Origin of the sequence: Chryseobacterium limigenitum (assembly GCF_900114875.1) — a bacterium.
GTDB classification, from domain to species: domain Bacteria; phylum Bacteroidota; class Bacteroidia; order Flavobacteriales; family Weeksellaceae; genus Chryseobacterium; species Chryseobacterium limigenitum.
Window position 1 is genome coordinate 1 of the sequence record NZ_FPKW01000015.1, and the last position, 57,671, is coordinate 57,671.

57 protein-coding genes and 1 pseudogene (1 of these 58 running past the window's edge) are annotated in these 57,671 nt (G+C 34.0%); 30 read left to right on the top strand and 28 right to left on the bottom strand.

From position 1 onward, the window contains the following. Positions 1–206: pseudogene (locus BT156_RS22645) on the bottom strand (IS982 family transposase); the annotation flags it as partial. Between the two features lie 111 nt (positions 207–317). Next, positions 318–1,913, bottom strand: a complete 1,596-nt coding sequence (locus BT156_RS15890; protein WP_072411511.1) for a beta strand repeat-containing protein — start codon at positions 1,911–1,913, stop codon at positions 318–320. Positions 1,914–2,122: 209 nt separating this feature from the next. Here BT156_RS15890 and lysS point away from each other — a divergent pair, with 209 nt between their 5' ends. Both lysS and BT156_RS15900 read left to right on the top strand, forming a co-directional pair. Further along, the gene (gene lysS, locus BT156_RS15895; RefSeq protein WP_072411513.1) at positions 2,123–3,823 is read left to right on the top strand and encodes a lysine--tRNA ligase; all 1,701 of its coding nucleotides are present in this window, start codon (positions 2,123–2,125) and stop codon (positions 3,821–3,823) included. Positions 3,824–3,936: 113 nt separating this feature from the next. Further along, entirely contained in the window at positions 3,937–4,722 is a 786-nt protein-coding gene (locus BT156_RS15900; RefSeq protein ID WP_139255500.1) for an OmpA family protein, read from the top strand. A gap of 36 nt (positions 4,723–4,758) precedes the next feature. Here the strand turns inward: BT156_RS15900 and BT156_RS15905 are convergent, their stop codons facing one another. Together BT156_RS15905 and BT156_RS15910 are read right to left on the bottom strand one after the other, a co-directional pair. Next, the gene (locus BT156_RS15905) at positions 4,759–5,763 is read right to left on the bottom strand and encodes a cytochrome d ubiquinol oxidase subunit II (RefSeq protein WP_072411517.1); all 1,005 of its coding nucleotides are present in this window, start codon (positions 5,761–5,763) and stop codon (positions 4,759–4,761) included. Beyond that, positions 5,760–7,103, bottom strand: a complete 1,344-nt coding sequence (locus BT156_RS15910) for a cytochrome ubiquinol oxidase subunit I (protein ID WP_072411519.1) — start codon at positions 7,101–7,103, stop codon at positions 5,760–5,762. The genes BT156_RS15905 and BT156_RS15910 overlap by 4 nt, the downstream gene beginning before the upstream one ends. Before the next feature lie 233 nt (positions 7,104–7,336). Here BT156_RS15910 and gyrB point away from each other — a divergent pair, with 233 nt between their 5' ends. The 6 genes from gyrB (at position 7,337) to BT156_RS15940 (ending at position 15,973) form a co-directional block, all read left to right on the top strand. Then, on the top strand, positions 7,337–9,271 hold the full coding sequence (gene gyrB / locus BT156_RS15915) for a DNA topoisomerase (ATP-hydrolyzing) subunit B (RefSeq protein WP_072411521.1): 1,935 nt from the start codon (positions 7,337–7,339) through the stop codon (positions 9,269–9,271). A 116-nt stretch (positions 9,272–9,387) separates the two neighbouring features. After that, positions 9,388–11,280 (top strand): DUF3857 domain-containing protein, encoded by a 1,893-nt coding sequence (locus BT156_RS15920; RefSeq protein ID WP_072411523.1) that lies wholly within the window; start codon positions 9,388–9,390, stop codon positions 11,278–11,280. A gap of 2 nt (positions 11,281–11,282) precedes the next feature. Then, positions 11,283–13,214 carry a transglutaminase-like domain-containing protein gene (locus tag BT156_RS15925; protein ID WP_072411525.1) on the top strand — a complete coding sequence of 644 codons (1,932 nt, stop codon included), beginning with the start codon at positions 11,283–11,285 and terminating at the stop codon, positions 13,212–13,214. Between the two features lie 118 nt (positions 13,215–13,332). Then, positions 13,333–14,160 (top strand): RsiV family protein, encoded by an 828-nt coding sequence (locus BT156_RS15930; protein ID WP_072411527.1) that lies wholly within the window; start codon positions 13,333–13,335, stop codon positions 14,158–14,160. A 72-nt stretch (positions 14,161–14,232) separates the two neighbouring features. Next, the gene (locus tag BT156_RS15935) at positions 14,233–15,045 is read left to right on the top strand and encodes an RsiV family protein (protein ID WP_072411529.1); all 813 of its coding nucleotides are present in this window, start codon (positions 14,233–14,235) and stop codon (positions 15,043–15,045) included. A gap of 76 nt (positions 15,046–15,121) precedes the next feature. Then, positions 15,122–15,973, top strand: a complete 852-nt coding sequence (locus tag BT156_RS15940) for a diacylglycerol/lipid kinase family protein (protein WP_072411531.1) — start codon at positions 15,122–15,124, stop codon at positions 15,971–15,973. A gap of 10 nt (positions 15,974–15,983) precedes the next feature. Here the strand turns inward: BT156_RS15940 and BT156_RS15945 are convergent, their stop codons facing one another. The 3 genes from BT156_RS15945 to ggt all read right to left on the bottom strand — a co-directional run bounded on the left by BT156_RS15945 (position 15,984) and on the right by ggt (position 19,637). Further along, positions 15,984–16,469 (bottom strand): hypothetical protein, encoded by a 486-nt coding sequence (locus BT156_RS15945; protein WP_072411533.1) that lies wholly within the window; start codon positions 16,467–16,469, stop codon positions 15,984–15,986. A gap of 23 nt (positions 16,470–16,492) precedes the next feature. Continuing rightward, positions 16,493–17,773 (bottom strand): dicarboxylate/amino acid:cation symporter, encoded by a 1,281-nt coding sequence (locus BT156_RS15950; protein WP_066750550.1) that lies wholly within the window; start codon positions 17,771–17,773, stop codon positions 16,493–16,495. Positions 17,774–17,951: 178 nt separating this feature from the next. After that, complete coding sequence (gene ggt, locus BT156_RS15955; protein WP_072411535.1) at positions 17,952–19,637, bottom strand: gamma-glutamyltransferase; 1,686 nt, start codon at positions 19,635–19,637, stop codon at positions 17,952–17,954. A gap of 92 nt (positions 19,638–19,729) precedes the next feature. Here ggt and BT156_RS15960 point away from each other — a divergent pair, with 92 nt between their 5' ends. Continuing rightward, positions 19,730–20,695 carry an NAD-dependent epimerase/dehydratase family protein gene (locus tag BT156_RS15960; protein WP_072411537.1) on the top strand — a complete coding sequence of 322 codons (966 nt, stop codon included), beginning with the start codon at positions 19,730–19,732 and terminating at the stop codon, positions 20,693–20,695. A gap of 85 nt (positions 20,696–20,780) precedes the next feature. Further along, on the top strand, positions 20,781–21,533 hold the full coding sequence (locus BT156_RS15965; protein ID WP_072411539.1) for a polysaccharide deacetylase family protein: 753 nt from the start codon (positions 20,781–20,783) through the stop codon (positions 21,531–21,533). Positions 21,534–21,862: 329 nt separating this feature from the next. Here the strand turns inward: BT156_RS15965 and BT156_RS15970 are convergent, their stop codons facing one another. Together BT156_RS15970 and BT156_RS15975 are read right to left on the bottom strand one after the other, a co-directional pair. Continuing rightward, positions 21,863–23,068 (bottom strand): metallophosphoesterase, encoded by a 1,206-nt coding sequence (locus BT156_RS15970; protein WP_072411541.1) that lies wholly within the window; start codon positions 23,066–23,068, stop codon positions 21,863–21,865. A 67-nt stretch (positions 23,069–23,135) separates the two neighbouring features. Continuing rightward, on the bottom strand, positions 23,136–24,203 hold the full coding sequence (locus BT156_RS15975; protein WP_072411542.1) for a 3-oxoacyl-ACP synthase III family protein: 1,068 nt from the start codon (positions 24,201–24,203) through the stop codon (positions 23,136–23,138). Positions 24,204–24,305: 102 nt separating this feature from the next. Between BT156_RS15975 and BT156_RS15980 the strand changes: the two genes are divergently transcribed. The 8 genes from BT156_RS15980 (at position 24,306) to BT156_RS16015 (ending at position 30,572) form a co-directional block, all read left to right on the top strand. Further along, the gene (locus BT156_RS15980; RefSeq protein ID WP_072411544.1) at positions 24,306–24,875 is read left to right on the top strand and encodes a hypothetical protein; all 570 of its coding nucleotides are present in this window, start codon (positions 24,306–24,308) and stop codon (positions 24,873–24,875) included. Further along, positions 24,872–25,603 (top strand): bifunctional demethylmenaquinone methyltransferase/2-methoxy-6-polyprenyl-1,4-benzoquinol methylase UbiE, encoded by a 732-nt coding sequence (gene ubiE / locus BT156_RS15985; protein WP_072411546.1) that lies wholly within the window; start codon positions 24,872–24,874, stop codon positions 25,601–25,603. Before BT156_RS15980 ends, ubiE begins: the two co-directional genes overlap by 4 nt. Before the next feature lie 3 nt (positions 25,604–25,606). Further along, on the top strand, positions 25,607–26,389 hold the full coding sequence (porT, locus tag BT156_RS15990; RefSeq protein WP_072411548.1) for a type IX secretion/gliding motility protein PorT/SprT: 783 nt from the start codon (positions 25,607–25,609) through the stop codon (positions 26,387–26,389). Positions 26,390–26,526: 137 nt separating this feature from the next. Further along, the gene (locus BT156_RS15995; protein ID WP_072411550.1) at positions 26,527–26,829 is read left to right on the top strand and encodes a hypothetical protein; all 303 of its coding nucleotides are present in this window, start codon (positions 26,527–26,529) and stop codon (positions 26,827–26,829) included. Next, entirely contained in the window at positions 26,829–27,116 is a 288-nt protein-coding gene (locus BT156_RS16000; RefSeq protein WP_072411552.1) for a cell division protein ZapA, read from the top strand. Before BT156_RS15995 ends, BT156_RS16000 begins: the two co-directional genes overlap by 1 nt. Positions 27,117–27,343: 227 nt before the next feature. Further along, complete coding sequence (gene rny, locus BT156_RS16005) at positions 27,344–28,912, top strand: ribonuclease Y (RefSeq protein ID WP_072411554.1); 1,569 nt, start codon at positions 27,344–27,346, stop codon at positions 28,910–28,912. A 73-nt stretch (positions 28,913–28,985) separates the two neighbouring features. Then, the gene (locus BT156_RS16010; RefSeq protein ID WP_072411556.1) at positions 28,986–30,227 is read left to right on the top strand and encodes an MFS transporter; all 1,242 of its coding nucleotides are present in this window, start codon (positions 28,986–28,988) and stop codon (positions 30,225–30,227) included. A 159-nt stretch (positions 30,228–30,386) separates the two neighbouring features. Continuing rightward, positions 30,387–30,572 carry a hypothetical protein gene (locus BT156_RS16015; RefSeq protein WP_066759412.1) on the top strand — a complete coding sequence of 62 codons (186 nt, stop codon included), beginning with the start codon at positions 30,387–30,389 and terminating at the stop codon, positions 30,570–30,572. A gap of 92 nt (positions 30,573–30,664) precedes the next feature. On the opposite strand, the gene BT156_RS16020 is transcribed toward BT156_RS16015, so the two are convergent. From BT156_RS16020 to BT156_RS16035, 4 genes are all read right to left on the bottom strand, one after another. Then, the gene (locus tag BT156_RS16020; RefSeq protein WP_228430167.1) at positions 30,665–31,600 is read right to left on the bottom strand and encodes a YeiH family protein; all 936 of its coding nucleotides are present in this window, start codon (positions 31,598–31,600) and stop codon (positions 30,665–30,667) included. Between the two features lie 83 nt (positions 31,601–31,683). Next, entirely contained in the window at positions 31,684–32,565 is an 882-nt protein-coding gene (locus tag BT156_RS16025; protein WP_072411560.1) for a LysR family transcriptional regulator, read from the bottom strand. A gap of 9 nt (positions 32,566–32,574) precedes the next feature. Next, positions 32,575–33,447 carry a sugar phosphate isomerase/epimerase family protein gene (locus tag BT156_RS16030; protein WP_072411562.1) on the bottom strand — a complete coding sequence of 291 codons (873 nt, stop codon included), beginning with the start codon at positions 33,445–33,447 and terminating at the stop codon, positions 32,575–32,577. A 10-nt stretch (positions 33,448–33,457) separates the two neighbouring features. Then, a complete protein-coding gene (locus BT156_RS16035) occupies positions 33,458–33,925 on the bottom strand; it encodes an acyl-CoA thioesterase (RefSeq protein WP_072411564.1) in 468 nt (155 codons plus the stop codon). Between the two features lie 119 nt (positions 33,926–34,044). Here BT156_RS16035 and BT156_RS16040 point away from each other — a divergent pair, with 119 nt between their 5' ends. Both BT156_RS16040 and BT156_RS16045 read left to right on the top strand, forming a co-directional pair. After that, on the top strand, positions 34,045–34,398 hold the full coding sequence (locus tag BT156_RS16040) for an arsenate reductase family protein (RefSeq protein ID WP_066750506.1): 354 nt from the start codon (positions 34,045–34,047) through the stop codon (positions 34,396–34,398). A 45-nt stretch (positions 34,399–34,443) separates the two neighbouring features. Next, positions 34,444–34,785, top strand: a complete 342-nt coding sequence (locus BT156_RS16045; RefSeq protein WP_072411566.1) for a hypothetical protein — start codon at positions 34,444–34,446, stop codon at positions 34,783–34,785. Positions 34,786–34,983: 198 nt separating this feature from the next. On the opposite strand, the gene gcvT is transcribed toward BT156_RS16045, so the two are convergent. From gcvT to BT156_RS16070, 5 genes are all read right to left on the bottom strand, one after another. Beyond that, complete coding sequence (gene gcvT / locus BT156_RS16050) at positions 34,984–36,060, bottom strand: glycine cleavage system aminomethyltransferase GcvT (protein ID WP_072411568.1); 1,077 nt, start codon at positions 36,058–36,060, stop codon at positions 34,984–34,986. An 8-nt stretch (positions 36,061–36,068) separates the two neighbouring features. Then, positions 36,069–36,542: a hypothetical protein gene (locus BT156_RS16055; protein ID WP_072411570.1), complete on the bottom strand. Its 474-nt coding sequence runs from the start codon at positions 36,540–36,542 to the stop codon at positions 36,069–36,071. Continuing rightward, entirely contained in the window at positions 36,539–37,051 is a 513-nt protein-coding gene (gene idi, locus BT156_RS16060) for an isopentenyl-diphosphate Delta-isomerase (RefSeq protein ID WP_072411572.1), read from the bottom strand. The genes BT156_RS16055 and idi overlap by 4 nt, the downstream gene beginning before the upstream one ends. 73 nt (positions 37,052–37,124) lie before the next feature. After that, entirely contained in the window at positions 37,125–37,727 is a 603-nt protein-coding gene (locus BT156_RS16065; protein WP_072411574.1) for a Pr6Pr family membrane protein, read from the bottom strand. Positions 37,728–37,809: 82 nt separating this feature from the next. Continuing rightward, the gene (locus tag BT156_RS16070) at positions 37,810–38,439 is read right to left on the bottom strand and encodes a hypothetical protein (protein WP_072411576.1); all 630 of its coding nucleotides are present in this window, start codon (positions 38,437–38,439) and stop codon (positions 37,810–37,812) included. A gap of 264 nt (positions 38,440–38,703) precedes the next feature. Here BT156_RS16070 and BT156_RS16075 point away from each other — a divergent pair, with 264 nt between their 5' ends. Both BT156_RS16075 and BT156_RS16080 read left to right on the top strand, forming a co-directional pair. Further along, on the top strand, positions 38,704–39,105 hold the full coding sequence (locus BT156_RS16075; protein WP_066750468.1) for an LNS2 domain-containing protein: 402 nt from the start codon (positions 38,704–38,706) through the stop codon (positions 39,103–39,105). A 75-nt stretch (positions 39,106–39,180) separates the two neighbouring features. Then, positions 39,181–40,140, top strand: coding sequence for a D-2-hydroxyacid dehydrogenase (locus BT156_RS16080; protein ID WP_072411578.1), 960 nt, complete (start codon positions 39,181–39,183; stop codon positions 40,138–40,140). A 52-nt stretch (positions 40,141–40,192) separates the two neighbouring features. On the opposite strand, the gene mscL is transcribed toward BT156_RS16080, so the two are convergent. Next, on the bottom strand, positions 40,193–40,573 hold the full coding sequence (mscL, locus tag BT156_RS16085; RefSeq protein ID WP_072411580.1) for a large conductance mechanosensitive channel protein MscL: 381 nt from the start codon (positions 40,571–40,573) through the stop codon (positions 40,193–40,195). Between the two features lie 215 nt (positions 40,574–40,788). Here mscL and BT156_RS16090 point away from each other — a divergent pair, with 215 nt between their 5' ends. After that, positions 40,789–42,303: a bifunctional ADP-dependent NAD(P)H-hydrate dehydratase/NAD(P)H-hydrate epimerase gene (locus BT156_RS16090; RefSeq protein WP_072411582.1), complete on the top strand. Its 1,515-nt coding sequence runs from the start codon at positions 40,789–40,791 to the stop codon at positions 42,301–42,303. A 63-nt stretch (positions 42,304–42,366) separates the two neighbouring features. Here the strand turns inward: BT156_RS16090 and lgt are convergent, their stop codons facing one another. Next, entirely contained in the window at positions 42,367–43,233 is an 867-nt protein-coding gene (gene lgt / locus BT156_RS16095) for a prolipoprotein diacylglyceryl transferase (protein WP_066759410.1), read from the bottom strand. A 434-nt stretch (positions 43,234–43,667) separates the two neighbouring features. Further along, positions 43,668–43,910 carry a membrane protein insertion efficiency factor YidD gene (gene yidD, locus BT156_RS16100; RefSeq protein WP_066750451.1) on the bottom strand — a complete coding sequence of 81 codons (243 nt, stop codon included), beginning with the start codon at positions 43,908–43,910 and terminating at the stop codon, positions 43,668–43,670. A gap of 195 nt (positions 43,911–44,105) precedes the next feature. On the opposite strand from yidD, the gene BT156_RS16105 reads away from it, so the two are divergent. Then, a complete protein-coding gene (locus BT156_RS16105) occupies positions 44,106–45,383 on the top strand; it encodes a replication-associated recombination protein A (RefSeq protein ID WP_072411584.1) in 1,278 nt (425 codons plus the stop codon). Positions 45,384–45,428: 45 nt separating this feature from the next. Here BT156_RS16105 and BT156_RS16110 read toward each other — a convergent pair whose 3' ends face one another. The 5 genes from BT156_RS16110 to BT156_RS16130 all read right to left on the bottom strand — a co-directional run bounded on the left by BT156_RS16110 (position 45,429) and on the right by BT156_RS16130 (position 50,746). After that, positions 45,429–45,866 carry a hypothetical protein gene (locus BT156_RS16110; protein WP_072411586.1) on the bottom strand — a complete coding sequence of 146 codons (438 nt, stop codon included), beginning with the start codon at positions 45,864–45,866 and terminating at the stop codon, positions 45,429–45,431. Between the two features lie 107 nt (positions 45,867–45,973). Then, positions 45,974–48,202 carry a DUF2339 domain-containing protein gene (locus BT156_RS16115; RefSeq protein WP_072411588.1) on the bottom strand — a complete coding sequence of 743 codons (2,229 nt, stop codon included), beginning with the start codon at positions 48,200–48,202 and terminating at the stop codon, positions 45,974–45,976. 114 nt (positions 48,203–48,316) lie between these two features. Further along, positions 48,317–49,054 carry a hypothetical protein gene (locus BT156_RS16120; protein WP_072411591.1) on the bottom strand — a complete coding sequence of 246 codons (738 nt, stop codon included), beginning with the start codon at positions 49,052–49,054 and terminating at the stop codon, positions 48,317–48,319. A gap of 315 nt (positions 49,055–49,369) precedes the next feature. Continuing rightward, on the bottom strand, positions 49,370–50,218 hold the full coding sequence (gene pheA / locus BT156_RS16125; RefSeq protein WP_072411655.1) for a prephenate dehydratase: 849 nt from the start codon (positions 50,216–50,218) through the stop codon (positions 49,370–49,372). Between the two features lie 117 nt (positions 50,219–50,335). Next, positions 50,336–50,746 carry an acyl-CoA thioesterase gene (locus BT156_RS16130; protein WP_072411593.1) on the bottom strand — a complete coding sequence of 137 codons (411 nt, stop codon included), beginning with the start codon at positions 50,744–50,746 and terminating at the stop codon, positions 50,336–50,338. A 135-nt stretch (positions 50,747–50,881) separates the two neighbouring features. On the opposite strand from BT156_RS16130, the gene dnaA reads away from it, so the two are divergent. The 4 genes from dnaA to BT156_RS16150 all read left to right on the top strand — a co-directional run bounded on the left by dnaA (position 50,882) and on the right by BT156_RS16150 (position 54,097). After that, entirely contained in the window at positions 50,882–52,336 is a 1,455-nt protein-coding gene (gene dnaA, locus BT156_RS16135; protein WP_072411595.1) for a chromosomal replication initiator protein DnaA, read from the top strand. 117 nt (positions 52,337–52,453) lie between these two features. Next, positions 52,454–52,909, top strand: a complete 456-nt coding sequence (locus BT156_RS16140; protein ID WP_072411597.1) for a low molecular weight protein-tyrosine-phosphatase — start codon at positions 52,454–52,456, stop codon at positions 52,907–52,909. Positions 52,910–52,948: 39 nt separating this feature from the next. Continuing rightward, positions 52,949–53,647, top strand: coding sequence for an SAM-dependent methyltransferase (locus tag BT156_RS16145; protein WP_066750425.1), 699 nt, complete (start codon positions 52,949–52,951; stop codon positions 53,645–53,647). Positions 53,648–53,719: 72 nt separating this feature from the next. Further along, positions 53,720–54,097, top strand: a complete 378-nt coding sequence (locus BT156_RS16150; RefSeq protein ID WP_072411599.1) for a hypothetical protein — start codon at positions 53,720–53,722, stop codon at positions 54,095–54,097. A 52-nt stretch (positions 54,098–54,149) separates the two neighbouring features. Here BT156_RS16150 and BT156_RS16155 read toward each other — a convergent pair whose 3' ends face one another. Continuing rightward, on the bottom strand, positions 54,150–55,034 hold the full coding sequence (locus BT156_RS16155; protein WP_072411601.1) for a DUF4349 domain-containing protein: 885 nt from the start codon (positions 55,032–55,034) through the stop codon (positions 54,150–54,152). Between the two features lie 159 nt (positions 55,035–55,193). Between BT156_RS16155 and BT156_RS16160 the strand changes: the two genes are divergently transcribed. After that, complete coding sequence (locus BT156_RS16160; RefSeq protein ID WP_072411603.1) at positions 55,194–56,261, top strand: DUF2891 domain-containing protein; 1,068 nt, start codon at positions 55,194–55,196, stop codon at positions 56,259–56,261. 83 nt (positions 56,262–56,344) lie between these two features. Here BT156_RS16160 and BT156_RS16165 read toward each other — a convergent pair whose 3' ends face one another. Beyond that, the gene (locus BT156_RS16165) at positions 56,345–56,818 is read right to left on the bottom strand and encodes an Mpo1 family 2-hydroxy fatty acid dioxygenase (RefSeq protein WP_072411605.1); all 474 of its coding nucleotides are present in this window, start codon (positions 56,816–56,818) and stop codon (positions 56,345–56,347) included. A 70-nt stretch (positions 56,819–56,888) separates the two neighbouring features. Here BT156_RS16165 and BT156_RS16170 point away from each other — a divergent pair, with 70 nt between their 5' ends. Further along, on the top strand, positions 56,889–57,671 hold the 5' portion of the coding sequence (locus BT156_RS16170; RefSeq protein ID WP_072411607.1) for a helix-turn-helix domain-containing protein. Its footprint extends 63 nt past the window's final position; 783 of the gene's 846 nt are visible here — the first part of the coding sequence; its start codon is at positions 56,889–56,891; the stop codon falls past the right edge of the window.

Consider the following 57,671-nt stretch of genomic DNA (forward strand, 5'->3'; position numbering starts at 1 on the left):
TAATGCTTAAACGTTTTGTGAGCGCCCAAATGAAAGCCAATCATAATGGTAATGATTTCAGAATCCGACATTACCGATTTTCTGTTTCTTCTCTTTTTGTGATCTCCGAGTGTTTGAAGTTTCATTTGCTTGATTTGGGAGTCAAATTCTTTACAAAAATCGTCAACTTGTACAAAAATATTTGTAATTTGGTCTTTCAAAATCATAAGCAATAGTTCGTTTAAATATTTGAATGTCAGAAACTTAAATATACGAATTATTGCTTTTTATTGCAAATTTTTATTCTGTTTCTTATCCCGAGCTCAGGTTATTTACGATCAATTATATTCAGCTTTTAAATATAAATTATCTGTTCCGGAACCATAAGTTGCTCGCACAGATTGTGAACTTGAACAAGATACCGAACCGAAAATATCAAGTCTATAGGTTCCTGCCGGAAGATTAATATGAGGATTGGCAGAGCTGTAATATGCTCCGGTTAAATTTGAGGTAACACTCACGCTATTTGAATGTGAAACCGATGATAATCCCATATTATCCTGAATAATAGTAGCTCCCGTAGAATCTGAAATTCTTGCCCAGGTAAATGAAATTCTTGGAGTTCCGTCGGATATTACGGTTCCCGTTGCTGTTGCAAATGTTGTTGACATTGAGTAAAACATTGAAACAATAGCGGGACGTGTAATGGTAAATGTTGTATTAAATAATGATCCAATTACAGAACCTATCGCACCTGCAGTAGCTGTTACTGTTAAGTTTACAGGAGTTGCATTAGGAATAGCGTTAGTGTTTGAAATTAGCAATTCTGAAGATTTTCCTTGATAAATATCACCCGTTGCGGTATCTAATACTAAAGGAACGGAAGTCGCCGGTGTTGTTGGAGTAGCTGCCTGTAAATTCGATACTCTTATAGGAGCCGCAGCTGCATTTACATCAAGTTTTCTTGCAGGAGCAGGTTGATTTATTCCTATATTTCCTGCAGGAGCAGCTACAGTTCCATTCATTCCTGTTCCAAAAAGTAAGTTTCCAACATTCATTTGATTGCTTGTTGTTGCAGACTGTATTTGGGTTGTATTTCCTATGGCAATATTATTACCGCCTGTAGAAATATTATTTCCTGCTGTATCGCCTAATAAAGTATTGTTTGCACCAGTTGTGATTGCGGCTCCTGCATTGATGCCAATTGCAATATTAGAATTTCCACCTGTATTTGCCAGTAAAGCATTGTCTCCAATGGCAATATTCCTTTGTATTGCAGAAGCACCGGTATTAGACAGGGCATTTCCACCGATTGCAATATTGGTGCCTCCGGTTGTAATTCCTCTTCCCGTATTAAGGCCTATTCCTACGTTTCTTACTCCTGAAGTTACTGTGCTTAAAGAGCTGTTTCCTAAAGCTGTATTTCCGGATCCTGTTACCGTTGTTGGAATTGAACTTACACCAAAAGAAGTATTGGTTGTTGTTAATAAACCTGCCTGTACATTACTCCTTTTAAAAATAAGGTCTTGATTGTCTGCTGTTCCTAAGTAATTGGTTGTGGAACTTGTTCCGGTATTTCCTGAAATATTCCATGCCAAAGCATTAACAGAGGCGGGAGTTGTTAACTTCTGCCATACACCGGCTTCAAAATAATAGTAACCCACTGATGTAATGTTTACGGCTTGTCCTGCAGCAGTTCCCGTTGCTGGATCGTTAATGTAAATTAATGTCCCTGTAGGAATGGCAGACATGACCTGCGCCCTTTGCCTGTCGACCCTCGGAGCAATTAATCCGTCTACATTGGTGGTGGTTCCTGTAGCGTTTTTTGCTACAATGTCTAATGATGACGCAGGATTTGATGTGTTGATACCAATTTGCGCATTGATGGATCCTGCAGAGCCGATTAATGAGATGGTAATAATAATTTTTTTCATAAAATTGAATTAAATGATGTTGGTTTACTAAATTTATTAATTAAAAAATATAATTTGAATTATATTGATTAATTAAATCTATAATTCATATGGATGGGATATAAATATAGCATTATCTTGGCATATACGATATTTTTAATCTGATGGATTTTTTATTGACTCATAAGCCTAAAAACAATTATCTTTGCACGTTATTGAAATATAGAGAAATGCAATTATCAGAACAGGAAATAATACGAAGAGAAAAGCTTAATAAACTTGTTGAAATGGGGATCAATGCGTTCCCTGCGGAAGAATATACAATCACAGATACTACAGAATCTATAAAAAAGGACTTCGCTGAAAGTAAACACGTGAAGATCGCTGGTAGATTGATGTCCCGCAGAATTCAAGGGAAGGCTTCTTTTGCTGAATTGCAGGATTCTACAGGTAAAATTCAGGTATATTTCAACAGAGATGAGATCTGTACAGGAGAAGATAAAACTTTATATAATGAAGTTTATAAACATCTTTTAGATATCGGTGATATTATCGGTATTGAAGGAGATTTGTTTACAACTCAGGTGGGTGAGAAGACAGTTTTGGTTAAAAACTTTACGCTTCTTACCAAAGCTTTACGTCCGCTTCCTCAGGCTAAAACTGACGAAAACGGAGTAGTGCATGACGCATTCAACGATCCTGAAATGAGATATAGACAACGTTATGTAGATTTAACGGTAAATCCGCACGTGAGAGAAGTTTTCGTGAAAAGAACAAAATTGTTCAATGCCATGAGAAATTTCTTCAATAACGCAGGGTATTTTGAGGTTGAAACTCCAATTCTTCAGTCGATCCCTGGTGGAGCTGCTGCAAGACCGTTTATGACGCATCATAATGCTTTAGATATTCCGTTGTATTTAAGAATTGCGAACGAATTATATCTAAAAAGATTGATCGTTGGTGGTTTCGACGGTGTTTACGAGTTCTCAAAAAACTTCAGAAATGAAGGGATGGACAGAACGCACAACCCTGAATTTACAGCTATGGAAATCTATGTAGCCTACAAAGACTACAACTGGATGATGGATTTCACAGAAAAATTATTAGAATTCTGTGCAACTCAGGTAAATGGAAATACGGAATCAACTTTCGGCGAACATAATATCAGCTGGAAAGCTCCTTATCCAAGAGTTTCTATGACGGAAGCTATCCAGAAGTTTACCGGTTTTGATATCACAGGAAAAACTGAGCAGGAATTGTTCGATTTTGCTAAATCTATCGGAATTGATGTAAACGAAACGATGGGTAAAGGGAAATTAATTGATGAAATTTTTGGTGAAAAGTGTGAAGGAAACTTTATTCAGCCGACTTTCATTACAGATTATCCGATCGAAATGTCGCCTCTTACTAAAAAACATAGAAGCAAAGAAGGTCTTACAGAGCGTTTTGAATTAATGGTTTGTGGAAAAGAAATCGCCAACGCATATTCTGAGCTTAACGACCCGATTGATCAGAGAGAACGTTTTGAAGAGCAGTTGAAATTATCCGAAAAAGGGGATGATGAGGCAGGACAGTTCATTGATGAAGATTTCTTAAGAGCCCTAGAATACGGTATGCCGCCAACTTCTGGTTTAGGTATCGGGATGGATAGATTAATTATGTTCTTAACAAATAATGCATCAATTCAGGAAGTATTGTTCTTCCCTCAAATGAAGCCCGAAAAAGCAGTTGTTCAAATTGAGTTGGGAGAAGATGAAAATGCGATCCTAGATATTTTAAAAACTCAGGAAGAAGCATTTCCTTTAGCTGAGGTTAAAGAAAAAAGTAAACTTTCCGGTAAAAAATGGGACAAAGCTTCTAAAGTTTTAACTAAAAATAACTTGGTGAAAGTTGAGAAGATTGATGAGAATGTTTTCATGAAATTGGCTTAAAAAGTTATATCACTAAAAATAAACTATATAAAAATCCTGAAATTTTTCAGGATTTTTTCTTTTTAATAAACTATAAATTGATTTTTCCCGTTTTCTACAAAACCAAAAAACTGATGAAATTTATTCTATTTTGCTTTCTGCTTTTCTCTTCCATCGGAATTGATGCGCAAATGCTCACATCAGTTTATTTTATGCATAACAGTTCTGAACTCAATGATGAATCTAAAAAGAAACTGGATAGTTTGGCAGAGTTAAAAACCAACCTTACATTCAGAGTTTTTGGAAATTGTGATCTTTCTGGAAGTACAGAATATAATAAGGTATTATCAGAAAATAGAGCAAATACTGTAAGTGAATATTTAAAAAAGAAAATCGGAAATAATATCAAGCTGGAAAGTACATCCGGTTTAGGCGAAGAAAAGCAAATTAATGATAACAGTACAGAAGAATTACGCGGGAAAAACAGAAGAGTAGATTTATTTATTGAACAAGAATTTGACCGTGGACAAGAAATTTCACAAATGAAAGTGAAGGAAATTTTCTCACTGCCTAATCTAAACTTTATCGGAAACCGCCATATTTGGCTTCCAAACGGTAACGAAAGTCTTAATCAGCTTTTTAGAATAATGAAAGATAATCCGACATTGGAGATCGAATTACAAGGTCATATTTGCTGTGATTACGAAAATTTTGATGGTAAAGATATCGATTTGGGAACCTTTAATCTTTCTTGGACCCGAGCTAATTCAATTAAGGAATTTCTACAAAATCAAGGAATAGATTCTGGCCGAATAAAAGCTATTGGGCTTGGTCACCTCAATCCTTTAATTTACCCAGAACGTACAGAAAATGATCGTATTAAGAATAGGAGAGTGGAGGTAGTTTTACTTAAAAAATAAAAAAACCGCCAAAGATTGACGGTTTATATTGTAAATTTATTTTCTCAACTTACTAAACGAAGCCATCAGATAAAACAAAAATGGTAAAATAAACAACGAGCCAAGCATCAAAGCCCAGCCTAATGCTGAAATTGTTTTTGGGGCTGCTACATGTTCCAATAATGAAAGATGCTGCCCGTTTCCTAATAAAATAATATTCGGATTATGCTGATAAGTTGCAGCAACTAATATCATAATGATTTGAAATCCCGCCAAAGCTCTCACCGGAAGCAGTTTTCTGTTATTCATAGCTTTCAATATTAAGCCTAAAGCAACTGTTGCAAAAACGGTGGACATAACTCCTAAAGGTTTTGAAAAAACCCATGTTACCAAAGGAATTTCTGAAAGATAAGCTGTTAAGAATACTAATGCTCCTGTAATCACTACGAGGATCATCGTTTGTTTTGATTTTTTAATCATTAAACCTAATTCCAGTCTGTCGGTTGTTTCTCTTAAAGAAAAAATAGACGCCAGATAAGCGCAAAGTGAAACTGTGAACAAGCCAACTGCCACTCCAAACCAATTCAGCCAGCTGAAAATATACAGATCTAAAAATGTGGTCGCATCAGGATTGATAGATCCGGAAACCGTTGCAGCAGCAATTAATCCCAGGAAAAAAGGAGTTAAAAGACTTGCATAATAGAAAATCTGGGTATATAAAACCTGCCAGTTATCTTTCACCGCATCATAATGTCTGAAAGTGAATGCTGTGCCTCTTGCAATAATCCCTAAAAGCATTAAAACCAATGGGATATGGAGATAAGTTGACATTGTTGTGTAAATCTCAGGAAAACCAACGAAAAGGATTACAATTGCGATAATCAGCCACATATGATTCGCCTCCCAAACGGGAGCAATAGATTCATACATGATTTCTTTGGTTTTGTCGCGGGCTCTTTTTTTTGTGAAAAGTTCAACAATCCCTGCTCCGAAATCGGCACCCCCTAAAATCACATACAGGCAAATGGACAGCCAAAGAAAGCCTATAACTACGTAGATCATGATTTCATATTTTTATCGTTAAACTGAGAATCGGTTGGGTCGTACAATTTCGGAACCATCTGTATCTGTCTTCTTAAAAGGAAAATAATAATTAATGATAAAGACACGAAAATTGCGGTAAAAAAGTAAAAAGAATATTGAATTCCCGGCATTGGAGTAACGGCATCAACTGTTCTCATGATTCCGTAGATGATCCAGGGTTGTCTGCCAACTTCAGTTACCGTCCAGCCCGCTTCCAATGCGATATATCCGAAAGGGGTGGCAAAGAAAAATGTTTTTAACAACCAATTTTTTGTAAGCCAATCTTTTTTAAAGAAAACAGCATACAAGTAAACAGCTCCTATACATATCATCACAACTCCAAAAAATATCATGATCTGAAAAGCGTAATGAACAACAGAAACTGGCGGCCATTCGTCTCTTGGAAAATCATTCAGACCTTTTACTTCGGAATTAAAATCATTACTTACTAAAAAGCTCAATACTTTTGGAATTTTTAAAGCATATTTTACTTCACCTTTTTCTTCGTCAGGAATTCCTCCCAAAACAAAAGCCGCGCCTTTTTCTGTTTCGAAATGGGCTTCCATTGCAGCTAATTTAATAGGCTGTCTTTCTGCAACAGATTTTGCAGCGACATCTCCTGTCAACGGAGCACCGAAAGCACCGATCAATGCAAAAGCAGCTGCAATTTTAAATGCTTTGGTATGAAATTCTACATTTTTCTTTTTCATGATTAAATAAGCATGAACTCCTGCTACCACAAATCCTGTCGCACAAAATGCCGCAACAGTCATGTGTAAAGCCTGCGGAAACCAAGCATCATTAAACATCGCTTTTATAGGATCTATATTAACGTATTGTCCATTAATATAATCAAACCCGGAAGGGGAGTTCATCCACGCATTAGCTGCAACAACCAAAATTCCTGAAGCTAAACCGCTTAAACCAACTAAAAATCCGCAAAACCAGTGAAACCATTTATTAAATTTATCCCATCCATACAGGAAAAAACCAATCGCGATGGCTTCAATGAAAAAAGCAGTTCCTTCCAAAGAAAATGGCATTCCGAAGATTGGTCCGGCATGTTTCATAAATCCGGGCCATAGAAGTCCTAATTCAAATGAAAGCATTGTTCCGGAAACAGCTCCTGTAGCAAATAAGATAGCAACTCCTTTGCTCCACGCTTTTGTAAGACCTTTGTAGATCTCATTATTGGTCTTTAGATATTTCCAGTGTGCAAAAGCCATTAAAAAAGGCATAACCATACCGACACAGGCAAAAACAATGTGAAAACCTAAGGATATGGCCATTTGTGCACGAGCTGCAAGAAAATCGTCCATAATAATCAATTTTTGAGTAAATAAATTTAAGCATAAATTATTGATGTTTAATATGATTTAAAACAGTAAGGCCTGTTCGGAAATTGCTATAACTTTGTTTGTTTTTAATTAAAAAATTCCAGTCTGTTTTTGTTGAAAACTCTACTTTTTTTTGACACTTTTTAACTTTGATAAATCGAAAAAATTCACGATATTTGTAGGTCTTTGCATATAGCAAGATTTTAATATTTAATATGAGTCAAAAACAATATACAGCTAGCAGTATCCAGGCCTTAGAAGGGATGGAACACGTTCGACTAAGACCATCTATGTACATTGGTGATGTAGGAGTAAGAGGTCTTCATCATTTGGTTTATGAAGTAGTAGATAACTCTATTGATGAGGCTTTAGCAGGATACTGTGATACTATTAAGGTAACAATTCATGACGGAGAAAGTATCTCTGTAAAAGATAATGGGAGAGGTATTCCTGTAGATTTCCACGAAAAAGAACAAAAATCTGCTCTGGAGGTTGTAATGACTAAAATCGGAGCCGGAGGGAAATTTGATAAAGATTCTTACAAAGTTTCCGGAGGTCTTCACGGAGTGGGGGTTTCTTGTGTGAATGCTCTTTCAACTTTATTGGTTGCTACAGTAAGTCTTAACGGAAAATTGTATCAACAGAAATATTCAGAGGGTAAGGCATTGGCGGATGTTGCTGAAATAGGAACTACCGACGAAAGAGGAACAGAGGTTTTCTTCCAGCCGGATGCTACGATCTTTCAGGAAACGGTTTACAACTATGATACTCTTGCAACGAGATTAAGAGAATTGGCTTTCCTTAATAAAGGAATCACCATCACTCTTATCGATGAAAGAGAACCAAACGAAGACGGATCTTTCCCAACAGAAATTTTTCATTCTGAAGGTGGATTAAAAGAATTTGTAGAATATATCGATGGAAACCGTGAATCTATTATGGAACACGTTATTTTCATGGAAGCAGAAAGAGATGATATTCCCGTAGAGGTGGCGATGCGTTATAACACGTCATTTAGCGAAAATCTTCACTCTTATGTAAACAATATCAATACGCATGAAGGAGGTACTCACTTGGCAGGTTTCAGACGTGCTTTAACGAGAACTTTGAAAAAATATGCTGATGATTTGGGGATTCCTGCTAAAGAAAAAGTAGAAATTACCGGAGATGACTTCCGTGAAGGATTAACAGCCGTGATTTCTGTAAAAGTAATGGAGCCTCAGTTTGAAGGGCAGACAAAAACTAAATTAGGTAACTCGGAAGTTTCCGGAGCGGTTGATAAAATTGTTGGGGAAATGCTTTCTAATTTCTTGGAAGAAAATCCTAATGAAGCAAAAATTATCGTTCAGAAAGTTGTTTTAGCGGCAAAAGCTAGACAGGCAGCGAAAAAAGCTCGTGAAATGGTTCAGAGAAAATCGCCAATGGGTGGTTCTGGACTTCCGGGAAAATTATCTGACTGTTCATCTAAAGATCCGGCAGAATCTGAACTATTCCTAGTGGAGGGAGATTCAGCAGGTGGAACGGCTAAACAAGGTAGAGACAGACATTTTCAGGCTATTTTACCTTTAAGAGGTAAGATCTTGAATGTTGAAAAATCTATGCTTCATAAAGTATATGATAACGAAGAAATCAAGAATATTTACACAGCTCTGGGAGTTTCTGTAGGGACTGAAGAAGACAGTAAAGCCTTGAATATGGCTAAGTTAAGGTACCATAAAGTTGTGATCATGACCGATGCCGATATTGACGGTTCTCACATTTCTACATTGATTCTTACATTCTTCTTTAGATTTATGAAAGAATTAATTGAGAACGGATATATCTATATTGCTCAACCTCCTTTATATTTATTGAAAAAAGGAAATAAAAAAGTATATGCTTATAACGAAAAAGAGCGTGAAGACTTTACTTTAGAAATGTCTCCGGATGGCAGAGGTGTTGAGGTTCAACGTTATAAAGGTCTTGGAGAGATGAATCCTGAGCAGCTTTGGGAAACAACTCTTAACCCTGAACACAGAATCTTGAAGCAGGTTACCATTGATAATGCTGTTGAAGCAGACAGTGTTTTCTCAATGTTGATGGGTGACGAAGTTCCGCCAAGAAGAGAGTTTATCGAAAAAAATGCAAAATATGCTAAGATTGATGTTTAATTGATCTTAGTTTAAATAAAATTTAAAGACTTCAGAAATGAGGTCTTTTTTTATTTTGAAAAATTAAGTTTAACATTTATTAAGATTTCATTACTTTTGCATAATTTTAAATAATTATGATGAAAATCCTTTGTATTGGGGCTTGCTCTATAGCGTCTCTTTACTACGCACAAACTTACCCTGCTTCGGCAATTCCTGAGAATTTAAAGAAAAATGCAGATGTTGTTGTTAGAAAAGACTTTACAACCATTCAGATCAGTAAAATTGATGATATTAAATATCAGTATAACAGAGTTACAACTGTTCTCAGTAAAGACGGAGATGAGAAGGCTGTTGTTTATATTCCCTATGAAAAAGGAGATCAGATTTCTGATGTTAAAGTAATTATTTATGATGAATCCGGAAAGAAAATAAAGTCATACTCAAAGTCTGATTTTAGTGATTATGCCAATAACTCACAGGGAGTTTTCTATTCTGATGACCGATTTTTAAGTCTTGCTTATACTCCGGTTCAATATCCGTATACGATAGAATATTCCTACCAAATATCAGATGAAAACACAATTTTTATTCCTGATTTCGTGCCTTTTTCAAGCACAAATACATCTGTTGAAGAAAAGCAGTTTAAGATCATTAATAAATCTGGGATAGATCTTAGAACAAAAATTTATCCTTCAAAATATAATTACGCTTCAGTTATTGATAGTAGTAATGGAACAGAAAAAGTGTACACTTATAAAAATACTCCTGCAATTGATGAAATTAATTTATTGCCACAACCTGAAAAAATATTGCCAAAAGTAAGTTTTTCATTGGCGAAGTTCAATCTAGAAGGCAAACAAGGAAACCTTACAACCTGGTCAGACTTCGGTTCTTGGTATTACAACAGTATCTTGCAGCCGGTTTCTGTTTCTACACCAACCATTAAATCTGAGGTTGCAAGCCTTAATTTACAAGGTTCTACGGAAGAAAAAGTGAAAAAACTTTATCAGTATATGCAGGCAAAAACAAGGTATATATTTGTTGCATTAGGGATTGGAGGATGGCAACCTATGCTTCCGGATGAGGTTGATAAAAAAGGATATGGAGACTGTAAAGGTCTTACTAATTATATGAAAACTCTTCTTGATGAAGCAGGTATTCCTTCTTATTATTCTGTGATCAATTCAAGCGCTTCTGATATTTCTTTTGATCCTGATTTTCCTAAAATGGGAGGAAATCATGCCATTTTAATGGTTCCTACAGAAAAAGGAAATATTTGGCTTGAAAATACCTCTCAACAAGTGGCTTTTAATCATTTAAATTATAATACAACGGATAGAAATGTGCTTTCAATCAAAAAGGATGGAATTGAGCTTATCAATACTCCTGCTTCCTCGGCTGAGAAAAACAGAGAAAAGCAGATTTTAAAAGTTAAGCTGAATGAAGATAATAGCTTAACAGGCGTGGGCGAATTTGTTTATACGGGAAGCCAGTACGATTTCACGCTGCCATTTTCAAATTTATCTTCAAAAGAAAAAAATGAAGCGATAAAAAAACGATTGGATGTTTTGAATTTCGAAAAAGTTGAAATGAAAAACTTCGTTAATGATCGAGACAATGCCGTTGCTACGTATAATCTGGATTTTAAAGCTAATAATTATTCTAAAAATGCAGGAAGCAGTGTAATATTCCGAGCTGTTCCGATATTTACAAACAGTATTTACAAGACAGAAGAAAACAGAGAACTGCCTTTTGAAATCGGACAATCTTTTGAAGATGAATTTGAAATTAATTTTAGCATTCCAAACAGCTTCAAAATAGATGAAGTTCCTAATGATGTAAACCTTAATTCGGAGTTCGGAACTTATAAATTAAGCTTTGTGAAAAACGGGACGGAGCTTAAGGTAAGCCGAAAAATCCGTGTTAATAAAGGTATTTTTCCAAAAGAAAAATACAACGATTATATCAACTTCAGAAAAAAAACGATAAGTAACGATAACTCAAAAATTCTAATTACTAAGATCTAACCATGAAAAAAATATTCTTAATTGCTTTTTGCTCAATAAATTTTGTTTTTATTGATGCTCAAAAGCATGAATTTCTAGACCCTCCAAAATTCAATGATGCAGATTTATCAAAGCAAAAATCAGCTTTAGATGAAAATGCTCCTGCAGAAATTTTATACAAATCTCAACATTTTATGATTGATGTTGCTACGGGAGATCTTCATAAAAAAGCTTTTTACAGGGTAAAGATCTATGATAAAGATAAGGCTGAAGATTGGTTGAATCTTGAAATTCCACTTTACAAGAACGGAAGTAGTGAAGAAAAACTGAATAAGATAAAAGCATTTACTTATAATTTAGAAAATGGAGTTGTTGTACAGGTCAAAGTTGAAAAAAGTTCAAAATATAAGAGTAAGGAGAGCAAATATCTTACGATCAATAAATTTGCATTCCCTAATGTGAAAAATGGCTCTGTGATTGAGTATCAATATGAAGTTATTTCACCATTTTTGTTTGCCATCCCTGAAGTATTGATAGAAGGAGATACGCCTTCAATGTATACAGAATATGTTTTGGATAATCCTTTAAACATTTCATATAACATCAATTACACAGGTTCTCTAAATCCAAAATATAGGATTGTTGAAGAAAGGAATTTATACGGAACACAGTACAGAACATATAGATTTGGATATGAAAATTTGAAAGGTTTTAAGGCTGAAAAATTTGTTAAAAATGACAGAAATTATAGAACAAAATTAAGCGCAGAGTTAAATTCAACGAATTTTGGACAATTAAAGCTTTATTCTTCATCTTGGGAGCAGATCAAAGACAGGTTATATGAAAATGAAGATTTCGGAGGTGAACTTAAAAGATCAAAACTGGCAAAAGAAAATATGCCGGCCGAAGTTTCAAACTTAAAAAATGATACAGAAAAGGCAGATGCTATTTTTAATTATGTGAAAAATACTTTTACATGGAACAATGACAGAGGTATTTATACAGAAGATGGAATAAAGAAGCTTTTAGAAACCAAAACAGGAAACGGAGCAGAAATTAATCTTTTTCTTGTTATGATGCTTCGTGAAGCGGGGATTAAAGCAGATCCGGTTCTTATTTCGACCGTAAATAACGGGTTGATCAACCTTACGTCTCCCAACGTTTCCAATATGAATTTTGTTATCGCTGCTATCGAAACAAAAGATGGATTACATATTTGTGATGCCACTTCCAAGCAGTCTTCTATGGATCAGCTGCCACCAAGAGACTGGAATAATTTCGGGATCTTATTATCAAAAGAGAAGGTAAAACAGATACAGATGACGAACTCTAAACCTAGTTTTACTTATCTTACGGCCAATGCAAAGATCAATGAGGACGGAAGTATTTCGGGTACTTATTCCGATAAAGATACCGGAACTTATGCGATGTTTGCTAAGGAAAGTTATGATGACAATAATGATAAGTACAAAAAACAGTACAAAGAAAATTTTGCAATAGATTTTACAGGAATCGATTCTAAAGTGCTTGAAAGCGGTGATTTTGAAAGTACAATGAAGTTCTCTTCAGATAATCTTATTGATAGAGTGGGGAAGAAAATGATCATTAATCCGATGTTGTTTTTAAACAAAAATTCAAATGAATTTGATCAGACGGAAGAAAGAAAGTATACAATTGATTTTATTTCTCCTTATACAAGAGTGAAAAAAGTTGTTTTGGAAATTCCAGAAGGATATACAATTGAAGAACTTCCAAAGAGTAAAAAGATCGTTACTGATGACAAAGAAATTGCATATAGCTATGTGATTGAACAAAAAGGAAATACTCTTGAAATTATTTCGACAACAACGGTTGGAAGTGCAGATTATCCTAAAGAATATTATCCTGCATTTAAACAAATTTGGGGCGTAGCTTCAAAAAGTGAAAATCAGGTTATAAGCTTGGTTAAGAAATAAAATACGGGTATTCAATGTTTTAGCTAATAATTAATTTAGATATTGAATAAATTTTTAAAATAATCATAAAACCATTCATTTTTTGAATGGTTTTTGTATTTAATAGGAAAATTGAAATATGAAAAATACAATTGCTGTCTTAGCATTATCCTCTTTCTTTATTTTTTCAGCTTGTAAAAAAACAGAAACTACAAATACTGCAGACGAAAAAACAGAAATTCCTCAACCAGAAAAATTTACTGTAGATTCTGTAAAAGTGAATGATTCCATAAAGCTTAGTGATTCTTTACAGTTGAAATACACTTCAAAAATGCTGGTTTTTCCTTCAATTAAGGATGGGAAATTATTAGATAGTATTTATTTTGCAAGTAAAAATATTAAAGATTTTTCTAAAAAAGGAATAGAAACTTTACTGCAAAAAGAAAAAGATGAGTTTTATAATTCTATTAAAAAAGATTCAAAAGACTTTATTTCTGATATAACCTTTTCTCAGGAATGGTACACAAGTTCTTCCATGAATCTTAAATCTAACGTTAATGATTTCATGCATATAGAATATATCTGGGGGTCATACGAAGGTGGAGCGCATGATAATTATGGCTTTAATGAAAGGGTTTTCGATCTGAAAAATAACAAAAAAGTTGAACTGAAAGATATTACTTCAATGTCAAAAAATAAACTTGAAACACTGCTAATGAAGAATATTAATAAAATAAACAGCGGGACAACAGATGAAAACGGAAAAGTTAATAATTCGGACATGCTTTTAGTAGATCTAATTCCGGTTACAAATAACTTCTATTTTGACGATAAAAACCTGTATTTCCATTATAGTCCTTACGAAATAACGGCTTTTGCGGCGGGAGATATTATCATCCCGATTTCATGGGCAGAGTTGAACGGAACTTTAAATCCGGAATTTAAAAATAGAATGAAAATCAAATAATACCAAAGCTTCCTTTTCAGGGAGCTTTTTTCTTTGGAACATTTTTTGACCTATAAAAGCAAACGCAGATGTATGAAAAATGCAGGTATTATTTTAATCGCTTTGTTATTTCTAATGTTTTTCTCCTGTAAAGAGATTGGCTTTAAAAATAAGCACATACAGTCAGCTATTCCTGTAAATTTCACTATTGATTCTGTTATAGAAGAAGATTTTACAAAACTTATGGACTCTATTACTGTGAAATATTCTTCACAGCTTTTGGTATTTCCAACCTTGAAAGATCAAAAACTGCTTCATACCATTTATGAGAAAGACGATATTAAAGACTTTTCCAAAGAAGGTCTGAAAAAATATCTGGAAGCAAAAAAGAATGAATTATATGCTAAACTTAAAGGTTCAAATAAACTGGTTCACCTAAAACACTTACAAAAATGGGAAAAAACTTCTCAAATGAATCTTAAATTTAATAAAAACGGGTATCTGCACATTCAATACTACGAAAGTATGTTTGTTGGTGGCGTTTGTAATTTTTACAATTATTCTGAAAAGGTTTTTGATCTTAATGATAATAAAAAATTAGCACTTCAGGGTATTACATCTATTTCGAAGGACAAACTTTCTGAAATGTTAAGTAATAATATCGATAAAACAACAATGATGCAGCAGATGAAAAAATATGATGTAGAAGAGTATAATGCATTGTTAGCTGAAAAAATTCCGGTAGCAGATAATTTTTATTTCGATGAAGATAATCTGTATTTTCACTATAATAAGGATGAAATTAAAAAAGGATATTCAATTGGTGATATTATAATTCCGGTATCATGGAATGACCTGAGTGGAACTTTGAACATCGAATTTAAAGACCGAATGAAGATCAAATAAAGCTTTATTATTGAATTGTAATTAAATAATTTTAAAATACTTCTCAATAACAGCACAATTTTTTACTTTTGTACCAATGGAAAAAGTAGCTTTTATCATCAATCCTTTTTCGGCCAAGAAAAATTATCAGCCATTTCTTAATGAACTGATAAAAAAGGTTGGAAATCCTCTGTATTATGTTTCAGAATCTATTCAGGGAACGGATGATTTTATTCAAAATAACTTTGAGAAAATCGATATTTTTGTGGCGATTGGTGGTGACGGTACGATTTCTACGGTGGCCAGAAATCTTATCAATACAGAAAAAGTCTTAGCTATTTTCCCTGCGGGCTCGGGAAATGGGTTCTCTAATGAAACAAAATTCAGTAAGAACTTAGACGAGCTTTTAGATAAAATTAAAGCAAAAAATTCCAGAAAGATAGATACATTTACGGTTAACGAGAGGCTTTCTATCAATGTTTCGGGAACTGGTTTTGACGGAAAAGTGGTCAAAGAATTTGAAAAAACCGATCGTGGATTCAAAAACTATATCAAAGTTTCGCTTAAAACTTTCTTTAACTACAAACCGATTAAGGTTAAATTTTCAGATGAAAAATATCAACAGTACAACGGCAAATATTTGATGCTGAATATCGCCAACACCCGTCAGTTCGGTAACAATGCCTACATTGCTCCAAACGCGAGCAAAAGTGATGGTTTGGTAGATATGGTTTTGGTTAAAAAATTTCCGTTGACCTATTCTGCACTTTTTGCCTTTAGAATGTTTACAAAAAGATTGAAAGACGACAGTTACGTAACTTATCTACCTGTCTCAGAGATCGAATTCAAAGTAAATACCAAAAATTGGCATTTGGACGGAGAATTCAACAAAATAAAGTCGCCAATTCATGTGAAAGTTCAGCCTTCAAGTTTGAATATTTTGATATAAGTTTAGTCATCTAATTGATTCCATCAAAAGCGTAAATATCACCATAACCATCTTTACATTCTCTGAAAAACTCTTTAGGTAATCCATTTTTCAAACTGATTTTTGAGGCTACATTTTTACTACAGTTAGAATCTGTATTTTGGAAAATTAGAATTCTATTTTTCAGTTTTGTCGGTAAATCAATATTTAATGTCACATAATAATTTCCTAAATACTGATTATTTGCATTAAAAATTAAGATTCGATTTGTTGCTCTGTGTGATAATCCCCAGATCCATATTGAATTTAAAATTTTATATGTCTTTCCTTGATTTGTCTTTACAGTTCCTAAATAGGTTAAATGTGTTTCTGTTTTGCCTTTCTCATTCCATTTTCCAAAAACTAATTCTTTTCCAATTAAACCTTTTTTGAGAGCTTTTATTCTGATATTTTGATCATTGATTTGAGATATTCCAAATATTGGAATTAATAAAACTAAAGCGAATGAAAACCTCATTGTGTATATTATTTTCATTAAAACTAAACCTCCAATTTCTTCTCAATCTCATTCGGATGATCCAGACAATATTGCAACTGATCTTTATCCAATTGCTTTTCCCAGTTTGCAACTACTACCGTAGCCACGGAATTACCAATTACATTCGTTAAAGCACGGCATTCGCTCATGAATTTATCTATTCCAAGAATCAAAGTCATTCCCGCAATCGGAATTTCAGGGACAACAGCTAATGTTGCTGCTAAAGTTACAAATCCGGCTCCTGTAACTCCTGCGGCTCCTTTTGAACTTAACATAGCGACTAAAAGTAAGATTAATTGTTTCTCAATTGAAAGGTCAATATTTAAAGCCTGTGCAATAAATAATGAAGCTAAGGTCATATAGATATTAGTTCCATCAAGATTAAATGAATAACCCGTTGGAACCACCAAACCTACAATTGCTCTTGAACAGCCTGCTTTTTCAAGTTTCTCCATGATTCCCGGAAGAGCCGATTCTGAAGAACTCGTTCCTAAGACCAAAAGCAATTCTTCTTTCAAATAATACATCAGTTTAAAAATGCTGAAACCATTGTACCATGCTACAGCTCCCAACACCAAAACAACGAAAAGGGCAGAGGTAATATAAAAGGTTCCGACTAAAAATATCAAGTTTAAAACAGAATGCAGTCCATATTTTCCGATAGTAAAAGCCATTGCTCCAAAAGCTCCAATTGGCGCTAGTTTCATCAGCATATGAACAATTTTAAAGATCGGAGTTGAAAGATCCTGTAAAAAGTCTGTTATTTTCTGACTCTTTTCTTTGGTTAAAACCAAGGCGGTTCCCATTAAAATAGCAACTAAAAGAACCTGCAAAATATTTTCCCCAACCAATGGACTAAACAAAGTTTCGGGAATAATATTCATCATGAATCCTGTTAAAGTTGTTTCATGGGCTTTCTGTTGATATTGCGAAACGTCACCAGAAAGGGTAGCGGGATCAATATTTAAACCATGTCCCGGCTGTAAAATATTACCAACAATTAAACCGATAATTAAAGCCAAAGTGGAAAAAGTAAAGAAATAAATCATTGCTTTTATGGCAATTCTTCCCACTTTTTTTAAGTCTGTCATGTGAGCGATTCCCAAGGTTAAAGTGATGAAAATTACGGGAGCAATGATCATTTTCACTAATTTGATAAAACCATCACCTAACGGTTTCATTTTCTCACCCAATTCTGGATAGAATCTGCCTAAAAGAATACCTGCAATGATTGCTATAATGACTTGAAAATAAAGTTGCTGATAGATTTTTTTTGCTTTCAAAACGAAAAGTTTATGATTTTAAAGTCGGAAATTAAGCAAATTTATCTTCACAGATGATAAAAGTCAGGAAAATTTTCGGCGGGGCTTTCAGCCCCGCCGAAACTGATTGATAATAATTTTGAATTCTATTATTAAACCCTATAAGGTTTGATGTTGCTTGCTGTTTAAAAGGCTAAAATCATTCCACCGCAACAGAATCATCACCACGACCATCTGCAACTGCATGAATGGTTCCATTATCGTCAATGACAATCATTTCTGTTTTACCAATCTGTTTTATTTTTTCGATGACATAATTTTTAGCTTTTAACTCTGAAATCGTTGCTTCCGGGAAATTATTTTCAACAGAAACCGTTTCAGGAAGCCATTGATGATGAAATTTCGGAGCATTGACAGAAATATTAGCATTTAACTTAAAATCAACAACATCAACAATAGATTGGTAAACTGAGGTAGGAATAGTCGTTCCTCCGGGAGTTCCAACCACCATATAAGGCTTTCCGTTTTTCAGAATAATGGTTGGGGTCATAGAAGAAAGCATTCTCTTATTGGGCTGGATCGCATTGGCTTCTCCGCCTACAGCTCCAAACATATTGGGAACACCAGGCTTTACGGAGAAGTCATCCATTTCATTATTTAAAAAGAATCCTGCCCCTGTTACCAATACTTTGCTGCCGTAATATCCGTTAAGAGTTGTGGTTACTGAGGCGGCGTTTCCATCTTTATCAATCACCGAAATGTGTGTTGTTTCGGTTGACTCTTTAGGCTGTTTAATGATATTTCCAACCTCTGAACTTGGAGTTGCTTTATTGAAACTGAAACTTTTCCATCTGTTTTTTAAATAATTTTCAGAAATTAAGTAAGACGTTTTATCTTCAATAAAATCTGGATCTCCCATATATTCGGCTCTGTCGGCATACGCTCTTCTTTCTGCTTCTACCATGATCTGTACGGCAGGAGTGGAGTTTTGCTGATACTTTTCCAGGTTTTCAAAAGCAGCCATCCTCAACATTTGAGCTAAAAGAACTCCTCCGCTTGAGGGCAACGGCATTGTAACGACATTGTTTCCTTTATAATCGAATTCCAAAGCTTTTCTTTCAGCAACTTTATAGTTTTTTAAGTCCTCTAAAGTGATGATTCCGTTTCCTTTTTTCATTTCGGCAACCAAAAGATCGGCGGTTTTTCCTTCATAAAACCCTTTAGCTCCTAATTTTTGAATGAGTTTTAAAGTTTCTGTCAATTCTTTCTGAACCAAAAGATCTCCACCTTTCCAAGGTGTTTCTTTTACAAAAAGGATTGATGATTTATTATGCTTTTGAAAGTATTCTTTTTGGGAATTCAGCATAGCGGCTTCCTGATCTGTAATTGCAAAGCCTTTTTCAGCTAAATCAATTGCAGGTTGAATGATTTGATTCATAGGAAGTTTACAGTATTTTAAAGTCGCGAAAAATCCGGCAACACTTCCCGGGATTCCAACTGCCAGTCTCCCGTTTTGGGATAGATCTGTGTTTGCTTTACCGTTTTTATCAAGATACATGTCTCTTGAGGCTTTTTTCGGAGCTGTTTCACGGTAATCGATGGTAAATTTTTCACCATTACTTTTCGCGCCAACTAAAAATCCACCACCACCGATATTCCCGGCCTGAGGATAAACAACGGCGAGAGCATACTGTGTTGCTGTGATTGCATCATAGGCATTTCCGCCCATTTTTAAGATTTTTGCTCCGGCTTCACTGGCTAAAGGGTGCGCAGAAACAACAACTCCTTTATTTTTAACCTTAACTTCTTTTACAATGTTGATATCGGTGTATTGTGCTGAAACCGAATGAGAAAACAGAATGATGGAAATAATTAACTTTTTCATTTTTAAAAATTATAATCGAATTTACAATTTTGTTTTAGAATAGGGTCTAAAATTTCTATTTTTGCTTTTGATCATCAAATAAAAAAGTAAAAATGGAATCCTATACGGAAAGAATACTAATTACGGGTGCTTTGGGACAGATCGGCACCGAACTTACGAACAGGCTTGTTGAGATCCACGGTGCAGAAAATGTAGTGGCTTCTGGACTAGACAGATGGCAAAAGGGCATTACTGCCGCGGGTCATTACGAAAGAATGGACGTTACAAATACTCAGTTGGTAAGACAGGTCATTAAAGATTACGACATTACAACTGTTTATCATTTGGCTTCATTGTTGTCAGGGACTTCTGAAAAGCAACCAATTTTCGCTTGGAAATTAAACCTTGAACCTCTTCTTCAGTTTTGTGAAATGGCAAAAGAAGGTCTTCTTAAAAAGATATTCTGGCCAAGTTCTATTGCTGTTTTCGGGAAAGGAATTCCTAAAGAAAATGTAGCGCAGGATGTTGTTTTGAACCCTACAACGGTGTACGGAATTTCTAAAATGGCGGGTGAAAAATGGTGCGAATATTATTTCGACAAGTATGGAGTAGACGTAAGAAGTATCAGATATCCGGGATTGATCTCATGGAAAACTCCGGCAGGTGGAGGGACTACAGATTATGCTGTGGAGATTTTTTATGAAGCAATTGAAGAAGGAAAATATACAAGTTTCATTTCTGAAAATACAGGAATGCCGATGTTGTATATGGACGATGCGATCAACGCAACATTGAAATTAATGGAAGCTCCAAAAGAAAGTTTGACGGTTCGTTCGTCTTATAATTTGGGCGGAATGTCTTTCACTCCAAAAGAATTGGCGGAAGAAATTAAGAAAGAAATTCCAGGTTTTGAGATCGATTATAAACCTGATTTCAGACAGGCAATTGCAGATTCTTGGCCGGCTTCAATTGATGATTCTGTAGCGAAAAAAGATTGGGGATTAACGTATGATTTCGGAATTTCTGAGATGTCTAAAGACATGATCAAGAATCTTAAAGTGAAATTGGGTAAAGATTAATTTATCTAAAGTAAAACTTTAATTAAAAAGTATTTTAACATCTGATTATTAATTAAATATAAATTTTATCTAAAAATTAGTTTAAATGGTATTGTTCACTTTTAACATTATAAATACTGAAGCAGGAGTGAAAAACAGCCTTCAAATCACTGATGAAGAAAGACTGAAAATTACAGAAGATAATACAAAAGCTATTCTTAGAATTTTAGATATTCATGATGTAAAAGCAAGTTTTTTTGTGGAGGTTTCTATCGCTGAAAAACTTAAAAATCTGATAAAAGCAATTTCATCCCAAGGGCATGAAATTGCTTTTTATAATAAAAATTCCAGTCTTCAGGAAATTGAAGAAACTAAAAAAAATACGCAGGATTTTCTCGAAAAGCAGATCCGCGGAATCCGCCAAAAAGATTTTAAGCAGCCTCAGGAAAGTTTAAAATTGCTGGAATTTAATTATGTTTCCAATATCGATAATGCGAATATTCTTTTTCCTTTTAAGCGTCTAAAAAGAAACACGGAGATCACAGAAGAGGATGGATTGAGTGTTATTCCGGAAAGTATTTCGCCTTACTTCCAACTGCCATACAATGATTTTATGTTTCAGATTTTACCGATGAAATATTACCGGAATATGGTTTTTGAAACGTTGAAGAATGATGACTTTGTTTTGATCTACCTTAATTCGTGGCAGTTCACAGATTTCAAGAAATATCGATTTGATATTCCATATTACAGGAGCTTATTTTCGGGCAGAAAAATGGAGGACAAATTAGATGTCCTCCTTACCTGGATCAATGAGAATGACATGGCTACTTCTCGTATGAAAGATTATATTTTTTAGTTTTCTTTTTGTTCTTTTCCCACGGATTTCACAGATTTGCACAGATGTTTGTGCTTTAAATTTATAAAAGTAATAATGTATTTAGAAAGTTTATTTAAACGCTAAGATTTAATTATTAAAGCCGTTGATTTTTAGAAAGCAAAGGCAAATAAATTTGCTTCGCGAAGTTGGAACGATAGCTTAATCAAATCAACATGTTGATTCATCTTTGCTCACTTAAATATAATGTTCAAAATAAAACCTTTGCGTTTAAAAATTCTCTAAAATTTTTTAGATTAAGCATATATTTGTGTTATTCGTGTAAAAAATAGTGTTATTTGTGTTTAAAATTAAGCCAATTCAAAAAGCGTAATTTCCGGTAAAACTCCAACTCTTCCAGGGTAACCTAAAACGCCGAATCCTCTGTTTACGTAAAGCATTTTTCCTTCGCTTTCGTATAAATCAGCCCATTTAGGGTAACGGTATTGTACAGGTGACCATTTTATGTTTTTTAGATCCAAACCAAACTGCATTCCGTGTGTGTGACCTGAAAGTGTCAAATGAACGTCTGTCGGGTGTTTTTTTACCACGTAATCGAAATGAGTAGGGTCATGGCTCATTAATATTTTTGTTGCTGATTCCGGAACTCCTTTTAAGGCGTCATCAAGCTTTCCAAATTGAGGGAAAGGTTTTAATCCCCAGTTTTCAACGCCCAGAATATAAATTTTCTCACCGTTTTTCTCGATAACTCTATGTTCGTTTCGAAGCATATCAAAACCTGCTTGTTTTTCGTAATCGATGAGTGTATCAAGATTTTTCTTCTTAGCGTCTAATGAAGTCCATGTTACGTAATCTGCATAATCGTGATTTCCGAGTACGGCAAACTTACCATCCTTCGCTTTGATTTTTGAAAATAAAGGAATGAACGGTTTAAATTCATCCGCGATATTATTTACCATATCTCCTGTGAATAGGACTAAGTCGGGATTTTGTTCATTAATTAAATCAATCGCATGTTCCAGTTTACTTGGATCAGAGAAACTTCCGCTGTGAACGTCAGAGATTTGTATTATTTTATATCCTTTAAAGCTTTTCGGAAGGTTGGTGAAATTTATTCTCACTCTTCTTACTTTATGGCGGTATTTCCCGAATGTAATTCCATCAATAAATAACGCTGAGAGTACACCTCCAAGACCAAGTCCCATAATACTTAAAAACTTTCTTCTTTCCGGGAAAAAGTTTTCAGTAGGCCTCGTTAGTCCGATTAAATACCCCCCCGTTCTAAAAATATCATCAATCAATAGAAACAGAACGATGAAAATTTTAGGCAAAATAAAGACTAAAAATAATGAGATCATGATTTGTGCCCTCACTGTACTTCTGTCCGATCTTTGGAAGTGGGAAACTTCGTAGGCGAAAAATCCGTAAACAGCCAAAGATACAATCCAATATCCGGCTCTTATCCAAGGATTATCCGTTAACGTTCTTATTGCCTGATAGATATAGATTTCTAAAAATAAGAAGATCGCAGCAATAAACAAAAAATTTCTTTGCATAATAATGTTTAAAAAAAGCACAAAGAATAACTTCCCTGTGCTTTTTATATTTTTAAATTAAATATTTTTAAGGAAATCTATAAACGATAGCATTGATGTTCATTCCGGCACCAACCGAAGCCATAACAATATTACCTTTATCTTTAAACGAATGACCCTCCATTTTTCCTTTAATTATTAAATCAAATAATGTAGGAATTGTTGCTACAGAAGAATTTCCCAGCTTCTGGATCGTCATAGGGGAGATGGAATGATCATACTCTTTCACATTATAAAGTCTGTGAATTCTTTCGATCATTGCGTAATCCATTTTAGCGTTTGCCTGATGAATTAATATTTTATCGATGTCTTCAATAGAAAGCCCCGCATCATCAATCGTTTCTTTTACAGCTACAGGAACATTTTTAAGAGCGTACTCATAAATTTTTCTCCCAAGCATTCTGATATAGAATTTTTCCTGATCTGCTTCTTGGTTAAGAGATCCTCCGCTTACTAAATAATCAAGCTCAGGGCCGTTGTCGCAAATTGTATTATGGTTAATAATTCCTACGTTTTCTTCGTCAGTGGCTGTTACAACAACTGCTCCGGCTCCGTCTGCAAAAATCATTTTATTTCTGTCGTAAGGATCTGTAACACGGCTTAATGTCTCACTACCAACAACAAGAATCGTTTTTGCAACATTAGCTTTAATCAAATTATCAGCCAAGATCATTGCTTCTACCCATCCCGGACATCCGAAGATCATGTCATAAGTTATACACTTTCTGTTTCTGATTCCTAAGTGGTTCTTCACTCTTGCTGCCATTGTTGGCATGAAATTCACAAGACCGGCAGTACTCACCTCACCAAAATTACTTGCGTAAATGATGTAATCTAATTCCTCGGGATTTACTTTGGCATCTTCAATGGCAATTTTGGATGCTTCGTAACCAATCCTTGAATTAGAATTATCGTCTTCAATATATCTACGTTCTTCAATTTCTGTAATTTCTACAAATTTTGAGATGATTTCTTCTGTAGGTTTTTCTATTTTTTCACCTTCATCCGTATAGAACTCAGCATCCATGAAATAGTCTCTACCAATAACTCTATTAGGAATATAAGATCCAGAACCAATAATGATCGTATTCGGCATTCGTTTAAATGATTTTTTTTAAAGACGCAAAGTTAATAATTAATATTAATAAGAAAGAATTAAAAATATTATTAAATTTGCAAAAATTGTACTTTACAATCTATGAAAAATAATCCATCTTTAAAAGGTTTAGCGATTGCTGTTGTGGTGTTTATGATGGCCTTTGGGATTTACTTCTTCTTTTTAGCTAAGAAAAATTATTACTTAGTAGATAATCCTACGCCTAATACCTATTATTATAAGATCAATAACGGTTCCGAAGGAATTATTTCTGCAGGGCAGTTTGTGCATGTAGATCTTAAACAGGGTAAAAATGCCATTAAAGTTTTTGATCAGAATAAGAAATTACTCTATGATTCTGCGTTTGAAGTGAATAAAATCCGCGGGCTTTTGAATATTGCTCATGAAGATTATTATGTTAATCGTCAATATTATGGATACAATCTTAAAAAAGATTCATTACTTTTGGCGCTGGATAAGACTGTTATAGACGGAAAACAGTATTTTGGGGCGCCAAAACGCTTCAATAAGCTTTATACAGAAGATTTTTACTACAATGTAGATGAAGATTATGATAAAATGATCAAAAACATCCAGCAGGTAGAATCAAGATCAAAGATCTTCAGAAAACAAGATTTCCTTAATTATTATAAAGAATATTACAAGTTTTGACAAACGATATCAACAAAGTGACTCCCTACAATTCTGAGGCTACGAAAAAGAGCCAGGTAGAGGATATGTTCGACAATATTGCACCGAAATATGATCTTTTGAATCATGTTTTATCCATGAAAATTGATGTTTTGTGGAGAAATACATTGGTGAATATGATGAAAAAAGATAACCCGCAGGAAGTGCTGGATGTAGCTACTGGAACGGGAGATCTGGCCATTGCCATCGAAAAAGGAACCAATACAAAAGTAATTGGTTTGGATTTATCGCAACAAATGTTAAATGTTGGCGTTATTAAAATAAAAAAACTTAAATTAGACGGCAAAATTTCCATGCAAAAAGGGGATGCAGAAAATTTACCTTTCGAGGACAATAGATTCGATGCGGTTTCCGTTGCATTTGGAGTAAGGAATTTTGAGAACCTTACCAAAGGTTTAGCAGAGTTAAGAAGGGTAGTAAAGGATAACAAGAGTGTTTACATACTGGAGTTTTCAAAGGTTGAGGGGTTTTTAGCACCATTTTATATGTTTTATTTCAAAAATATATTACCTGCCATCGGCAGACTGGTTTCTAAAGATAATAGGGCATACACATACCTTCCGGATTCTGTGAATGCTTTTCCTTTCGGGGAAAAGATGAGACAAATTCTTTTAGATACAGGATTTAAAAAAGTTGAATATAAAAAACTAAGTTTAGGTATAGCCACAATTTATAAAGCAACAAAGTAACCTATGAATAAATTTCTATTAAAAGCACTGGTTTTAGCCTCAGTAAATATTGCTGTTTTTGCAGACGCGCAATTTAGAACCCGAAACAGAATGGACAAGTTGGAAGATTTCGACCAGCAGATATTCAGTTGGGGGTTTTATTTAAATGGTAATATAGTAGACTACCGTATAGTACTTAACCCAAGATACGGTATGGAAGGGAACCAAAATCTTGTTTCATCTAAAAATAGTAAAAGTTTCGGGGCGGGTTTGATCGCAAAATGGAGACTTAACGATTATTTAGATCTTAAAGTTGAACCAGGCTTGCAATTTGCTCAGAGGGAATTAACTTTTAATACACAGTCAAACGACCAGTACGCTGCAGGAACTTTGACGAATGCACCTTTTATTCCAATTCCATTGAATGATAAAGACAAGACAAGACAGATCAAATCTACTTTGGTGGATATTCCTGTAATGTTGGAGCTTCATGGTCAAAGATGGTACAACTCAAGGCCTTATGTTGCTGCCGGGGTGAATTACATTGTGAATTTACAGTCTAATTCGGATTCTACGGATGATAACCAGCAACAGGTATTCAGATCTACAACGCATAACTTTGCATGGTCTGCCGAGATGGGTATTCAATTTTATTTCAATAAATTTAAATTGACGCCGGGAATCAGAGGAACATTCATCATGAACAACGAGTTGGTGGCAGATAATGCCAATACACCACCTTATTGGACGGCTGCAATGTCTACACTGCAGACAAGAGCCGTATTCTTTGTATTGAAATTTGAATAAGAAAATAAGCTTAAAAAATATAAAGGAGGTGTGTTACATCTCCTTTTTTGTTGGAAAATCAAAATATAGGGAGTTTTATTTTTGTTACTGTCATTATTTTTTTATTTTTGCTAATAGTTAGAATATAGAAACCTGAAATGCTTCAAGATTTAGAAAACAATTTTTCAGAATTAGAGAAAAAGATTTTGAACTTACAAAAGAATTATCAAAATCTTAATGAAAGATTAACAGAATTAAATACAGAGCATGAAGAACTGAAGAAGAAATACGATGAGGAGAGAAAAAAAAATCAGGTATTAGCAGAAGAACAAAAAAATATAAAACTTTATTCAGCAATATCAGGAAACCCTGAACACAATAGGTTAATGAAAAATCACATCAACAGATTGGTAAAAGAGGTAGATTTCTGTATTGCTCAGCTTCAAAACAGTGGATTATAATGGAGGTAAGAAGAATAACCATCAATATCGCAGGAAGAGTATATCCGCTGAATGTGCCCGCAGCAGAAGAAGAAACTTTAAGAAAAGTGGGGAAGCAAATTGAGAATATGATTAAAGATTTTGAACAAAACTTCGATGTAAGAGATAAGCAAGACGCTCTGGCAATGTGTGCCCTGAAATTGGGAACTAATGCAGAAGTGGTATCTCTGAACTACGAAAAAAATATAAATTCTACCAACGATAGATTGGCAAAAATCAATCAGTCGTTGAATGAAATTGGAAAATAGATTTTTTTTTCCAGAAAACCTGCCTACAATAATTCTAACACATTAAAGGTAAACTCAACGCTAAAAAATTACCGAACAAACATCCATCGAATGGCGCGCCGGTTATCCGGATTACAGACAGTGGAGATCAGTTCAAATCGTGTTGATTAGGAGTTTACTCTATATCACTGGATTATTGTAGGCTTTTTTATTTTAATATTAACATAGACAATTAAAACTCAATATATATGACAACAGCCATTATAGTCGGCGTTATTTGTTTAGTAGTTGGTGCAGTGCTGGGGATGCTTTTCTCTAAGAGCTCACTGAATACTAAAGCAAAATTTATTATAGATGATGCACAGAAAAATGCCGAAAACCTTATAGAAAAAGCTAATGTACAAGCTGAATCCATAAAAAAAGAAAAGAACCTTCAAGCTAAAGAAAAATTTCTTGAATTAAAATCTCAGCACGACGCAGACATCCAATCGAGAGAAAAGAAAATGCAGGAGGGCGAAAAAAGGATCAAGGACAAAGAAAATAAGCTTAATGACGAACTTAGCAAAGCAGGAAAGCTTGAAAAAGACTTGGACAGACAGATTGCTGATTATGCTAAGAAAACTGAAATTTTAGATAGAAAACAACAGGAGCTAGACATCATAACTTCTAAGAAAGTTGAAACTCTTGAAAAAATATCTAACTACACAGCTGAAGAAGCTAAAGCAGAATTGGTAGAATCAATGAAAGCTGAAGCAAAAACCAGAGCTCAGGCTCACGTTCAGAGCATCATGGAAGAAGCTCAGCTGAATGCTAAAGGTGAAGCGAGAAAAATCGTTATTCAAACGATCCAGAGAATCGGAACAGAACAGGCGATCGAAAACTCGGTATCAGTATTTAACATTGAATCTGATGAAGTAAAAGGTAGAATTATCGGTAGAGAAGGTAGAAATATCCGTGCTTTAGAAGCGGTAACGGGTGTTGAGATCATCGTTGATGATACGCCGGAAGCGATTCTTCTTTCATGTTTCGATCCTGTAAGAAGAGAAATCGCAAGGTTATCACTGCACAGATTGGTAACAGACGGTAGAATTCACCCTGCAAGAATTGAAGAAGTTGTTGAAAAAACAAGAAAACAAATCGAGGACGAGATCATTGAAGTTGGTAAAAGAACAATCATTGATTTAGGAATTCACGGTTTACACCCAGAATTGATCAAGATCGTTGGTAGAATGAAATACCGTTCTTCTTACGGACAAAATTTATTACAGCACTCAAGAGAGGTAGCCAACATCGCTGCAACAATGGCTGCTGAATTAGGTTTAAATGTAAAATTAGCGAAAAGAGCGGGTCTATTGCACGATATCGGTAAAGTTCCTGAGCAGGAGTCTGAACTTCCTCACGCTTTATTAGGGATGCAGTGGGCTGAAAAATACGGTGAAAATGCAGAAGTTATCAATGCGATTGGAGCTCACCACGACGAGGTAGAAATGACGTCATTATTATCTCCGATCATTCAGGTTGCGGATGCTATTTCTGGGGCAAGACCGGGAGCAAGAAGACAGGTTCTTGAATCTTATATCCAAAGATTAAAAGATCTTGAAGCGGCAGCATTAAGCTTTGAAGGGGTTTCCAGCGCTTACGCAATCCAGGCAGGTAGAGAGTTGAGAGTAATGGTAGAAAGCGGAAGAGTAAATGACGAAACTGCTTCTCAGTTATCTTACGACATTTCTGAAAAGATTCAAAACGAATTAACATATCCCGGACAGGTAAAAGTAACAGTAATCAGAGAAACGAGAGCTGTGAATATTGCAAGATAATAATCAGTCAAAGATATTTTATAAAAACCTTTCAAGTAATTGAAAGGTTTTTTATTTTTATCAAAATTTAAAAATGCAAGAACTGTCATTGTCTTCAAAACTGAAGTACATTTTTTCTATTCCCGTGATCATTGCGGCCCTGGGCTATTTTGTTGATATTTATGACCTGCTTTTATTTGGGATCGTAAGAATTCCGAGCTTAAAAGCTTTAGGCTTAAATCCTGATGTAGACGGCACTTTTATCCTCAACTGTCAGATGATCGGGCTTCTGATCGGAGGGATTTTCTGGGGTGTTTTCGGAGACAAAAAAGGAAGGCTGTCTGTATTGTTCGGATCGATTTTAGTGTATTCTTTAGCGAATATTGCCTGTGGATTTTTACCCCATTTTCCCAAAGAGCATTTAGTGTATTCTTATGCCGGATTAAGATTCATCGCAGGAATTGGTCTTGCCGGTGAACTTGGAGCGGGAATTACACTGGTTTCTGAAAGCTTACCAAAGAGTTTAAGAGCAATCGGAACTTCAGTCGTAGCCGGTTTTGGATTAATGGGAGCCGTGGTAGCTCAATTAACTGTAGAATTAGCTGGAGGTTGGAATATTTCTTACATCATCGGTGGAGTTCTCGGAATTATGCTTTTATTTTTAAGGATAAGTGTTTCAGAATCGGGTATTTATAAAAATATTGAGATGAAATCTGTCTCCAAAGGAAATTTTCTCTCCTTCTTTACAAACAAAGACCGTTTCATAAGATATATAAAATGTATTGCTGTCGGGTTGCCAACTTGGTATTGCATTGGGATTCTAGCGGTATTAGCGAACCAATTTGCTCCTGAATTCGGAATTAAAGACCTGAACCCAGGGAAAGCGATAATGTGGGCTTACGTCGGAATTTCCGTCGGAGATTTAGCGAGCGGATTTATTTCTCACGCATTAAAATCTCGTAAAATGGCGATTTTCTACATGTTGATGTTCACTTTACTCGGCGTTGCTATTATGCTCTTCGGAAATACGGATACCGAAACAAAATATTACCTCTTCTGCGTCTGGCTTGGTTTAGGAACCGGATATTGGGCGATGTTTGTGACATTGGCGGCAGAACAGTTCGGTACGAATATCAGAAATACAGCAACAACGACGGTTCCGAATATGGTAAGAGGACTTGTTCCGGTAATGATTTTGGCTTTTGATCTTTTTAAAAATAATTTTTCAGTGATCGTAAGTGCTGCGATTGTCGGTGTCATTGTTTTTGCTTTGGCACTGTATTCTGCATTGACAATTTCTGAGACGCACGATAAAGATCTGGATTTTACAGAATAAGGTGTTTAAATAATATTTTCCTTTTTTTATCGTTATTTAAATAGTATCTCCAATAATATCAATGATTATTAAATAAAAAATGAATTATGTTGCAAATAGTATATTTTTGTTTAACTTTGAAATGATTAAACTATATTGTTAACTCCAAAACCAAATCACATGTCAAACAACATTTTAAAAAACGCCAAGAAATTAAGAAAAGATGATCTTAAAAACATCATCGGAGGAATCGGTAAAATCGGGACTCCGGATTTATCACTTTGCGGATGCAGCTGCACAGGAGCAGTGACAGGACCTAAATATTGCTCTCAATACATCGGTTGTCCGCAGGTAATTACTTGCTAAGCAATTTTTAGAATTATTTCAACCTAGAAATAAACATTTCCACATTTAATATGCAAAAGCCTTCTGGAATATTCCAAAAGGCTTTTGTATTTTTAGTTCATTATATAAAGTAAACTTCCAATACTGATCGTAATCCAGAGAATTACTGCTGAAGCTAAAGGTTTTAAACCAATTGTTTTCAAGGTTTGTAAAGAAAGAGTAGAACCGATTAAGAATAAAGTTACATTCAATCCAGATTTTGAAGCCTCAGTAATAACGGAACTAAAACGATCGAAGAAAGGAAAATAAGTATTAACAAGAATAGCGAGAATAAACCATCCGATAAACCATGGAATTTTTATTTTTGAACCCTTATTTTTAAAAATAAACATGGTAATAACGGATAAAGGAATAATCCATAATGCTCGGGCTAGTTTTACGGTAGTCGCTATTTTTAACGCTTCATCACCATATTTACTTGCTGCACCAACTACGGAGCTGGTATCATGAATTCCGACCGCGCACCACAACCCAAATTGTTCTTGACTAAGATGTAAAATATGCCCAACAAAGGGATAAACGAACAATGCGACTGAATTAAGCGTAAAAATAATGGCAAGTGCCAGAGAAATCTGTTTTGTACTTGGTTTAATGATGGGAGAGGTTGCTGCAATAGCACTTCCTCCACAGATAGCGGTTCCCACAGAAAGTAAATAAGAAAGCTGTTTGTCGAGTTTATATATTTTTCCTAAAAAATATCCTAAAACCATAACAGTACAAATACTGACAATTGTTAATATAAATCCTGTTTTCCCGGCTTGTAATGCTTCATCTAATTTTAATCCGAAACCTAATCCTACAATGGAAACTTGTAATAAAAGATGGATGTATTTATGCAGATGCTTTTCGAAGGGATTGCCTATGAAAATGGCTAAAATAATTCCCAAAGCCAAGGCAATTGGTGAAGAAATAAATGGAGTAAGGCAAAAGATAATCACCCCAATGAAAATTATTTTCTGTGAAGTCTCGTTTTGAATAAAATTCTTCATATTGTAAAGTTTTGAAATCATGGTTCAAAATTCTACAATTTATTATTACGATGTAAATCGTATTTTGTTATACTGGATAACTTTTAGTTATAACTGATGAATCTTAAAAATAATTGAATCAGCTCAGACTGTTCTCCTTTGGGAAAGATATAATGAAAATTTCTTTCAATACTGAAGTTTTTAATATCAACAATCGTCAAAACGTTATTTTTTAGTTCATTTAAAACAGTACTGATCGATAAAAAAGCCATACAATCGGAATGTAAAAGATAGTTTTTGATACTTTCACTGCTTCCCAATTGCATTACAGTATTCAAATCATCAATATTAATTCCTTTTTCTTTTAAACGATTTTGAATAAATTCCTGAGTTCCTGACCCTTGCTCGCGAAAAATTAAATCCAGGTCATAAAGATCTTTTAGGTGTAAATCTTTGCTGGCTAAAGGATGATTGGTTTTGGCAACAAGTACAATTTCATCGGCTTTAAAAGTGATATATTCAAAAAAAGAAGATTGAGATTCTCCCTCAATAATACCCAGATCTATTTTGCCGTCTTTTAGAAGAGAAGAAATTATTTCAGTATTTTGAGTGAGTAATTCTATTTTGATGTCTTTATAATAAGAGTTGAATTTTGCCAGAATTTCTGGTAAAATATATTGGGCGATGGTTGTACTGGCTCCAATGATCAGTTTTCCTTTGTGCTGCTGATTCATCTGGTTGATCTCAAATTCTAAATCACGGGACATATTCCTGATTTTTTCCGCGTATTCGTATAAAATTTTTCCACTTTGGGTTAATTGAATAGAAGTTCCTTTTCTGTCAAATAACTTTGTATTAAGTTGATTTTCTGTTTCTTTAATATGCTTGGTAACTGCAGGTTGAGAAATATTAAGTTCTTCCGAGGCTCTTGTGAAACTCAGTCTGGAAGCAACGGTATGAAAAACTTTTAATCTGTAATCAAACATATTCACAATTTATTTAAAGAAAAAATTATTATTTTGAATATAATCTCTACTTATTTTAATACTCTCAAAAATATCCTTATCACTCGAATCCTGTTCAACAAACCAATGTTGTAAGCCTGCTTTTTCTCTTGCTTTAAAAATTCTCTTAAAATCAATAACTCCGTTTCCTATTTCAGCGAAATCTTTTGTATCCTTTTTCATGTCCTTCACGTGCCACAAGGGAAAACGGTTAGGATATTTTTCAAAATACAATAAAGGATCGAGCCCGGCTTTTGAGATCCAATAAAGATCGAGTTCCATTTTCACAAGATCGGATGAAGTTTGATTTAAAATAAAATCATACACATTTTGATTTTCATTAAATTTTTCAAACTCGAAATCATGATTATGATACGCAAACTGAATTCCTGATTTTTTGGTAGTTTCTCCACATTTTTCAAATAATTCGGGCAGTTTTTTATAGTTTTCAATCGTTCTTTCTTCATCAAAAAGATAAGAGCAGACCATATATTTTGACCCGATGAACTGTAAATCTTCAACCGATTTCTCCCAATTGTTTAATAAAGTTCCTTTCTCTTGGTGAATAATTCCGGTTGTATGATGAGAACTGATGACTTTTAATCCTGTATTTTTTAGAATAGATTGAAACTCAGTTCTGCTTTTTCCAAAGAAAGTTCCGTTGTAACCATAAATTTCCAAGTCTTGAAAGCCCAAAGCTGCAAGTTTTTCCAAAGCCTTTTCCAGATCATATGAAATTGCATCACGAATGGTGTAAAGTTGTATTGCCAAAGGTTTTTTATTTGTTTTTGAGTGAAAAATTCCGCAGGAATACAATCCTAGAAATCCCAATGAAGAAAGCTGTATGAAGTCTTTTCTAAGCATTTTTCAGAAACTATAAAAAAGGTTTCATTTCATCTTCAATCTGTGTTCTGAGATCCATCAGACGTTTTGCATACTGTTCCTGCTGTTTTTCCTGTTCGGTTTCAGGAATCCATTTTGGGACAGGAAGTTTTTTTCCGTTCTCATCAACGGCCACAAAAACAATGATACAGTGTGTTTTCTTATCAAAAGTAGGCTGTTTCAGGTTTCTTGAGAAAACATTGATCGAAATATGCATACTTGAAGAACCAGTGTAAATGACCTGTGCTTCCACCTTTACAATTTCCCCTATTTTGATGGGTTCATAGAAACGTATTCCGCCAACATACACAGTTACGGAATAATTTCCGCTCCATGTTGTTGCACATGCGTACCCTGCTTGGTCGATCCACTTCATTACACTTCCTCCGTGAACATTCCCTCCATAATTAACATCCGAAGGCTCAGAAATAAACTGAAAAGTGATAGGCTTGTTATCCATTATTATAAAATTTTAATAAAGGTATTTAATAATTCTTAAAATGGCAGATTAAATCATACTTTTGGAGGTTGGAACTTTCGTAAGAGTTTCATTTAACAAAAAATAACTTAAAAAAATAAATGAAAAAAGTATTTTATCTTAATACATGTGACACTTGTAGAAAAATATTAGCACAGTTTAGTCTTAAAGATTGGGAACTTCGTGAGATCAAAAAAGAGCCTATAACGATAGAGGAATTAGAAGCGATGCATAAAATTGCAGGATCTTACGAAGAATTATTCAGTAAAAAATCTACTCAGATCAAATTGAGAGAGCTGGATCTGAAAACGTTGGGAGAGGAAGATTTTAAGGAGCTTTTGCTTGATCATTATACATTCCTTAGACGTCCGGTATTCCTTACTGATAAAGAGATTTTTATAGGAAATGATAAAAAAAATATTGGAGAATTGAGAGATTATTTTCACTCGAACTAATATCATTACATCATCATTTGCTGTTCTGATTAGATAAGAATTTCAATGAAGTATTTGGTTTCCATATTGATTTTTATTTCGTTTAACCTGATTGGGCAAACGGTTTATAAAACACCTTCAGGGGCAAAATATCATCTGTCTGCCTGTAAAGTGGTTAATAATTTTTCTTCACAGCTTGATGTGGCTCAGGCGGTGAAAATGGGTTTGGAGCCTTGCAAAAAATGTAATCCGCCAAGACCATCTGTGTATGGAATTGTTTCTAAACCTAAAAAAGTAAACGGAACCAATAAAGGAAATCGCTGTCCCGGAACAACAAAAAGGGGAACAAGATGCGAGCATTATACTAAAATAGGAAACGATTATTGTTTTCAGCACGCCCCAAAGTAGTGTCAGTCTCTCAGGCTGACAGCAATTTTCTTGTGAAAAAGGTTAATATTTTTAATTAAGAATTTAACTCACATTTTAATCTTGAAATTACTTCATATTTTACAAACATAGGATGACAAACTTGGCGGATAATTGCAACATCAAAATAAAAAAACCGCAGAAAGCTCTGCGGTTTTTACTATTCAATATATCTTTTAATTATACAAAAGGAGTTTTCACCACTTTTGCAGGGATATTTTTATTTCTTACCTGAATAAAGATTTCAGAACCTAGCTTAAAGTGAGGTTTATCAACATAAGCCAATCCTAAACCTATCTTTTTCATTGGAGACTGAGTTCCGGAAGTTACTTTCCCGATCACGTTTCCTTCAGCATCTACAACAGGGTAGTCATGTCTTGGAACCCCTTTGTCCTGAAGTTCGAAGCCAACTAATTTTCTTGTAACGCCTTCTTCTTTCTGTTTTGCGAAAATATCTTTAGAAACAAAATCTTTATCGAATTTTGTGATCCAGCCTAATCCTGCTTCAATCGGAGAAGTAGTATCATCGATATCCATACCGTAAAGACAGAAACCTTTTTCAAGTCTTAAAGTATCTCTGGCAGCCAATCCGCAAGGAATGATTCCTTCAGGTTCTCCTGCTTTAATGATCTCGTCCCACAATTTTTCAGCGCTTTCATTTTGGAAATAAATCTCAAAACCACCGCTTCCTGTGTACCCAGTGTTAGAAATAATAACATCATTCACACCTGCTACAGATCCAACTGTGAAGTTATAGTAAGGAATCTCAGAAAGGTTTGTATCTGTCAGTTTTTGAAGAATTTCAGTAGCTTTCGGCCCTTGAATTGCCAATAACGACATATCATCAGAAGCATTCGTCAATACAGCATCAAAATTGTTGTATTTTACGATGTGATTCCAGTCTTTTTCAATGTTTGAAGCATTTACAACCACGAAATACTTTTCATCTTCCATTTTGTAAACGATAAGATCATCTACAATTCCTCCGTTTTCATTTGGAAGACAAGAATATTGAGCTTTTCCGTTTTCTAAAGCGTCTACATTGTTAGTTGTAACCAATTGCAGAAGATCTTTAGCTCCGGGACCTTCAACGAAAAATTGTCCCATGTGAGATACGTCGAATAATCCTGCTTTTTCTCTTACCGCAAAATGCTCTTCTGTAACTCCGGAATATTGTACAGGCATTTCAAAACCTGCGAAAGGTACTATTTTCGCTCCTAAAGAAGCGTGTTTGTCGTACAAGGCTGTTTTCTTCATATTTATTTCTATTTCTTTATTTTAAAGCTGTTAAAAGTATCATTGAAAAGGGTCATGTAGTTTCCGTTCCAGTATTTCTGACCGCAGTTGATGGAGACAAGGTATAAATCTTTATCTTTTTGAAAAACTTTTGTGATCCAGAATAATTTTTCTTTTTCATCTAAATATTCATAAAAATATTCTGTATATCCTTTTTTACCGTTCTTACTTTTTATTTTGCTTTCATCATCACTCGATTTGTAAAGAGCAAGGATGAATTTTTTTGTTTCTGTTTTTGGAAGATTCAAATCATGATATTCCGAAATAGTGATCGCGCCAATTTCATTGGTAGGGAAAATATTGACAATATCGCCTTCATTCATGGCTTTCCAGCCGTCAGGAAGATTGATAGAATAATTTGGATTCTCGTAAACCTTAAGTTTTTGGGCAAAAGAAAAAAATCCCAACAGTAATGTTACTATTAATATTGATTTTTTGATCATTTTAAATTGTCTTTATATTCTTCAAGAATGATTTTGAACCATTCTGTGAAATTTTCAGGATTTTCGGCTATTTCTTTGTTGAGATCTTCCAGTGAAATGTATCTCACTTCTTCAACTTCGTTTTTATTTAAATTAAAATCAGCTTCGTAGTTTCCTATAAAAACATGGTCTAATTCATGTTCCCAAAGTCCGCCGCCAACGTCTGCTTTGTAAATAAAATTGAATTTTTCTGAAAGTTCGGTATTTATTCCCAATTCTTCTTTTACCCGGCGTTTTGCTCCATCGAGGTAGGTTTCACCGTTTCTTGGGTGTGAGCATACAGCGTTGGTCCATTGGTTAGGAGAGTGGTATTTTTCTGATGCTCTTTTCTGTAAAAGCATCTCACCTTTGTTATTGAATAAAAAAACGGAAAATGCGCGGTGTAATAAGCCGTTAATGTGAGCCTGCTGCTTTTCCATTAAGCCTAAAACTTCATCCGCCGGATTGACCAAAACTACGAATTCTTCCATTCCTACAAATGTAAGTTTAATAAATGTATTTTGGAAATTTTTGGTGAAACATCATATATCTGTGAGGATAAAATTATTTTTCCAATGCTTTTCCAACCCTGATATATAAAAAGCAGATAATGAAAAAGAATATGGCAATGAATAAAGAATTAATTAAAACTTTTGTCAGCCCCAAAGCGGTTACATCTACAAAAGGATAAGGATAAAATCCTGAAAAACTTCCTCTGATTAAGATAACAATAAAATAAACAATCGGAAATATGGCCCATTTTGATATCTGACTGTATTTTACACGAGCTTTATTTTCAAATAAATACCAGAAAATAATTGTAAGAACAGGCATTACACTGTGAAGTAACTCATCAACAATTCTTTGAAGACCTGTCGGTTGCCAGGTGCCTCTCAGGATGATCTGATAAGTGGCTCCAACAATCGTAATATACACAGTGATTGCCGTTAAATATCCTGAGTTTTTGCCCTCAATTCCGTGTTTTCTGAAAGCTGTACTTGTGAAATAAATGGTAACAATTAAATTAACCAATATTGTAAAATAAGTGAAAAATCTAAAGTTAGTTTCCAGTAAAGAACTTATCCTGTTTTCTATGTGTAAATAATATTGAGCAATTAAAGCAAACCAGCCAATCAGTGCAAAAATTAGGGCGATATTTTTTTTCATAGTTTGTAATTAGTTGATATTAATATAAAACAAAAAAGTCATTTTAAAAGGCTGAAAAATGACTTTATGTTTTGATATGCTGTTATTTAATGTCTTTCCAGATATTTCTGTTAATCGTTTCTATGGTATTTCCTTTGATGAGATATTTGTCTGGACCTTTAATATAACTTGTTGCTCCGTGACTGTATGTCATTAAACTGTAATTTACGGTAACTGTATCTGCATTTTGCTCAAAATTAAGATATTGAAAATCCGAAAAATTGGAAGCCGAATTAGGTGGCTGGAAAAAATCCTGAGCGATTAATTGATCTGCAGCCTTGTTATTTGAAAACCACTTTTTTACCAAATCTTTTTGTGCCTGCGAACCTTGTTTTCCTAAGCCTAAAGCTGTAGTCAGTTCACAGTTTTCGCCTTGACAATTTGATCCTCCGAGTCCGCTGTATAACGCAGCGATGGCTTTTAAAGGCTCAGATAATTTTTGAATTGTAGTTTCATTAATGGTTCCCGGAGTTTCCTTAGATTCGGCTATCAAAATATAGTTTTCAGTTTTAGCGGCTTCTTTAATTTCTTCAGTTGGTGTAGAGTCCTTTGCTGGCGGAGTTACAAGAGTACTGTCTGTGTTTTTTGTAATCGTTTCTTCAGTTTTGTTGTTTTTATTACATGAAAAAAGGAATAATGATAATACTCCGAGGGTTAAAATATTAAATTTCATAATTTATTTTTTGTGATATGATCAATAAAGATACCAAATCAGCCTTAAATTTCAATATAGAAAGCTTACAAATGATATTTTATTCTTTGCTAAAGTTTACCCTATTCTAAAACAGAATATTTTTAATCTCAATTATAAAAACGATAGGGTAAGTCTTTATTTTATTCGGGAAATAATAATTTAAAGAGTGTAATTTTAATTTAAACTAAGTTTAGTAACTCTGTTCGATGTAAAAATCGTAACTTTGCAATTCAAATTTTCATGATGGAATTAGAATATAAAGAGCATTTAAGTCCGATTCTAAAGGACGGGGTAAAAAACTATTTAATAGACATCGACGGAACGATTACGGACGATGTACCAAATGAAGAGCCGGAGAGAATGGTTACTTGTGAGCCTTATCCAGACGCTTTGGAAACAGTGAATAAATGGTACGACGAAGGTCACCAAATCTGTTTTTTCACATCAAGAACAGAAAATCTAAAGCAAATTACCATTGATTGGCTGGATAAGCACGGATTTAAATATCACAGTGTTTTATGCGGAAAACCAAGAGGAGGAAACTATCACTGGATAGACAACCATTTGGTAAGAGCAACAAGATATAAAGGAAAATTCACGGATCTTGTAGAAAAGCAAGTTACGATTGAAGTTTTTAAAGATTAAACGATTAAAGTGGGGGAACCTGCATGATCTTTTAATTTTTAAATCTTTTAGTTTTTAAATAGATAAAGAATATTTATGAAAGTTTTAGCAAACGATGGGTTGGATCAGTCTGGGATTGATGCATTGACTGAGAAAGGTTTTGAAGTGATCACTGCAAAAGTTCCGCAGGAGTTTTTGGTAGATTATATCAACGAGCACAAAATCCGTACTTTATTGGTGCGTAGTGCAACGCAGGTAAGAAAAGATATTATTGATAATTGTCCGTCGCTTGGCATCATCGGTAGAGGTGGGGTAGGAATGGATAATATTGATGTAGATTATGCAAGAGAAAAAGGAATTCATGTGATCAATACGCCTTCTGCTTCTTCAGAATCGGTTGCTGAATTGGTTTTTGCTCACTTATTTTCGGGAGCAAGATTTTTGCAGGATTCTAACAGAAAAATGCCTTTAGTTGGAGATACAGAATTTGCTGGGCTTAAGAAAGCTTATGCCGCAGGTATTGAATTAAGAGGAAATACCATCGGAATTGTTGGGATGGGAAGAATCGGGCAAGAGGTTGCAAGAATTGCTCTAGGTCTTGGAATGAGAGTGGTTGCAGCTGACAGCAATGTTGGAAGAGCAAGTATCAAAGTAAAGTTCTACAACAACCAATTCATTAATGTAGATATTGAAACAGAGCCTTTGCAGGAAGTTTTGAAGCATTCAGACTTCATCACGCTTCACGTTCCGGCTCAGAAAGACGGTTATATGATCGGTAAAAATGAATTTGAGATCATGAAGGACGGTGTTGCTATCGTAAACTGCTCAAGAGGTGGTGTGATCGATGAGTCTGCTTTGATCGAAGCTCTAGATTCAGGAAAAGTAAGGTTTGCAGGTCTTGATGTTTTCATCAATGAGCCAACACCTTCTAAAGAGATTCTGAATCATTCTAAAATCTCTTTGACACCTCACACGGGGGCGTCTACTTTGGAAGCTCAGGACAGAATTGGTCTTTCTTTGGCAGAACAAATTTCAAGTATTTTACAGATTCAGTAATCTGATGATTATAAAGAATAGAAAAACACCTCGATTTGAGGTGTTTTTTGTTTTATAGATTGTTTTTACTTTTAAGCAAATCTCTGATTTCCATTAATAATTTTTGGTCTTCAGTAGGACCGGCAGGAGCAGCTTCGTCTTTTTTAACAATTTTATTGGCGCCTTTAATAATCCAGAAAAGTACCATTGCAATACATAAGAAACTAATTATAGCAGAAATGAAATTACCATAAGTAACCCCGTTCCAGGATAGTTTCGAAATGTTTTCTGCACCCGCAGCTTTAAGAGCAGGATTTAATAATAAAGGAGTAATAACATCTTCTACCAGAGACGAAACGATTTTCCCAAAAGCTCCACCAATGATAACACCGACAGCCAGATCAAGTACATTTCCTTTAAAAGCAAATGATTTAAATTCTTTAATAAATCCCATAATTTATATTTTTAAGTATTATAAGCAAAAGTAGGAATTTATGTTATAAAATTTTTTATGATTTAAAGTTTTTTATTCAAAAAAAAAATTGGATTAATTTTTTAAGCAATTTAATTTCGTATTAGGTTTATTTGTTGATTAATTTTAAATATTAAGAGAAAATTCTTTGTAAATTGCTGTTAACACTAGTATGTATAATAAAAATAATAACAATTATGAAAATTTTCACAGCGGAGCAGATACGTAAATGTGACGAATTTACAATTTCTGATGAACCTGTTTCGTCAATTCAATTAATGGAAAGGGTAGCACAAAGCTGTGTAGACTGGATCTATGAAAACTGCAAAAACCACAGAAATTTTACCCTATTTTGTGGAAGTGGAAATAATGGAGGAGATGGTTTTGCCATCGCGAAAATGCTCTATTTGAAGGGTTTTGATGTTGATGTTTTTGTAGATCCAAAAGCAAAATATTCCAGCGATGCTAATGTAAATTTCAGAGAATTAAAAGAAGTTTCGGGAGTACTTATTAAGAATTTTAAGGATGTTGAAAGCTATCGTTTTGACAGCAGAACGGTAATTATTGATGCTCTTTTCGGAACCGGACTATCAAGGGAACTGGATAAAGATTATAAGCAACTTGTCAATGATCTGAACTCTAAAAATAATGTCAGAATTTCAATTGATATTCCGTCAGGATTGTTTACAGATGTTATTTCTGATGATAATTCTACTATTTTTAAAGCAGATTATACATTAAGCTTTCAATTTTGGAAAAAGAGTTTCCTGCATCCTGAAACAGGAAAATATACAGGAAAAGTCGTTATTTTAGATATAAATTTAAGTGAAGAATATATTTCAAATACAGCGACAACAGATTTTGTTATTGATGATAAAATTGTAGAAAATATTTTCAAGCCCAGAAACGAGTTTTCTCATAAAGGAACTTACGGTAAAGTAACGATTGCTGCCGGAAGTTATGGCAAGGTCGGAGCGGCTGTTCTGGCTACGAAATCAGCTTTAAGAACCGGTGCAGGGCTAACTTTTACACTAGCTCCGAAATGTGGATATGAAATTCTCCAAACTTCTTGTCCGGAAGCCATGTTTATACAAGGTGGTGAAAATTATATTGATCAGTTTGATATTGATGAAACTTCAGTTTGTGGAATTGGTCCAGGATTAGGAACAGATTCTGAAACAGAAAAATCTCTATTAGAATTTTTAAAACAACATCCAAAACCATTATTACTGGATGCCGATGCTTTAAATATTATTTCTAAAGATCAAAAAAACTTACAATTAATTCCAAAAAAATCAATTATAACTCCGCACCCAAAAGAGTTTGAAAGATTATTTGGAGTAACAAAAAATTCCTTCGAAAGAATAGAATTAGCCCGAAAAAAAGCTAATGAACTTCAAATTTATATTGTCCTGAAAGATCATCATACCCAGATTATTACTCCTGAAGGAAATGTTTTTTATAATATTACAGGAAATTCTGGTTTGGCAAAAGGCGGAAGCGGAGATATTCTTACGGGTGTCATAACTTCTTTTCTTGCTCAGGGATATTCTGAAGAAAATGCTGCTGTTTTCGGTGTCTGGTTTCATGGAAAAGCCGCTGAATGTGCTGCTGAAAAATATTCTAAAGAATCTATGCTTCCAACGGATGCTATTAATGAATTCGGAAATGTTTTCGAAGAACTCAATAAAAATACTTCGATAAAATTATAACATCAATAAAAAAGGCAAATTCGCATGATGCAAATTTGCCTTTTTCAATATGATAAAGTAAGCTTATTCCGGTTTCCCGTTTTCTGCTTCCGTGATTTTGAATTTCTTAGAATAGATCATAATCACAAATCCTGCGATCATAAAAGGAATTGAAAGGATTTGCCCTGTATTTAATCCTCCAAATTGAATAAATTCATCTCCTTGTGGCTCTTTTAAGAATTCTACAAAGAATCTGATTGCCCAAAGAATGATAAAGAACAGTCCGAATAACCATCCCTGTTGGTATTTTTTGTTGGTTCTTGTGTATAAGATCCATAATAAAACGAATAAACAAACATACCCGATCGCTTCAAATAACTGTGTAGGATAACGTGGAATTGTTACGCCGTACTCACTGCTTTGCTGAGGGAAAAATATAGCGAATGGTGAGCTGGGATCAACCGGCTTTCCTATAATTTCAGAATTGAAAAAGTTGCCCATTCTTACAAAAGCACCTCCTAAAGCAACTACGATTCCTATCCTGTCATATACCCAGAACGGATTTTTCTTGATGATTTTAAATGAATAATAAAGCGTTGTAAAGATCAAAGCGATTGTAGCTCCGTGACTTGCCAATCCTGAAAATCCTGTGAATTTTAATCCGTTTTTAGTACTGATCGGTAAAAATACACTCCAGAAATCTTCTTTAAATAATTCAGGCTGGTAAAAAATAACGTGTCCTAATCTTGCTCCCAAAATAGTTCCGATCAACGTCCAAGTGAAAAGAGGTTCCAGATATTTTATGTTTACATTATCGATCTTGAAAATTTTAGCCATTAAAACATAACCTAATCCAAAAGCGAAAATAAACATTAAGCTATAGAAATGTAGTGTAATCGGTCCTAATTGAATTCCCTTTGAAGGATCCCAGATTTTAAATGGAGTTTCCAATTCTACCTTATCAGAAGCTGTAATTGGCTTGTTAGCTTTTACAGCATATTTAAATGTAGTGATATTGTCCTGCGTAACTCCCGTTTCGATTAATTTAAAGTTCTTATCAAAAAACTGGTATTGATTATCCTTAAATCTTGCTAAAGTTTGTGCACTGAAATTATAATATGAAGGCTCAAAATTGGATTCATTTAGAATTACCAGAACATTCTTATCTATTTTTTGGTCAGAAAATCCGCTCAGATCTCCGGCTTCAGTTGTTGCGTAAATTTTTACGGGTATTTCCGTTGAATTTACCTTTAAAGTTCCATCTGATAAACTGCCCTGATAATCCTGTGCAAAAAGACTTTGCGTAATAAAGGCTAATAATACAAGGTAAATTCTGAAAAAAATATTACTCATTTCTATTTTTTTTAATAGTTTGTTCGTTGATTTTATTTTTTTGGTGGAACAGGATCATATCCGCTTCCTCCCCAAGGATGACATTTTGAAATTCTCTTCAATCCCAACCAAAAACCTTTAAAAATACCATGAACCTGCAACGATTTCACCATGTAATGTGAACATGTAGGCTCGTAACGGCAGTTTTTTGGAAGTAAAGGCGAGATGAACCATTGGTAAAATTTTATTAAAACTACCAAAGGAAATGTGATGATTTTATTGAATGTAAGTTTCAAAGCAATGCAAAAATAGGGTAAAAAAATTAAAATTAGTTTAAATTTGTTATAAGTTTCGGGGCGTAAATAGTTGTTTCATCGGATAAATTCCGCCGTTTGTCAATTTTGTATATTTACATACTCAAAATTGAAATATTTATAGAAGTTTTGTCATTTTTATATTAAAAATTTTCACTTTAAATCAAATCAAAAATCTTGAATCAAAATATTCCATTAGCTGAAAAATTAAGACCTAAAACCTTAGATGAAGTTCTTGGGCAGGAGCATCTTACGGGAGAAAAAGGAACCATCAGAAAAATGCTGGAAAACGACGCTTTGAATTCTCTTATTTTCTGGGGCCCTCCCGGAACCGGAAAAACAACTTTGGCTGAAATTATTTCTGAACAATCGGGAAGGAAATTTTATAAGCTTTCCGCGGTTTCATCTGGTGTGAAAGATGTTCGGGATATTATTGATGAAGCAAAAAATCAGAATTTGTTTTCCGGAAAGTCACCAATCTTATTTATTGATGAAATTCACCGTTTTAATAAATCTCAGCAGGATTCGCTTCTTCATGCGGTTGAAAAAGGCTGGATTGTTTTAATTGGCGCAACTACGGAAAATCCAAGTTTTGAAGTTGTTTCTGCATTGCTTTCTAGAAGTCAGGTTTATGTTTTGAAGGCTTTGAGCTATGAAAAACTGGAAGAATTGATTGATATTTCTTCTGAAAGATTTAATAAGGAAGAAAATACAGATTTTAAAATCTTAGAAAAAGAAGCTCTCATTCAATATTCGGGAGGTGATGCCAGAAAACTGATTAATTCTGTGGAGCTTGTTTTAAATCAATATAAAAATTCTGACACCAACGAAATCATTAATTCTGATGTTCTTGAAGTTCTTCAGGAAACAATGGCTTTGTATGATAAAAATGGTGAACAGCATTATGATATTATCTCGGCTTTCATTAAATCAATGCGCGGAAGTGATCCTAATGGTGCAGTTTACTGGCTCGCAAGAATGATCGCAGGAGGAGAAGATATTAAATTTATTGCCAGAAGAATGTTGATTTTGGCGGCTGAAGATATTGGTTTGGCTAATCCGACTGCTTTAATGATCGCTAATAATTGCTTTCAGGCGATCAACGTGATCGGTAATCCGGAAGCTAGAATTATTTTGAGTGAAACAGCAATTTATCTGGCGGTTTCCCCGAAAAGTAACTCAGCATATATGGCTATTAATGATGCTTTGGCGTTGGTGAAGCAAACCGGAAATCTTCCTGTTCCTCTACATCTAAGAAATGCACCGACAAAGCTGATGAAAGACATGGATTACGGCAAAGAATATAAATATGCCCATTCTTATGAGGGCAATTTTGTGGATCAGGATTTTCTGCCACAGGAAATCAGAAGTTTAAAACTGTACAAACCCGGAAATAATGCTACCGAAAAGAAAATCTATGATGAACTCAAGAAAAAATGGAACGATAAATACTAAAAAAGGATACTCACTGAGTATCCTTTTGTATTGTGAATAATAAAATTATTTCGCTTTAGTTGTAAAAGTTAAGAATTTTTTACCGTTCTCTTCTTTGATCTGTTTGTTATTCAGAATTTCTGCGTAAACCTTGGTTTCAGGATTTTTAAACTCATAACCATCGATGAAAACCGGTGTGTCTTTTGGAAGGCTGTCCATTTCATTGATTTGAGCCACAGTAAGTCTGTCTAAGCCTTCGTAACCTTTGATAAACTTATATTCTACAAGTCCGTTATCTGCAAGATCAGCATATTTTTTAAGGTTTTGTGGTAATGCAGCCTTTGTTCTTGGAATGCCTTTACCTTGAAGCATATTGCCTTTAGTCGCGAACATATCTACAGATCCTACAATATCATTGGCAATTGCAAATTTTGTAGATGTATTTTTCTGAGCAAATAAACTTGCTGAAGCAAATATTAATAAAGAGTAGAGTAATTTTTTCATAGTTTATGGAATATGTAACTGTTAAAAACTTGATAAATATAAGTATTTTTTATAAAATGTGAATGGATTTTTGGTTTAAATTAAAAATTAGCCATCAATAAGGTCTTTTATTGTAATTCTGGATTGTCATTTTCAATCGTCTCATCTTTTTTATCAACGAGATTTTTAATGATATTTTTTAATCGCTGAAACATAAATGAACTCAGTAATAAAATGATACCCAAAATAATAAATGCAACGATTCTTGATATATTATCCATCTGCCAGACGTCGTAAGCGTAAAGTTTTAAAATCATCAGGCCAAGAAGCGCAAAGCCAACTTTGTTGAGTTCTGAAATGTTCTTCTTTAAACCGAAATAAATAAAAATAGTTGAAAGAATTGCCCAAATTATTGGTAAATATAAAATGCTGAAGTGTTTTTCAAGCTTCCGGACTGTCAAAATGTCAGTCGTATTAGCCAGAATATATAAATGATAAAGCTCACAACTGATTATGGTAACAAATGTGATGGATGCAAACCAATATGCAATTTCTTTTTTGAAAAAATCTGATTCCGGTAATATTTTCCAAAGTGTATAAATAAATGGAATCAAGTAGAGCAGGTGTACAGCGTAAAAATTAATATCGATTTTTTTTACTAAAATTGAGGTCACAATTCCTGATGCCGAAAATGAAACATTCAACATTAATAGGAACAAAAAGATATAGATCAATCCGGTTTCAAAATCTTTATTGATGTCTAATTTTTTGCGGAACAATAAAATGATGAAAAGGTAATAAACACTGAATAACAGTCCGATACTGAAAATAAACGACCATGGTTTTTCCGAAATATGATAAATGATTTCCAGTAATAGGGCAATGTAGATTACTCCAAAGCTTAAAATTTTAAAGGTATATTCAAAAAAACTGTTGTCCTGTTTTTGAGTTTCCGGAAGTTTTTTCAGTAAAATCAAGTTTGAAAGAGTTGTGATTACGGTAACAGAACTTGTTAAAAATACAGGATTAAAGACAATGTTGAGATTCTTCGCAGTATAATATTCTGCCCAAGTCACCATTTGAGTGACAATGACCAAGGGGAACAAAACATAAAAGCAAAGTTTAAAAATATTGAGATTGGTTTTCTTCCAGATAAATAAAAGCAATGTTGCTTCAATGGCCCAAACAGTGGTGATTAAATGGGTCTTAAATTGTAACGCAAACGCAATAGTAACAAGGCTTACCGTAATTCCTGTAAAAACAGAATAGCTGATTCCAAAGTCTTTTTTATTATATTCTCTAAACAGTAATAGGCTGTTAATTAAAGCAAAAATAATAGGAAATATAATGACCGGCTCATATTCTAATTCATTGAAAATATAGATGATGCCAATAATACTTGAGAAATTAATCGACACAAGCATTAAGATATCATAAGTAGAAAGTAAATTATTCTTGATGTAACTCTGTAAAGCAAATGCGTAGAAGACAATATAAGTAATAATGTAAAAGTAGATGCTTAAAATTTCCGGTTTTTCTACAGTCCAGTAAAAAAGATAAATATTAGTAAAAACAAAGGCTATCCAACCCACACTTTTCCATTGTTTTAGAAATGCTATTGCGAGCATTCCGATATTTAAAACCATTATGTAAGTAAACAGAAAAGGGTAGTTGCTTTGTCCTGTACTAATCATTAGCGGCGCTAAAAATCCGCCAAATAAAGAGAAAATAATTAACGTTTCACTCTTGTAGTAATAGGATAGGAGTATGGAAATCAGTGTGATAATGCAAGTTATGACAAAGGAGAGATTCTGAGTAAACAAATGATATTCCCTAAAAGCAATAGTAGTTGTAAAATATAAAATTGCAATTCCGCCGCCCGTAATGATTGATGAAAATACGGCATAATTTTTCCTTAAAAAATGGGCAGTCAGTATGATTCCGCCACCGATTAGGAAACCAATTCCTGCTCTTGAAGTTTCTCCGATCCAGTTTTTATCAATCGCGTACTTTACAAAATAACCGATACCCAGAACTAAAGTGAAAATTCCTATGATTGTTAATAAGTTTTGTTTCAAAAAATCAAAAATCGGAGTAACCCAATCTTTTTTCGGAGGAGTTTCTTCAGAAGCGGAAAGCTGTTGTTTTATTGGCTGGACTTGCTGAATATCTTCATCTAAAGTAAATTTTACTTCAGAATTTATTTTTTCTTCCCTAATTTCAGTTAATTGTACACTTTTAGTTGCGTTTTTTCTTAACTCAGAAATTTCATCTTCAAGATGGCTAATCTTTTTGTTAAGTGTGTAATATGCAAAAATTAAAGCGATAATTAATATGATGATCAGGGAGTTTTCCATTAGTTGTTTTATTTATCAAATATAGAAAATTCGGTAAGGTTACAAAGAATTAATCCATCACATAAAACATGCGATGGATTAATTATATAGAGTGATTAAAGTAAAAGTAATTTTCTAGTTCGATACTTTGTAAATATAGAAAGAACCTGTGCTAGAGCCTAATAATCCAGCATCAAGCACTGAAGATCCTGTAAGTCCAAAGGTGATCTTATCTCCAGATTGTAGAGTGTAAAGAGAGTTTAGACTTGTTTCTGAGATCGTTAAGCTTAATAAAAGAAGATTAGCCCCACTGAATGCTCTGCTGTCAATAAGAGTTGCAACGCCAGCACGTGTTCTTAGAATTCCTACTCCTGGTGAGTTTGATAAAACGGCAGCCTGAAGTCCTGTTCCGTATCGGAAAGAAAATCCAATTGCATAAACTCCACTTGTAGGAACGGTATAACTATTATCCGTATCGGAAAATAAAGATGTACTTCCTAAAGTTCTTTCTGCCTGTAAAAAATCTACGGCTCTAAATCCCGTTGGAAAAAGCCCTAAACTTAACAAAGTAATACCTGTTGTTTTCTTAGCAGAGTATACACTTGTATTTGCATTTGCTGTATTGATGGCATTTACAGCCGCATCAACAATAAGTTGAGGATTTACCTGGGCAACCATAAAGTCACCGCCACTATTTTGGTTTACCGCCAGAATCTGGTATCCTGGAAGAGCGGGAGCAATAGGAGTACTCCTAATTTTCATTGTTCCGTTGACATCTAGCATCGCTAAAGGAGTTGAAGTTCCTATTCCGACTTGCGAAAAAGTATTAATAGCAATTAAGGATAAAATTGCACTACAAACTTTAGTTTTCATGTTAAAAAAATTAATTAGTTATGGTCAAATCAGTTAGTTTTCAGAACTTTTTAAAGCAAAAATCATGCCCGTGTGATTAACTTTATTTTAACATTAATTCAAAATTTATAAAATATTTTTAACTATATATTTGATATGTGTTTAAAATTTATATATAATTTAGTTATTAGTATGAATATGAAATATCGAATAAAGCTTTTAGGTTAAAAAAAATCAATTAATAAGTCACTATTCGGTTAATTATTTTAATTGAAAAAAAAATAATACTGTCATAAAATGTGACAGTATTACTGATAAATAAGAAAATTTGTGACTTTAGCTTTCCAGGAGAAATTCATTATAATTCCCCAAAAAATCTACATTTGCATTGATTGATTTTAATTCTTCTAAAGCGTTTTCATGTAAAACGGCATCCCATTTTCCTGCAACATTAATGAAGAAAAAATAATTTCCAAGACCTGTTTTTAAAGTTCTGGACTCTATTTTGCTTAAGTTCATCTTTCTCCATGCAAAGACAGATAATACCTGATGCAAGCCTCCTGCATGATCTTCCGGCAAGGTAATCAGTAATCCTGATTTTTCGCCAATAACTTCAAGCTGATCATTATTGTAAATATTCTGTTCTTTTGATATAATAATAAAACGGGTATGATTCTGTTCAAAATCCTGAATATTCCTGTTAATGATTTTCAACCCATACAAATTGGCAGCAAACTGATTGGCAACTGCTGCTCTTTTAAGCTCGGGATGCTCAGAAATATATTTTGCAGCCGCCGCGGTTGAAGAGAAATCCTGTCTCTGCACCTCTTTATAATTCGTATCCAAAAAATGAAAACTCTGAGCCAAGGCCTGAGGATGAGAATAGATTTTCTCGATATCATTAGCGTTATTGTCAGGGTGAATCATCAGGTGGTGGGCAATTGGCATCACCGCTTCGGCCTCAATTTTTATCGAAGAAGTTTTATATAAATAATCCAACGTCATTGAAACTGTACCCTCAATTGAATTTTCTAACGGAACCACCGCTTTATCTACTTCACCTTTCTCAACCGCATTGAAACAGTCTAAAATATTAGCCTGTGGTAAAAGTTCTTCATTTGGAAATAATTGAGCAGTTGCAAGCTGCGTAAAACTTGCGTGAGGACCCAAAAATGCAATCTTCATCATATTTTTTATATTAAATTCTATATTTTTTTTGAATCAAAGTTCAAATATGGCAATAAAAATTTAAACTCAGGTTATTTAACTAAACACTAAACACTAAACCCTAAACCCTAAACCCTAAGACTTCCAATTTTCTTCAATAAGTTTCATAAGAGCATCGGGGCACTTAATAATTTTATTCATTTTTGCGTCTAAAAAGAATAAAGTGGTGGACGCTTCGGTAATTTTAATATGCTCTGCATTGTAAATTTCGTAAAAAAATTCAATTTTCACCCCCGGAATTTTTTTTATGAAGGTATGAATTTCTAATTCCTGGTCATACAAAGCAGGCTTCAGATACTTAATTTTATACTCTGAAACGGGCAGCCAAATTCCCTGGTTTTCAATCTCATCATATGACATTCCTATGCTTCGGAAAAGTTCAACTCTGCCAATTTCAAAGTATTCTGCGTAGTTGCCGTAATAGACGTATTTCATTGGGTCTGTTTCTCCGTAACGTACTCGTATTGTGTGTGTTGTGTGTATCATTTTTAATGCTTAATTATACATACAAATATATTTTTAAATAATCAATACCTCCAAAATTTTTTTATCAGATAAAAAATTCGACCTTTGTCTTCCTCCTAAAAAAAGTACTAACCAAGAATTAATCGGGGCATAAAAATGGATGACAATTTAATGATGATATGGCAGAGGTGCCTTCAGTTTATGCGTGACAATCTTAACGCAGCTGAAGATAGTTCTGATCTAAAAAAACTTGAGAAATCTTTCGACTTATTATTTGATAAGGTGCAGCCAATTTCATTGGTTGACAATAACCTTACATTGATGGTTCCGAGTGATTTTTACAAGGAATATATTGAGGATAATTACCTGTCCTTACTTTCTGCTGCCCTGAAAAAAAATATAGGTAAAGGAGTAAAATTATGGTATTCTGTAATGGAAAATAAGCCAAATGGTTTAGAAAAACCCGTTACAATGAACATGAAAGGGAAAAGTGTTCCCACTCCGAAAATGCAGGAAACAATGCCTCAGGGTTTTTCTTCGAATATTGTAAACCCTTTCGTGGTTCCTGGAATCAAGAAAATAAACATTGATTCTAATTTAAAATCTGATTTTTCTTTCGATAATTATGTTGAAGGAGAAAGCAACAAATTTGCTGCAACAGTAGCAAGATCTATCGCAAAAAGACCTGGTGCAACGGCTTTCAACCCTTTGTTTTTATACGGAGGTTATGGAGTAGGAAAGACGCACTTAGGACAGGCGGTTGGTCTTGAAGTTAAAAGCCAGTTTCCTGATAAAGTCGTTCTTTATTTGTCTTCTGAAAAATTCATTCAACAGTTTATTTCAGCAGCAAAAGCGCACAAACAGACGGAATTTGCAAACTTTTACCAGATGGTGGATGTTCTGATTATTGATGATATTCAGTTCCTTTCCGGGAAATCTGCTACTCAGGACAGTTTCTTCCATATTTTTGACTATTTGCATCAAAATGGAAAACAGATTATCCTTACTTCTGATAAGGCTCCTGTTGATATTATGGATATTCAGGACAGAATTGTTTCCCGTTTCAAATGGGGACTTTCTGCAGAGATAAAATCTCCTGATTTACAGACGCGTAAGAAAATTATTGTTGATAAATTAAGCAGAGACGGGATCGTTCTTACAGAAGATATGTTGGATTTCCTTGCTGCTGAAGCTAAAACAAACGTACGAGAGCTTATTGGAGTTATCAATTCTGTAATTGCTTATTCCACGATTTACAAATCTGAGTTAAGCCTTGAATTATTAAAAGATACGATCAATAAGATTGCTGCAAACCAGAAAAAAATCATCAATATTCCTTATATTCAGGATGTTGTATGTGATTATTTCGGAATTAAGAGAGAGCAGCTTTTATCTAAAACAAGAAAAAGAGAGATCGCTCTTCCAAGACAATTGGCGATGTATTTTGCTAAAGAGCTTACCAACGCAACATTCACTAAAATTGGTGAAGAAATGGGCGGAAAAGACCACTCTACAGTAATGTATGCCTGTGATACGATCAAAGATGTTTCTAAGATCGACAAGGAAGTTAAAAAATATGTTAAGGATCTTGCGGAAAGAATAAAACATTAATATTTTTAATTAAAATAAAGAAAATGAAGAATAATTTTTATTCTTCATTTTTTATTTAGTTTTGTCAGAATAAAATATTGTAAGCATTAAATTTTTCAATCTTTTAAATTCAATAGCATGAAAATACTGATGGTCTGTCTGGGAAATATTTGCAGAAGTCCTTTAGCAGAAGGAATTATGAAAGCAAAGCTTCCTGAAAATTTCTTTGTAGATTCGGCAGGCACAATTTCAATGCACGAAGGTGAACATCCTGATGAAAGAGCTGTGAAAACGGCATCTAATCATGGAATTGATATTTCAAAACAAAAATCAAGACCTATTGTAAGCTCAGATTTTGAAACCTTTGATAGGATCTATTGTATGGATCATCGGGTGTATGAAGATGTGATTTCAAAAGCTAAAAATGATGAACAGCGTCAAAAAATTTCATTATTTTTAGAAAATGCAGAAAATCTTAAAAATTCTGAAGTTCCCGATCCGTATTGGGGCGATATGAATGATTTTGAAAATGTTTTCCAATTGCTTGATAAAGGTTGCGATGCAATTCTCAATCAACTAAAAACAAACAACTAGCAACAAACGTATAATTAATAACTTATAATTCTAATAAAAATGCTTTTTTTACTCCCGGCTTATTTATCTGAAAATACTTCTATTACTCACTTTTCGCCCGTATTGAAAGATTATATCATGCAGACGGACTATTTCTTTGTAGAGAACGAGAAGACTGCAAGAAAGGTTGTGAAATTTTTTGCACCTGAAAAAAAGCAGTCAGATTTAAAACTATTTTTATTAGATAAATACACCGAAAATAAAGATATCAAAGAAGCTCAGGAGTTAATGTTGAAAGGTCAGGATTTCGGTCTGCTTTCCGAAGCAGGACTCCCATGCATTGCTGATCCCGGAAACCTGATCGTAAAATGGTGTCACGAAAAAAACATTCGTGTTGTCCCAATTTCAGGGCCTTCATCTATTATTTTGGCTTTAATTTCAAGTGGTTTTAATGGTCAGGAATTTAGCTTTAATGGATATTTACCAATAGAAAAAGGGGAAAAGAAAAAGCAAATTTTACAGTTGGAAGGCTTGGTTCAGAGAACTGGATATTCTCAAATATTTATGGAAACGCCTTACAGAAACAATGCTCTTTTTGAAGATCTAACTAAATTTCTTTCTCCTAATACAAAGCTTTGTATTGCAGCTAATATCAACGATCCTGAACATGAATTTATCAAAACCAAAACCATTAAAGAATGGCAGAAACAAAAACCTGAACTTCATAAAATTCCGGCTGTTTTTGTTTTAGGTAAATAACTTTAACATGCGTTAACGTAAGCTTTGCATCATTCTTGTGTATTAAACAGCATAACATCAAAAAATTAAATTATGTCTGAAAAAAAATTAGCAGGACTTTGGATCGACAGCGAGAAAGCTGTAGTTGTTAAAAATCATGATGCTCAAAATGCATTTAAGTTTTTTCTTTGCAGTCCGGTAAAAGCAGAAGTTCAACATGGAAATTCAAGCGAAAATGCAGGAAACAATGCTGAAAGAACGAATAAAGTGAAATTCTTTAAAGAAGTGGAGCACTTATTGACAAATTCTCAGGAAGTTTATATTACAGGTCCCGGAAAGATTCAGGAAGAGTTAAAGCATTATCTTCATGATACAGCTCAGTTCAAAAATCTGGATATTACATTAGATACTGCACAGCAGATGTCTGATGAACAGGTTTTGGAAACAGTGAAAAATCACTTTAATGCTTAAGTTTTAAGCTAAAAAATACAATCCGAATATTAATCAATATTCGGATTTTTCTTTATTTTTTTCTTCTTGCTTTCCATCTTCTCCAAAGTAAAATAATTAATGGAATTAATAAAAAGAATGGCCAAAAAGAAATAATTCCGAGAACAAAGCTCACAAAACTATTCCAGCCTTCGGTAATTGAATCTCCGAAACGGCTTCCAAAACCGATTTTTGAAGTGGCTGAACTTCTCACTTTTTCTTTATATAAACTTAAATTTAATGTGCTGTAATTCACTCTGTCATCGATGAAACGAAGTCTGCCTTCCGAAACATCAATTTCATCTTCCAGTTCACGTATATTTTCCTGAATTTCAAGAATATCCTTAGTCGTGGCTGCGCTTTTAAGCATGTCTCTATATTTTTCAAGATAGATTTTCTTATTTGCTAATTTTATAGAAACGTCTGTATATTCTTCAGTGACATCGTCGGATGAAATATTTTTAGACAAAACAGAACCCATTCCATCAGAAAATGAATTGATCAATGCATCAAAATTCTTATGCGGAACACGGATAACTAAATTTAAATTTTCATCAGTATCTGTGTTTCGAAATTCTTCTTTTTGAATGTAAGCTTGGTTCTTATTCAAAATTTCAGACGTCTGATTCTGAGCTTTTTTAATATCCCCAACCTGAATTCTTAAATTACCATTTTTAATGATTTTCTTTGAAATTGTGTCAGTTTTATGAGTTGAAATTGGTTCGTTTTCAGAAACTGCTTTTTCAGAAATAGAACTTGGAGGAGTAGGAGCTTTATTAGTATATTCTTCCGAAATTTCTTTATCACTGTCATGAGGAACCGAAATCATCATGGCTTTTGGCGATTCATCGGCAAGCATTTCATTTTTTTTGCAATGAATAAGAAGAAGGCAAAATAAAGGGATAAGTAATTTTCTCATGAATAAGTTTTGATAAATTCTTATCAAAAACTATGCTTAAAATTGTAATTTGATGTGAAATTTTTAATAATTGATATGAATTGATGAAAATGTTTTGGTTGTGAAGGTTTTTATTTGTTTAAGTCATTAGAAAATCAAATTATTTTATATTTTTATTGAATGAAAAAGAGTCTTTTAGCATTTGTATTTTCTCCATTTTTAATGTACGCTCAGGAAGTTCCAAAACTTACCGATGAAATGGCGATGAAATTGGCAGATAAACCCATCCATTGCATCAATCAGGAGTACCCGAATAAAACGGCACATATTATCAATAATGAAAAAGAAGTTCCTTTAACTCCAAAAGATCTGCACCCCAGCTTTTATGGCTGTTTTGATTGGCATAGCTCTGTTCATGGACATTGGATGTTGGTTAGATTACTGAAAACGAAACCTAATTTAGCGAATGCAAAAGAGATTGAAAAGATTCTTGACAACTCATTTCAAAAAGAAAATCTCCAGACAGAAGCAGATTATTTTACAAAATATGAGTTAACTGCAACATTTGAAAGAACTTATGGCTGGGCTTGGGTGCTAAAACTTGATGAAGAATTAGCGACTTGGGATAATCCTAAAGCTAAAATCTGGCATCAGAATTTGAAACCTTTAACGGATAAGATTTTAAATTCGTGGAAGACTTATTTACCTAAACAAACGTATCCGAACAGAACGGGAGTTCATCCGAATACCGCTTTTGCAATGGTTTTTGCACTCGATTGGGCAAGAGCAACCGGTGATAAAGCTTTTGAAGCCCAATTAATAGAAAGGGCGAAATATTTTTACTTAAATAATACCAAAACACCTGCTTATTTAGAACCCGACGGCTCAGATTTCTTCTCTCCAAGTTTAGAAATTGCGGATTTGATGAGAAGAGTTCTTCCTCAAAAAGAATTTGTAAATTGGTTAGATAACTTCTATGAAAAACGAAGCTTAGAGAATATCGAAAAAATTCCTGTTGTAAGCGATTTGTCTGATTATCAAACGGTTCATTTGGTTGGTTTGTCCTTTACAAAAGCATGGTGTATGAAAGGGATTGCAAAATCTCTTCCCGATCATCATCCATTAAAAAAGGAATTCCAAAAAACGGCAAATGTATTTTTAAACAACGGACTTCCACTTCTTTTCCAGGGAAATTATGGTGGTGATCATTGGCTGTCTAGTTTTGCAGTATATGCTTTGGAAGATTAAAAAGGTCGTGAGGTCGGAAATTTTTTACACGGGATAAACTTCACTCTTCCGGCATCCAGCTTTCAATCTAGAAAAAAGGGTATTTAATACTTGATTCCCAGTTTTTTAAGAACAAAACTTAAAAGCCAGATTGGTCCTACTAAAAGAAATTGTAAATCTTTTAAGAAAGATGGTTTTTTACCCTCAATTTTATGGCCTACAAACTGTAAAATCCAAGTGACGATGAAAACAGCAAGATAAACAATCCAAGAATTTTCTTTAAAACGAATATTAATTCCGTAGGCGAAACGTTCCATTAAGGTCATTACAAAAAGCATAATCAGACCAATTAAAAAAGAAAGTCTCATGTAAAATATGGTTACTAAAAGCATTGCAAAAAGACTTACATAACTGATACAGCCAATATATCTGAAGCAAATTGACATTGAGGGGATAAGAGAAATAAATCCTAAAATCGTCCAGAAAATAAGAGGAACGCAGATCCAGTGAATCAGCTTATTGGTTGAATTTTTATGGCTTTCGGCATATTCAGCAAATAGTAAATCAATCTTTCTCATAGCAGGAATTTGGAAAATACTAAATTAATAAAATTTTGTAATCGCAGAGCATATTGCTTACATTTGTGTTATGTCTGTCTTAGAAAAGTTTGGAGTAGAGATTTTTACACAACATAATATTTTCGAAAGGATCTCTGCCGATAAGCCTTTTCGACCAGATAACCCTGCTTTTATTTTCATTAAATCAGGAACAATAAAGCTCAAACAGCATTTTCGTGATTTGGAGCTTTCTGAGAATATGTTTATGGTAACAGACCCACAAACAATTTATGAAATGGTTTCTGTAAGCGATGATTTCCAGTCGAGAATGGTTTCTTATAAAAGGGATTTTATTTCAGCTTTATCATTGAAATTCAATAGATTAATTACGTATCGCTACTTTAGACAACAGATGAATATTGGCGTTCCTTTTCTGCAAGACGAAATGGATGTTGTTTGGAAAAGTGTCAATTTTTTAAAATACATTCTGGATTCTCCTACCGAAATGACCTATAAAAAAGAAATGGTAGAACATTTGTTTTCAGTGTTTTGCTATCAAATGGCGGGAATTATTTCTAAAGAAGATAATAATTCAATGAGTCAGATGTCGAGACAGGAGGAGATCGTTTTTAATTTTCTGACAGATCTTGCGGAACATCATCTCACAGAGCGATCGGTTGAGTTCTACGCCGAACGACAATCGATTACAACGAGACATCTTTCTTCGGTAGTGAAGATGATAACAGGGAAGTCGGCAAGCCAGATTATAGCCGTGATTGTAATGAATGAAGCCAAAGTGCTTTTAAACTCCTCTAAAAAGCCTGTTTCAGAGATTTCATCGATCTTGGGATTTAGTGATCAGTACTCATTTTCT

Excerpts from the sequence above, each read along its gene's own strand:
- BT156_RS15890 (WP_072411511.1), bottom strand. The coding sequence starts at position 1,913 with ATGAAAAAAATTATTATTACCATCTCATTAATCGGCTCTGCAGGATCC.
- lysS (WP_072411513.1), top strand. The coding sequence starts at position 2,123 with ATGCAATTATCAGAACAGGAAATAATACGAAGAGAAAAGCTTAATAAA.
- BT156_RS15900 (WP_139255500.1), top strand. The coding sequence starts at position 3,937 with ATGAAATTTATTCTATTTTGCTTTCTGCTTTTCTCTTCCATCGGAATT.
- BT156_RS15905 (WP_072411517.1), bottom strand. The coding sequence starts at position 5,763 with ATGATCTACGTAGTTATAGGCTTTCTTTGGCTGTCCATTTGCCTGTAT.
- BT156_RS15910 (WP_072411519.1), bottom strand. The coding sequence starts at position 7,103 with ATGGACGATTTTCTTGCAGCTCGTGCACAAATGGCCATATCCTTAGGT.
- gyrB (WP_072411521.1), top strand. The coding sequence starts at position 7,337 with ATGAGTCAAAAACAATATACAGCTAGCAGTATCCAGGCCTTAGAAGGG.
- BT156_RS15920 (WP_072411523.1), top strand. The coding sequence starts at position 9,388 with ATGATGAAAATCCTTTGTATTGGGGCTTGCTCTATAGCGTCTCTTTAC.
- BT156_RS15925 (WP_072411525.1), top strand. The coding sequence starts at position 11,283 with ATGAAAAAAATATTCTTAATTGCTTTTTGCTCAATAAATTTTGTTTTT.
- BT156_RS15930 (WP_072411527.1), top strand. The coding sequence starts at position 13,333 with ATGAAAAATACAATTGCTGTCTTAGCATTATCCTCTTTCTTTATTTTT.
- BT156_RS15935 (WP_072411529.1), top strand. The coding sequence starts at position 14,233 with ATGAAAAATGCAGGTATTATTTTAATCGCTTTGTTATTTCTAATGTTT.
- BT156_RS15940 (WP_072411531.1), top strand. The coding sequence starts at position 15,122 with ATGGAAAAAGTAGCTTTTATCATCAATCCTTTTTCGGCCAAGAAAAAT.
- BT156_RS15945 (WP_072411533.1), bottom strand. The coding sequence starts at position 16,469 with ATGAGGTTTTCATTCGCTTTAGTTTTATTAATTCCAATATTTGGAATA.
- ggt (WP_072411535.1), bottom strand. The coding sequence starts at position 19,637 with ATGAAAAAGTTAATTATTTCCATCATTCTGTTTTCTCATTCGGTTTCA.
- BT156_RS15960 (WP_072411537.1), top strand. The coding sequence starts at position 19,730 with ATGGAATCCTATACGGAAAGAATACTAATTACGGGTGCTTTGGGACAG.
- BT156_RS15965 (WP_072411539.1), top strand. The coding sequence starts at position 20,781 with ATGGTATTGTTCACTTTTAACATTATAAATACTGAAGCAGGAGTGAAA.
- BT156_RS15970 (WP_072411541.1), bottom strand. The coding sequence starts at position 23,068 with ATGCAAAGAAATTTTTTGTTTATTGCTGCGATCTTCTTATTTTTAGAA.
- BT156_RS15975 (WP_072411542.1), bottom strand. The coding sequence starts at position 24,203 with ATGCCGAATACGATCATTATTGGTTCTGGATCTTATATTCCTAATAGA.
- BT156_RS15980 (WP_072411544.1), top strand. The coding sequence starts at position 24,306 with ATGAAAAATAATCCATCTTTAAAAGGTTTAGCGATTGCTGTTGTGGTG.
- porT (WP_072411548.1), top strand. The coding sequence starts at position 25,607 with ATGAATAAATTTCTATTAAAAGCACTGGTTTTAGCCTCAGTAAATATT.
- BT156_RS15995 (WP_072411550.1), top strand. The coding sequence starts at position 26,527 with ATGCTTCAAGATTTAGAAAACAATTTTTCAGAATTAGAGAAAAAGATT.
- BT156_RS16000 (WP_072411552.1), top strand. The coding sequence starts at position 26,829 with ATGGAGGTAAGAAGAATAACCATCAATATCGCAGGAAGAGTATATCCG.
- rny (WP_072411554.1), top strand. The coding sequence starts at position 27,344 with ATGACAACAGCCATTATAGTCGGCGTTATTTGTTTAGTAGTTGGTGCA.
- BT156_RS16010 (WP_072411556.1), top strand. The coding sequence starts at position 28,986 with ATGCAAGAACTGTCATTGTCTTCAAAACTGAAGTACATTTTTTCTATT.
- BT156_RS16015 (WP_066759412.1), top strand. The coding sequence starts at position 30,387 with ATGTCAAACAACATTTTAAAAAACGCCAAGAAATTAAGAAAAGATGAT.
- BT156_RS16020 (WP_228430167.1), bottom strand. The coding sequence starts at position 31,600 with ATGAAGAATTTTATTCAAAACGAGACTTCACAGAAAATAATTTTCATT.
- BT156_RS16025 (WP_072411560.1), bottom strand. The coding sequence starts at position 32,565 with ATGTTTGATTACAGATTAAAAGTTTTTCATACCGTTGCTTCCAGACTG.
- BT156_RS16030 (WP_072411562.1), bottom strand. The coding sequence starts at position 33,447 with ATGCTTAGAAAAGACTTCATACAGCTTTCTTCATTGGGATTTCTAGGA.
- BT156_RS16035 (WP_072411564.1), bottom strand. The coding sequence starts at position 33,925 with ATGGATAACAAGCCTATCACTTTTCAGTTTATTTCTGAGCCTTCGGAT.
- BT156_RS16040 (WP_066750506.1), top strand. The coding sequence starts at position 34,045 with ATGAAAAAAGTATTTTATCTTAATACATGTGACACTTGTAGAAAAATA.
- BT156_RS16045 (WP_072411566.1), top strand. The coding sequence starts at position 34,444 with ATGAAGTATTTGGTTTCCATATTGATTTTTATTTCGTTTAACCTGATT.
- gcvT (WP_072411568.1), bottom strand. The coding sequence starts at position 36,060 with ATGAAGAAAACAGCCTTGTACGACAAACACGCTTCTTTAGGAGCGAAA.
- BT156_RS16055 (WP_072411570.1), bottom strand. The coding sequence starts at position 36,542 with ATGATCAAAAAATCAATATTAATAGTAACATTACTGTTGGGATTTTTT.
- idi (WP_072411572.1), bottom strand. The coding sequence starts at position 37,051 with ATGGAAGAATTCGTAGTTTTGGTCAATCCGGCGGATGAAGTTTTAGGC.
- BT156_RS16065 (WP_072411574.1), bottom strand. The coding sequence starts at position 37,727 with ATGAAAAAAAATATCGCCCTAATTTTTGCACTGATTGGCTGGTTTGCT.
- BT156_RS16070 (WP_072411576.1), bottom strand. The coding sequence starts at position 38,439 with ATGAAATTTAATATTTTAACCCTCGGAGTATTATCATTATTCCTTTTT.
- BT156_RS16075 (WP_066750468.1), top strand. The coding sequence starts at position 38,704 with ATGGAATTAGAATATAAAGAGCATTTAAGTCCGATTCTAAAGGACGGG.
- BT156_RS16080 (WP_072411578.1), top strand. The coding sequence starts at position 39,181 with ATGAAAGTTTTAGCAAACGATGGGTTGGATCAGTCTGGGATTGATGCA.
- mscL (WP_072411580.1), bottom strand. The coding sequence starts at position 40,573 with ATGGGATTTATTAAAGAATTTAAATCATTTGCTTTTAAAGGAAATGTA.
- BT156_RS16090 (WP_072411582.1), top strand. The coding sequence starts at position 40,789 with ATGAAAATTTTCACAGCGGAGCAGATACGTAAATGTGACGAATTTACA.
- BT156_RS16110 (WP_072411586.1), bottom strand. The coding sequence starts at position 45,866 with ATGAAAAAATTACTCTACTCTTTATTAATATTTGCTTCAGCAAGTTTA.
- BT156_RS16115 (WP_072411588.1), bottom strand. The coding sequence starts at position 48,202 with ATGGAAAACTCCCTGATCATCATATTAATTATCGCTTTAATTTTTGCA.
- BT156_RS16120 (WP_072411591.1), bottom strand. The coding sequence starts at position 49,054 with ATGAAAACTAAAGTTTGTAGTGCAATTTTATCCTTAATTGCTATTAAT.
- pheA (WP_072411655.1), bottom strand. The coding sequence starts at position 50,218 with ATGAAGATTGCATTTTTGGGTCCTCACGCAAGTTTTACGCAGCTTGCA.
- BT156_RS16130 (WP_072411593.1), bottom strand. The coding sequence starts at position 50,746 with ATGATACACACAACACACACAATACGAGTACGTTACGGAGAAACAGAC.
- dnaA (WP_072411595.1), top strand. The coding sequence starts at position 50,882 with ATGGATGACAATTTAATGATGATATGGCAGAGGTGCCTTCAGTTTATG.
- BT156_RS16140 (WP_072411597.1), top strand. The coding sequence starts at position 52,454 with ATGAAAATACTGATGGTCTGTCTGGGAAATATTTGCAGAAGTCCTTTA.
- BT156_RS16145 (WP_066750425.1), top strand. The coding sequence starts at position 52,949 with ATGCTTTTTTTACTCCCGGCTTATTTATCTGAAAATACTTCTATTACT.
- BT156_RS16150 (WP_072411599.1), top strand. The coding sequence starts at position 53,720 with ATGTCTGAAAAAAAATTAGCAGGACTTTGGATCGACAGCGAGAAAGCT.
- BT156_RS16155 (WP_072411601.1), bottom strand. The coding sequence starts at position 55,034 with ATGAGAAAATTACTTATCCCTTTATTTTGCCTTCTTCTTATTCATTGC.
- BT156_RS16160 (WP_072411603.1), top strand. The coding sequence starts at position 55,194 with ATGAAAAAGAGTCTTTTAGCATTTGTATTTTCTCCATTTTTAATGTAC.
- BT156_RS16165 (WP_072411605.1), bottom strand. The coding sequence starts at position 56,818 with ATGAGAAAGATTGATTTACTATTTGCTGAATATGCCGAAAGCCATAAA.